The organism is Bacillus sp. AFS073361 (assembly GCF_002567005.1).
GTDB lineage: Bacteria > Bacillota > Bacilli > Bacillales > Cytobacillaceae > Neobacillus.
This window is the reverse complement of the sequence record NZ_NUZU01000037.1, coordinates 344,912-402,582: the sequence shown is the minus strand read 5'-3', so window position 1 is coordinate 402,582 and position 57,671 is coordinate 344,912. Positions and strand designations below refer to the sequence as shown.

Here is a 57,671-nt window from a genome sequence, read left to right as displayed (position 1 = left end):
TACTTTGGTGCCGGCTAGAGGACTTGAACCCCCAACCTACTGATTACAAGTCAGTTGCTCTACCAATTGAGCTAAACCGGCATAATGCTTACAACATATTTACATAATAATCGGAAAATGAATCTTTTTCAAGATATTTTTTTCAAATTTTAGTGAAAAATGACGGGGATTAACCCGTGTGCAAAGAATTGGCACCTATATATCTTCGAGCGAATTTAAGACGCATCTAACTTTTAGAAAAGAGCAAAATTTAAGTAAGGCCTCACTGGATTGGATGAGGCCACACGTTCGATCGATCGTTAGTTATCAGCAGTATGATTTATCTAGTCTTGCACTCAAACCATAGTTATTTCATTTTAATAGGAGTTACGACAGCATATAAATTCTCAGATAGATCATTTACCTTTATTTCAATAACTTTATATTCAGTCCCTCCACCGTTAAATGAATTTTTAGTCGTTTTAATTTTTAATTCATGGTTGTTCATAGCTATTTCTTCCTTCCAATCAAATTACTCACAGAAGTTAATTTATGTTGATGGAGAAGAAACGTGCATGATTTTTAACAAAAAATTATTTTTAAGCAGCCATTCGAGATCCCCCATAACCTTCAACTTGACTCATCTTTCTCTACCCATATCTTTCTCAACATGACCTTATTTAAATGCTTCATTCCAACTATACTAAGATTCATCCAAATCCAGCTATAAAACTGGCTAAATAGGAAAACGCCTGCTACCACTGTTCCACTTACCTGCCTTGAAATAGAAGGGCCTAACACGGGGAACTGAAATATATAAAGTAAAATAAGAATCCCAAACGAAAGAGATGTTCCACCCATGACCGAAACCATAGATCCCGTTTTATAGAATTTAAATCCTATCCCTAGGGCAATCCCGAGAAGTCCAGTGGTAAACAGGAAAATCAGTACTTCACTTGGCTGGAGGATGATCAATAATAGAGTAGTGACCGCATATGTTAACAGACCAATTCGAATAGAAAGGACGGTTGCGAGGATAATCGGTCCGGTAGCCATAATGCTAAGCGCATAGCCAATCCCGCCTATCAATCCTGCCGATTGAAGGATAGCAGCGAACCCACCCAATAGGCTCCCTACAACAAGATTCATATTCTTGGTATACGGAACGGCTGTAATCCGATGCTTCTTTTTAAATATTCCCAAAGTCCAAGTTATCAATCTCATAAGCATCCTCCTCGAATTGATAAATGGCGCTCCAATCTGCCCCAGTTCCTCATAGAGTATGGAAATTGAACCATCTTTAACATCTATTCTTGGATCAACAATTGATGCCTGAATTTTTTAAAAGGACAGGCGGAAGATCATTGTCCCTATGATTCTTTATACCAATCGATGTTCCAATGTACCTAGATGTTTGCCCATTTAAATCGGGACATCTCCCCACTCTTGTACGTATGAATATACTGCAGTATGGAGGTGTCAATCATGAAAGGACTATATAGAGATGATCCTTTAAGCCGGAAACAATTAACGGACTGGAAAAAGAATGCGATAGAGAAATTCTCTACTAAAATGAGTGACAAAGACAAACCCTTTCCCTGCATCCCTGCCACTATTGGATTCGCAAAGAATCAGCTGCGATACAGCTTTATTGGGAATCCACGAGAAGCTTCTACTGTATTTGAACTTGCTGAAGCCTTGAGCAGCTACACAGAAGTTTCAAGGGAAATTGGAAGCAACACATCACTGATTGTTTTTTATGAAACGCCTGAGGACATGAAGATGGCCTATACGGTTGAAGAGTACGAACAATTATTTTGGAACCATCTCAGTGGCTTACGGAGCATCGACCCATATGATTGGCCAGAGGATATCCCTATGGACCCCCATCTTCCAATATGGGAGTTTTGTTATCATGGAGAGAAATATTTTATATACTGCGCAACCCCTGCCCATAAGAATCGAAAAAGCAGGCATTTTGATGAACTGATGCTCGCGATTACTCCTCGCTGGGTCCTTAATGAATTTAATAAGTCACCCAATTTTGCAAAAGGGATTAAACAGCAAGTTAGAAAAAGACTGGCAGCCTACGATTCCGCTCCGATTCATCCCGATTTAAACAGCTATGGAGCAGAGGATAATTTTGAGTGGAGACAATATTTTCTTCGTGACGATGATACGTCATTGTCCAAATGCCCCTATCATCGGTTTATTAACTTTTTTAAATCGGATAAATAACGAGAAGAGATACCGGAAGTTCTCTTGCAACCAAAAATAACCAGCAAATTAGATTACAATTTGTTGGCCATTTTATTTTACATTTTTTATATTGCAATAAGTAACGGAACCTGTTTTAGGAACTCTCCTCTGCCTCTTATACAGATATTTTTCTTTCTCCGATTTCCTTAAGGCCAGCACGGATGAGCAGGAAGACAACTACCCATGAAGCCAGCATTAAAAAAATCTGTCCAAATGGGAACATTCCTGTTATGGGAGTGTCCCATAACGCATGCATCAATACCACTAAGACAAAGACACGTAAAAACCTAAAACGGAATAGCATTTTAAGATTAAATGGATGGTCCCCTTGCACTCTGCAGAATGCTGCACCAGTCAGCGCGGCCCAGGCAATATGCCCGCCGGGAGCAAAGATTCCTCGAAACAGGATGGTGTTGTAGAGATTTGCACCATCCCCAGAAAGCAATGACCTTAGTGCATAGCCCGCTGTTTCAAACGCGGCAAAACCCGCTCCAACGGCGGCACCAATGAGAAGCCCGTTAAGTATATATCTGTATTTTCGGTATCGAACAAACGTAATGACCGTTATAGCTTTGGCCAGTTCCTCTGCAATTCCAATTGTAATCGGATTGATCATATTTTTCAGAATATCGAAAAACACAAGTGCGACTAACATCGAGAGAACTCCGCCGATCAACACGATATAAATCACCCTATAAAAAGCAATATTTTGCGGAGCATTCATTTCCCAAAAGAAGATTAACGTTGTAAACGGAACAGCAAATGCGCCAACAATAATCAGTCCAGGTATAAAGTTTACATTTCCGAAATATGTCACACCCATGTAAAATCCTGCGAAGGCCAGAAGAGCAATGATAAATACCCTTGCAAAAAGCCACGGTTTCGGCCAAGTGTCTTTCACTTCTGAAATCTTGGGTGTCGTTAGTGCCGTTCCAACGATAAACAGCCGTTCAGCTTCCAGTTCACTATGATTCCGGAACACACGAGAAAATACATTTTGAAATTTCGGCTCAACCGAGCGTTGGTATTTCGGAACCATATCGACATAATGGGCAAACTCATAAAAAAAACTGTTTTCATCTTCTTGTGTGTTATCCTTAAAAAACCTTTCGCCGCAGCTAATGCAGAACTTCACTCCATCTGGATTGGAATAAACACATTGTGGGCATTTCAAACACCTTCACCCCTTTTGGTTAGCAAAAAAACATCCTCACAAAGAGGATGCCCAAAAACAGGTAAATTATTTTCATAAATGTTCTAACCCCAAGATTTGGGTCATCATCAAAAACCTTGCTCAGATGCTTTTGATCAGCTTGATCTCTCCATTCTTAGGGATAAATTCACTGATGTTTTCATATTTTTCTTCCGTTTTAGAATGGTTTTGGTCCTCCACAACATATTCCTTAAAGGAGCAGCAAAAGAGCTTTCGAGCCACTTTTCCTTTTTCACCAATCAAATTAAACCAGGCTTGTCCAACATAAAAAGGATTTGTTAGTAAATTATCAATGACATACGTAATACGGTCCTTTTCTTCCCCTGGATTAAATTTTGTTTTGGATGAAAAAGCCAAGATAAAATAGTTTTTATACCGATCAAATTCTAGTAATTGAAGATGGTACTGCTTATGCTGCCTTTGATTGAAATCACTCAGGACTATTTTGATACTTTTTTCCACATCAATTTCAAATTTACTAGCATCCTTCCAGCTCGATATACGGGAATCAAAAATGGACAGTGTTAATATATAATATGTTTCAAAATTTTGGGGATCAAATACTTCATTACCAGCCTTTTCATCTTCCGGTACTACAATATATTTTTTATAGTCAGCAAAGAAATTTTCAATCATATCGAATACCCTCTTTCATACCTTGATAGAATAGATGAATAATATGCTTTGACCTATTTTTATCAGTGACTATTTGCATAGTGAAAACAACATCCTGTGTGAGCATATCATTACTTTTTTAGCACAGTATTTCCAGTATGAACCAGTGATTTGAATTGTATATAATATATTCTTTTATAAAAATTAAAAATCCTGCTTAATCTTGCAAAAATCCTCATTTTTCACCCTTTTAATTAAAAAGTCCCATGATAGAATGAATAATTTGTCGTGTATTCGTGAATCCATCCTATATTTATTCAAATTTTGTATAAAAAAATAGCTCAGTAATGTAATTACTAAGCCACTTTCCATAAACGATGCTAACATCTTACATATTTACGTTTGAAACCAAGTTTTCCTCGATCGATTTCCTTTTGGATATTTTCGGAAGCGAGGAGAATCTTGCTTTTTTTCTTGTCCCCCTTGATTTCTACTGGGCCTACTTCTTTTGCCGTTTCAACCGCCTTATCATGGAGCGGTACATAGGAAATCCCGACTGTGTACATAAAATTATTCATAGCGGATTTTGTTCGATCAGGAGCATCGTGAATCGTATTTTTCACCTGATCTAGCAAGCTTTCCATCTTGCTTTCGCTAAATTCACTGTCCTTACGATTACCTAACAGCCAGCAATAACAACTCCAGCCTGCCGACATTTTAAGTTCTTCACCGCTTGCAATCCATTTATCAGCAACATCTTGTGCAATATCGGTTTCGGCCAACGTTACGGCAACCACATAATCAGATAGCATATAAAAATACGCCCCATCGATCCAACGCTCAAAATCTGCCTCCGTCATGATCATGGGGTCCGCAATGACGCCGGCAAAATACATGGCATCGTAGTTCCCGGTTGCATAAAGCTGCTCGGCGAGAGGCTGATTTTTCTTGATTTTCTTCGCAAGCGGCTTCATTGCACCTGTAGCTACTCCAAAAAGCGGTTCGTGTGCACCATTACTTATGTATATCTTTTTCGTACGTTCCTTGCCGAGGGTTTCAAGTTCCTGCATAACCGTTTCGAAATCCATCGTTTGCACTCCTTCCTTTTTATCGAAGTAAATGAAAATATAGGCAGATGATTCTTCCACTCTTGAAAATGTGAAAGACTTTAAGTTATTTGCGGAAGTAATATAATAAATTCTGTCCCCTTCCCCTTTTCACTTGCCACTTGTATTTTACCTTTAAAAGAACGGACAATTTGGAAACTTACCATCATTCCTAGTCCTGTTCCACTCTCCTTTAAGGTATAAAAAGGGGATCCAAGTCTATCAATTTGCTCTTTTGTCATGCCAATCCCTTGATCCTTAATAGTAATCTTTATATATCCATCCGCTGTTGAACAACTTGTAATCCAGACAATTCCACCATCTCGCATAGACTCTATCGCATTTTTCAAAATATTTATCAATAATTGGTTTAATTTTTGAGGATTAGCATGGATCCAACCGTTGTTATAAAAATCAGTTTTAATCTCAACATTATGGCTTAGAGAGTAACTTTGAATCATATTTACAACACGTTGTAACTGATAACCCACATCGATTCTTTCGATGTTATTTATAGAAGGCTTTCCAAAAGATAAAAAATCATTTATTATTTCATTTGCGCGATCTAGTTCTTCGATAGAGAGATGAATATATTCCTTCTTTTTCTTCGGCAAATCAGGCTCGTTTAGAAGTTGCAGAAAGCCACGAGTCACTTGCATCGGATTTCGAATTTCATGAGCAAAAACGCTGGCTAACTCGCTAATTACTTTTAATTTCTCAGTGTTTTGCATCTCTGACCGAAGTTGGTGAATCTCCCTGATAGCTTCGTATAACACAGTGAAGAACCAAGTAGCGGCGACTACAAAGAGAAGATGAATAATCTGTACTTTAAAATAATCTATTGAAAAACCTCTTAGCATACAAAATAAAGTAAGGCCAATAAGACAGTAGTAAAGGGAAAGACCAACCGCAATTTTAACTCTTTTTTCTTTTTTTGAACTTGCAAACGATTTTTGAAAAAACAATATTACAGGCAGTGCAAATAATAAGACAAGAACAGTATTATAAAATCCTAAACTGATTCCAAAATAAAGTCGAAAAAATATGATTAGCGCTGATAGGAAAATGCCTGACCAAAAACCGCCGTAAAGCGTCCCTAATAATAGAGGAATAATTCTTAACTCCAAGCGAGCATTTTGTCCAAAACTCACTGGGAAAGACATACAAAACAATATGGATATACCCCACAAAACGGACATTATCACTGTCTTCTTTTTAGTGCTTTCTACCTTCTCCGTTATAAATGTAAAGTAAATAAAAATGGGTATTACCATAAACGCCAGTTGCAGCAAAAAATCCTTTATTATACTCATCTTTGTTACCCTTCATATTCTGTTCAATATCTGATTGGTGCAGAAAAAATTGATTTTCATTTTATCTACTGACCGAACAAACATAACTATTTCATATTATACTTTAAAGTTATCATACTTTGTCTATTTTTGAATTTTCTTTAAAATACCGGATGGACATTTCTCACGAATAACCTAAAAATCAAAAAATCCCCAATCAAAAAACACCAGCAACTTAACCGTCCTGATGTTTTTTGACATTTTATTAAAATAATTTTCCTAAATAATACGGCATTTGGCGTCGCCACCAAATCCAATCATGCGAAACATCTTCGCCCCACTCATCAAACAATGCAGGAATTTGTTTTTCTTCAAAGGCTTTTTTTAATGTAAAGTATGAAGGCAGCCCTTCCTGTTCCCAATCACCCAGACCAGTGCAAATAATGATATCTGCTGAACGATATCGATCAATAAACCAGCCGTCATTTTGATTCCATATGTAATCACTCGGTGAATTTTCATATACAAGCGGATCATTTCCGTAATCCCCAAAAAAGTAACGCGCATCGTAAATACCGCTAAGTGCAACGGTTGTTTGGAAGACATCCGGATGTCGCAAGAAAAAGTTCAGTGCATGGTATGCCCCCATACTACAACCCGTTGTCATCATTGGATCAAACCAGCCTGTTTTATGTTTAATAAATGGAATAGCTTCTGAAATCACATAACGGTCATATGCCGCGTGAGCTAAGGCACGGTCATGCGCCGGTTTTGAGTCGTGCAGCCAACTTTCGGTATCAATACTAGACAATGTAAAAAACTGAACTTTTCCGGATTCAATAAAGTCATGACATACATCAATCATTCCAAAATCATAATATTCAGTATGCGTCCCTCCAGATGAAGGAAAAACTACAATTGGCATGCCACTGTGTCCATATCTGTTCAACACCATTTCACGGCCTAATTCGCCGCTCCAATGGTGTAACTGTTCTATATGCATATAAAAAATCTCCTATCCCTTTACATTTGCAATGCTGTAATTTTTTCGTTTATGGACAAAGCGGATAATCTCATCTACTTCTTCCTGTGAATCTGCATTAATCGCATAAAATTGATTACCTTGAAGTTCCGCAAACGCATCAGGCATGCGCTGTTCAAACTTCACACGGTCGCCAAATTGTTCATAAATAGCATTCGTATCATGTTTATAGTCATACACATCACGTTGTGTAACACCGATACAAAACTGGTTTTCGACATCGGGCTCTTTGAATTCTCTTCCTGTTACAAGCGAAGCATACTGTGCAAATAAATCAATGGAGTACGCGAAATTGTACATATCAACCGTGTAGCCGCCAGCCAAGCGGTTATTGTATTCAAGTGCAACATAATCCCCATTTTCTAATTTAAAAAACTCAATATGGAAAAAGCGTTCTTTCATGCCAAAAGCTTTCACAATCGCCTTTCCATAAGCCTCGAGTTTTGGATCGATTTCTTTTTGAATCACATAAGCTAAATCCAACTGACCATTTACGAGTTCCAGTGTTGGCACATTATAGGTAAAGCTGGTTTGGAAAACAATGTTCCCTTGCTGATCCACTAAACCATCAAATGTACAAAGCACGCCTCCTTCGACATATGGTTCTAAGAAGTAAACTTGCGCTTCTCCCCATTCTTCTTCAAAATGGCGTACATCCTCTTTTGAACTTAATTTAAAGGTTGCAGCGGATCCCACTCCATTATCAGGTTTCGCGATAACTGGCAGTCCTAAGTCATTAATAGCTTTAGATAAATCCTTTTTAGTTTTTACGACTCTTCCTTCTACCACAGGCACATCTGCTTGTTTAAACAACTTTTTCATTTCAGATTTATATTTAACTTTTTTCAAGTCATTTGATTTATTGCCGAACACGTTAAATTGCTCACGCAACTGTGCATCAAGTTCTAACCAGTATTCGTTATTGGATTCAATCCGGTCAATTGGACCATGTTTATAAAATAAAAATGCAACTGCACGTTTCACTTCATCGACATCTTCTAAATTATTTACACGATAATATTCTGTTAAAGAGTTTTGTAATTCGCTACCTAATTGGTCATATGGCTCTTCGCCAATTCCTAATACCTTGACACCTGCATCGTTTAAACGATGAGCAAATGGCTGAAAATTACCTGGATAATAGGGTGATATCAAAATATAATTCATAAAAAATCCTCCCATGATCAAATTCTGTCAAATATAATAATTCAGTTCATTTAAGACCACTTCTCACTTACAAAACGTAAACATTCTGGCAAGTGTTTTGCCCAAGCTTTCTCAGTATGTTCTTCATCCGCAAAGATATTTAAACGAATGTTATCAATTGGAACAGAGCCTTTTATCAGTTGTTTATAATACTTAAGTGAGCAATCGATATACGCCTGCTTCATATTCCCATACATCAATTGGCGATCGGCATCATCGCCTTCCTGAGTCCCCACTTGAATATACACGCGTTGTTCAGGATCCAACTCTTGTCTAGCAATATAACTATCAAAGGCTTTACTAGTAATCCAATTAGCTAAAGAAAAAATGCCTAATCCACCAATTTGATTTTTATATTCAATCCCCATAAAAGCCGAGATATTTCCTCCAAGTGAACTGCCAATCATCACTGTATGATATTTATCCGATTTAGTTCGGTAATGCTTATCGATAAACGGCTTTACAACCGTCATGACAAACTCAGCATATTCCGCGCCTTTACCGCCTAATTCAATATCTTCAGGGAGTGGGCTTTCAGTAATTTTCCAAGGCGTATATTCATTCATTCGATCTTGTCCAGCGTTATCGATCCCAACCACAATCATCTTCGGTAAATCAGGGTTTTGTTTAATTGCCGGAATAACTTTCCATGAATAACCACTATAAGCTTCACTACTGTAGAAAACATTTTGTCCATCATGCATATAGACAACTGGATAATTTTCAGCCTCTTCTTTATCATAATTTTTCGGCAATAAAACACGCACACGACGAGATTCATTTTTATAAGACATATGTAATTGATGTGTTTCTAGTTTTAAATAAAAATAGGATTGGTTCATTTTACCTTCCTCGCTGCTTGATATTACATTAAATATACTGAATAAATCTAATGTTCACAATACAAAAAAATAAGAAAAAAAATGACCTCCCACCTAGGATACAAATTGGAGGTCATTTTATGAGACATTTCATGAAGTCTACCTACATCAAGTAGTTTTAATGTAAAGCGAATCTTTAAAAGCATTACTCCATTATTTTACTTAAAGGACCAAAAATGTATTGAAGCAGAGTAAGAGGCCCCGGCACGTTTTCTAGGTTAAAAAAGGCAATCAATTCTGACAATAACAGGATTGCTGAAAATGTTATGATATCTGCCTTCGACGCCTTTTTGAGTCTCTTCCACTCGAATAACACAATGATTACCAAAAGTCCTTGTATGCCTAATACTGTGACCCAACTCCATTGCATTACTCCTTCACCTCGTCTCTAGGTAGGGCTGCGGGCGGACCAATGTAACCAGGTCTCCTTATTTTTGCATTCACTGTTATATGGACCTCGACCTCTGGGAATTTCTCCTCCCAGTGATCCTGCACTTTTTTCCATTCCTTCGGGTAGTGTTGATGAAATTTCCTCCCAAAATCGATGACATCTGTCTTGAAATCCTTTTGAAGCTTCTCAACGGTTTGGCCTACTCTTTTCTTTAAGGCGGCTTCGAATTCCCCCTGGATTTTCATCAGGACATCCTCATTCAGTAGATTTAGCTGCGTTTCGTTTTGAACAATATCTCCTTCAATCGCGATATTTAGATGCATCATCCAGCGATTTTCTTTGATTTTAGGTCTAAAACTCATCTTTCCTATCGTCGGTGTCATCGTAACTTTACCGTCCTCACCTTTAGGCTTAACGGATATGGTACTCCTTTTCACCTCGTCCTTTAACCAAAGTAAACCACGTGTCTCTTTCATGTTTAACGTTCCAATCATTTTATCTTTCTTATATACAGCCGTTCCCTCAAAAACAGGTATGGTCTGATTCGATTTCCTTGTTTTATCATTTTGGGACAACTTTTTTATATAAGGCATAGACACACTTTCACTCTCACCCATTAACCCCATGTCGACATCTTTTAGTGTTGTAATCATTCCATTTTCAATTTGTGATACTTTTCTCAGGGCCTCCCCTGAATATCTTTCTAAAGGTGGAATTAATGTCAAAATATCTCTCGCTTCCCCTTTACTAACATATAAAAGTGATTTTCCTCTTGGACTTGGATGGCGTGCCAAAAAATCGATTTCTTTACGTATACCGTTTTTAGCAAGCTCGTCTCCAAAAATAAAAAGTTTACATTGACCCCAGAACAGTCTCCTCGGTACATTGAGTTGTAACTTGGAAATGGCATTTGCCAGATTATCGCCTATTCCTTCACGAACAAAAGTGGAAGCTGAGCTTGGATCCTCTCCTGTTTGTCCGCTTGTAATGGTACGTGGGATAAATATCTGGACTGAGATTCTTGTTTTTCCATCTTCTAAACGGTCGATGGCCGCAGCAGTAATAATGGCAAGATCTGGCAATTCCACCTGATCCCAACAGCCAGAAAGAGTGGTAATACAAAAGCACATGATGGAAAGTAGAATCTTCTTCAACTGCTCTCACTCCTTTTCCTACGTACCAAAGCAATGATGAGCAAGAAAAGGGGCAGGATCGTCTGAACCATCACAAAATAAAATGGCTGAATTTTTGTCATGTAGTCTATTAATTCGACAATATTAGGGATGCCCCAATAACTTAATAAAATGATAAGCAGACTTAAGGGAAACACAATCAGTCGGTTATCCGAAAGCCTTAATAATTGCGCAAGTCCCAAACTAGCTACATATAAAAAAACAGTTACTTTAACAAAATTCCCGAGTACCCAGGAAGCCGTAATGATCACTTCAAAGTTTTCAAAAAATCCCATTACACTTATGGCACGGACGATCGAGTATACAGGATAAAATTGATTGACGGATGAAATACCTAATAAAGTGAGTACAAAAAAGTGAATATATAAAAGAAAAAGCATGATGAAAAGAGCGATTTTCATCCCTGACTTTAGACCCGTCTTGGGGCTATTGATATAAGGATAAATGAAGGCTAAAAGAAACAATTCACTGAACCAGGCTGTATGTACAAATCCTCCCTTCATAACCGGGAGGAGCCCATTCTCTAAAATAGGTAGCATAAAAGTAACATCAATATCCTTCAATAATAAAAGGAGCGACAAAGATGTACTCATGTATAGTGTCGTGCAAATAACGGCGGACCTGGCAATCACTTCAATCCCGCCCCTCACCGCTAGTGCGCTGACAAACATGATGCTGATGGAAAATACAAGGCTAGGGGTTTCAAACATCACGTTGCCAGAGATGAAATCAGAATATTGTCTGATGATTAGCCCTGTATCATGAATATAAAAGGAAACGAGGAAAACACCAAATAGCTTTCCGACTGCTTTCCCAAATAAGCAAAACGGCTCTGCCCTCTAGTAAATTACCGCAAACCACATCAGGGCGCTCGGTATACAAAACTTGCGGAAAGGGAGAATAGGGATTATCCTCAATGAATTGTTCGATATACCCACTTTCCAACACTCCATCAATATTTATTCGATTCAGACGGTTTTCTATTTCCTCAATTAGAGCTTTATCTACTATTCCCTCTATAAAAGAAATTACCACCTTTGTCTTTGTATATTTTCCTATATAGACGGTCTTCATTTTCAAAGCAGGGTCTTTTAAAATTCGACGCAATAATGATGTATTTACACCAAGAGATTCAGTGAAACCTTCTCTTGGTCCTCGAATGGATGTTTCCGCCTGTGGCTCTTCAATGGTGCGTTTTTCAAATTTCACTAAACCTAAGGAGAAAGCCTCTTCAAATCCATCAAACAACAAAACTGGGTTTCCAGTGGAAATGGCATCGATACAGGCGGAAATCGTCGTGACCCGGTTGATGTTTGAAATGGGTAATCTATTTTTTATAGAAAGCAGGAAGTCTGTTTCATCAAATTCACTTGTATCTAACAGTGTCTCAAGCACTTGTTGTTCTAACTGTTGAGTATCGCTTAATCCCTCTATATAGATAATAGCAGCGTCTTTCTTATCAACAATAAAGGTTCGGAAAATGACATCTGAACTTTCCTTGTACAGAGAGGAGAAGTATTGTATATTGCTTTCAAGTGTTTTCGATAAAGGGCTGTCCTGTGATAAAGTCTGATGTGGAGCTTTATGATCTTTCACGTCTTTCTTCATGAAAGGACTCCTTCTAACACGAATCACCTCATTTTCCTCCTTTTTCTTCACATATTATTAATTTCCTTATATTTTTGAAAAGTATTCAGAATGGAAGGATATTAAATCTTTTCTAATCGGATATTGTTTTTTAGATTTCCGCCCCCCATCCATTTGTCCTTTTTGTCACGAAGTGTTCAAATCTTTTTGACTTGTTTATGAACAGATTCCTTAAGAACTCCAAATTTAAAATCAATGAATTTATAATGACAATGTAAATAAGTTGATTACATTTATAATTGCTATTAAACCTTTTTCAATCTTTCCCACTAACTAAGAACCTAGAAAAATTAAAAAATTAGCAATCATTCACAGGAGGAAATTATAAATGAGTATGTTTTGTTTTCAATGTCAAGAAACTGCAAAAGGAACAGGTTGTACAGTTGTTGGAGTATGTGGAAAAAAAGATGATTTAGCCAATATGCAAGATTTATTGATTTATACAATGAAGGGATTAGCGATTGTGAATACAATGGCACGTGGAATCGGGATTAATCAAAAGAAAACCGATGAATATATTGTAAATGGTCTTTTTATGACGATTACCAATGCCAATTGGGATAAAAATGAGTTTTTTCATACAGTAAGAAAAGGTTTAAACCTCCGGGAAGAAATTAAAGCGGCCATTACCAATGCTGGGTACACGTTAGACAATAATAGCGATTATGTTACATGGGATGCTGAAACCAATCATCAACTAGAAATGAAATCTGCTTCGCAGGAAGTTAGTATTTTAGCCACAAAAGATGAAGATATTCGTTCATTAAGAGAGTTAGTAACATACGGTTTGAAAGGAATGGCTGCCTATTTAGAGCATGCGGCAAACCTTTACTATGAAAATGATGAGCTAAATGCGTTTATGCAAAAAGCACTAGCCATGATTACAGATGATTCTGTAAGTATGGAACAATTGATTGAACTTTCAATGGAATGTGGAAAGTATGGCGTTCATGCCATGGAGCTTTTAGATACCGCCAATACATCCACATATGGTCATCCCGAAATGACGAAAGTAAACATTGGGGTACGTCAAAATCCGGGAATTTTAGTGAGTGGCCATGACCTGAAAGATATGGAACAGTTATTAAAACAAACGGAAGGCACGGGAGTAGATGTGTATACACATAGCGAAATGCTGCCGGCACACTATTATCCAGCCTTCAAAAAATATGACCACTTTGTCGGTAACTATGGAAATGCATGGTGGGAACAAACTCGTGAATTCGAAAGCTTTAACGGTCCGATTTTAATGACAACCAACTGTATTGTTCCGCCAAAGGAATCTTATAAAGGAAGAATGTATACCACTGGGGCAACGGCTGTTGAAGGTGTAACCTATATTCCAAAAAATGAAGATGGAACAAAAGATTTCTCTGTTATCATTGAGCATGCAAAGAAATGCCAGCCGCCAGTAGAAATTGAAACAGGTGAAATTGTTGGAGGATTTGCGCATAATCAAGTGGCTCAAGTAGCGGATCAAGTGGTAGAAGCGGTGAAAAATGGTGATATTAAACGATTCTTTGTCATGGCTGGCTGTGATGGCCGCCATAAGAGCAGAACGTATTATAAAGAGTTTGCCGAAGAGCTTCCACAAGATACGATTATTTTAACAGCAGGTTGTGCAAAATATCGATATAATAAGCTGGATTTAGGTGATATCAACGGAATTCCAAGGGTACTGGATGCAGGTCAATGTAACGATTCCTACTCTTTAGTTATGACCGCATTGAAGCTGAAAGAGGCATTCGGATTAGAAAGTGTAAATGAATTACCGTTATCTTACAATATCGCATGGTATGAGCAAAAAGCGGTGATCGTATTCTTATCTTTACTATACTTGGGTGTGAAAAATATTCACGTTGGCCCAACATTACCAGCTTTCTTATCACCAAACGTAACGAACTTCTTAATTGAGAATTTTGGTGTAGGCGGCATTTCCAATACGAAAGCCGACTTGGAAATGTTCATGAACAGCACCATTGAAATGCAAGAAGGAACATTAGTTTAATCATAAACGAAGGTCCCGACTGGTATAAAGGAGTAAAGAAAGGGAAAGTATTAATGGCTTTCCCTTTTAACTATTTTACTTCTAAGGAGAAGGCATAAAAAGCATCGCCATGAGATAAATTCTCTTCCTTTTCATCCATCCACCATACTCCATAAGAGTAATAATAAAGCCCTTTTTGTATAGGTGCAGAAAAATGATTATCCTTAACAACAATTTCAGTTTCTTGGTTATTGCTTATCTGCAAAACATGGAATTTATTTGGTTTTGGTTCATAATCCATCACGAAAGTTATTTTCTCTCCAGGTTTTACTTCTATTGGCTTTTTACTTTTTAATAGTTCAATTGTTCCAACAGAATCGACGCATTCACCTTTTCCATTCTCTTGCCAACAATAAGTACCAAGCACAGTTTCAAATCTTTTATTATTGATTTCTATAAAGGCTTTAGGCGGCTTTCCTCCTGCCGATCCATTATTTGAACAACCTATTATGGCAAGTCCAAAAAGAGCTATGAATATTAAAAACCATCTCTTCATACACATTCCCCCTTTTACTGTATATGACGGACTAGTTTGTATTAAGTTACGAGACAGTTTTGACGTTTATTTTGATTAAAAAGAAAAGTCCAAAGTGTACTCCCCCATTTCGTTTTATTTAGGTTATTGTCACGTACCCAATAGGTTGATTAGGTAATAGAATGTAACAGTTAATGAAATGAGGTGACATCAATCTTACCAAATTCATATGTATAAAATTAACTTGATTCTTCCTTATATATGGGGTTTTCCTCTAAATTTGCTAGTGATTGTTCCATTTGTGCAATCCCAGCATGCTTTAATGTAACTACATCTTTCCTTTTCGGAATATGAAAATCTTTTGGAATCTCTGGTCAACCCATCTTGGCCCTCCTCTTTTTCTTCTATTACCTTAGGAATATCTTAATGAAATGCCCCTGTAACTCTTGGATCCACTTTACTTAAGTACACTTTTTCACAACGTCATACAAAGGGACTGCTTTCATCCCGATTTTGTTTATTCAAAATCGGTAAAAATATTACTACTTTCGTGCCAATTCCTTCTTTGCTCTTTATCTTAATTTCACCTTTGTGTAGTTGTACAATATTTTTGGCAATATTTAGACCCAAACCAGAACCTCCAGTTTCACGACTTCTTGCTTTGTCCACTCTATAAAAGCGTTCAAAAATATTTTCTATTTCATTCTCTGGGATTCCAATTCCATAATCTTTTATATTGATTATTGCATGTTGGTGGGTTCTTTCTATGAAGACTTCAATTTTATCATTACTATATTTCATTGCGTTATCAATCAAGATGATGATGACTTGCTTTATCTTTAACTCATCGGCATAAATAGTGATTGGATTTTCCTCAAAACGCAGTAGTATCTCCCTTTTATATACCTCTTTAAGTTGTTTTAGTATATTTTCGGATAAAGATACTAAGTCGATTTTATTTATTTCTAATATATTTTCATTTTCTAAATTAGCTAGATCCAGAAAAGTATCAGTCATTTTTTGTATTCTAGTGGCCTCTGTATGAATGGCATGGATAGCCTCTTCGGCTATATCTTTATTTTCTATCCCTTGCCTTTTTAAGAGATTTGCATAGCTCTTGATGACAGTCAATGGCGTCTTTAATTCATGTGATGCATCAGAAACAAACTGTGCTTGTTTGGCGAGATTTTCTTGGATCCTATTGATCATACGATTAAACGTATTCGCCATTGTATAGAGTTCATCCTTCGTTTCATTTTGTATGATAATCTTTTTCGGAACACCGCTTTTTTCAATTTCTTCCATGGTGTTAATCATATTGGAAATTGGTTTCATAATCATATTTGCTAACCATCTTCCTCCAAGTAAGGACAATATAGCTGCTATTAGTGTACAAAACCCTAATATACCACGAAGAATTTCTTTTCTCGTTTCTAGACCTGATAACCGTTCTCCAACCTCCAAACTCACGTTATTTCCATGTTTAATCGGTAAACGAATAATTAAAACCTCTTCTTCTCCGTTTTCTGCCGAAATCAACCGTGTTTGGGATTGCTTTTTCGTGGTGTATTTTCCTTTCATTTTTTTTGAGAGTAATTGGTCATTGGTTACTTCATGAACTACCTTATTTTTCGGTTGAATCATTCTTATAAATGAATGGTCAGTTAAATTCTCCTTTAACCGTGCTTCAACATTACTGGAAGACGGAATTGAACCAATTTCTTTAAGTATATCCTCTGCTTTTTGAAGGAGAACCTTTTCTTCCATATTTACTGTTGTTTTCATAAATAGAAAGAAGACCGCAAAATTAATAATCATTAAAATGCAAAGCATCCAGATAGTGGTTAAAAGATTAATTTTTGTCGTGATCTTCATCTATTTTCTCCTTGATGGTGTAACCAATCCCTCGAACCGTATTAATTAATTGGAAAGAAAATCCTTCATCCATCTTTTTTCTTATTTGTCTGATAAAAACATCAATGACATTCATTTCACCCTCGTACTCATATCCCCAAACGCTCATAATGATACTATCTCTTGTTACTACTTTGTTTTTATTCACTACCAAATATACCAGTAAATCATACTCCTTCGGTGTGAAGGGGATCATTTGTCCATTCCTTGTTACTTCTCTTGTGTCTGTATTAATAACTAAGTCCTCAACTGTCAATAATGGTTGTTCCACGATAGATTCCTCTTTATCAAAATCTCGTAAACACGCACGAATCCGAGCTAACAATTCTTCAATTTCATAAGGCTTTGTGACATAATCATTAGCTCCATGGTCCAAACCTGCAACTTTATCAAATGTTGTATTTCGGGCTGTTAAAAGAATAACGGGTGTTTTCTTGTTATCCTTTCTATAACGTCTTAATACCTCTATTCCACTTACTCCAGGCAACATTACATCTAATAGGATTAAATCCACGTCAGAATTTAAGGCGGTTTCTAATCCTGATTTACCGTTATGTTCCACTGTTACCTGATAGCATTCAAACTCAAGCTCCATTTTCAATACACGTGCAATTTGAGTCTCATCTTCAATGACTAAAATATGTGTTTTCATAGCCCTTAACCCTTCCCCTTAATGTGCCATTTCCAATCAATACTTCACTATTACAAGTCTTAACATTTCAAACAATAAGAAGTTAAAAAATATCCAAACACCGCCATAAACATAACCACCTACCATATCACTTGGCAGTACAACATTTGATGCAATATTTACAATAGCTAGTACAATTAATAGGACTAATAAAAATAAAGGACCAAATATAGCCGCATAATTCTTATTAGTATGACGAACAAGTAAAAATAAACATGTGCCATAAATAATGATCAAAACAGTCGCATTAAAATCAGGAAAATTTGCCGAGTGAAATTTCCCCACAAACCCAACTGATTGTAGATAGGTAAATACTTTAATAACCGTATCATGGAAGGGTTTGGCTCCTGCTATTGATACTCCTAGTAAAAGAAATTCAAGCCCTCTGTTTCGGCCCTTGCTCCAAATTCGAATCATAGTTACTGCTATGATGGAACCAAATGCAAATGGTGATTGAAATACGATAAACCCGTTCATCCAACTCATATAACTAGCTGAATGAATGATGTATTTGGTAACCTTATTAAACTGGGAAAACTCGTCATATAAATAGTCTTGTGCCATTCCCAGCATCAGTGTGACCATACCTATTAAAATTAATGTAAGGATGATTAGAAATATCTCAGTTGCTCTAATTGTATTTAGCCGCTGTATCAATCGTTTTAGCAAATGAATAAAAAATGCCTTGATTGGAACTTTATAATACCGATAAGCAATATAACTTACTAACAATACAGCGAAAACAATAATGAATACGATTAAATATTTACTAGCAGCTTGATGGAAGCTGTCCCATTTTGGGCCCAATACTTTCCCTAAAGTTATAAAACAAACTCCCCATAAAAATACACCTGTATAAGCAGGAATAATAAATTTTCGAAAAGGCATTCTAGAAATTCCAGAAATATAACCAGTGAAATGCCTAATACCTGGTATGAAATAGGCAAAAACAAGCAATTTACTACCAGAACGATCAAACCAAGCTGCTATTTTCTTATATCTTTCTGGTCCCATGTGAATAAACTTTCCGTATTTTTCGATGGGTTTATATCCTCCTGCTCTCCCAATCCAATAGGTTACGGTAATTCCCGCACCACCTGAAAGAAAGACAGTCAAAAGTGCTAAAATGTAATTCATTTTTCCTTGATAGACAAAGTATCCAGCGTAGCTCATTAGGAACTCACCTGAAATTGGAAGAGCCATGAGTTCCAGAAAAATCCCTATAAATAATATGAGATAACTATGCTGTTCAAATAAAGTGATTACATATGACATATAAATGCCCCCATTTTTTAGAAAAAGAAACGCTAAAGTATAATCCTTGAACTTTAGACCCACTTACAATGTAGCACGTTTAATGCATTCATTTTCTATGTTAATGAAATCTTAATCCTGTCTTAAGGAAACTATAAGATAATGAAAAAAAGCTATACCCATTATGAATGGATAATAGCTATTTACTCAGGAGATTGATACATTAAAGTTTTTTCACCCTAATTGGACTTACCATTAGCAGAGCGAGAATTAAGGTAATCCACGCATTGCTATATAAAAAGAAACCCATCCCCGCCAAAGGTATTCCAGCAGCTGGAATAGGTAATCCGCTAAAATAACCAACGGTTGGTTTCACATTGAATTTAGCTAACCTTAATGCCCCCATAGTTGGAAAAAGGATAAATGCCAAAGAAGTTAATATGGATGGTGCAGCAATCGCATGAAATAGAAGAGCAGGAGCTACACCGAAACTTACAATATCGGCTAATGAATCCAATTGTACGCCAAATTCACTGTTCACTTTTAACTTTCTGGCAACTCTACCATCCACTAGATCGAATACGGCTGAAAAGAATATTAAAACGGCGGCTACCTCTAAAAATCCACTCATATTACATGTAATGGAAAGAACGCCGCACAATAAATTCCCTATTGTAAATAAATTAGGTATGGCCTTTACTATTTTATTAAACAAGCTGCTTCCACCTCACAATCGACTCCACTTTTAACCTATTTAGGTCCCTTGGTTTTTATACTTTAAATAGAGTAAATAAAGATAGGTCCACAGTTCCACCAGCTACTATTCTTTTCCCCTAATAAAGCTTTTTTGGTTCCCTTATTACAGTGAATGATGCCATTAGTGAAGATTGTTTATTGCGTTAAGCATTCAAATCATAGCGTTCGCCAGTCACAAGGTAAATGACATGTTCAGCTATGTTAGTAGAATGATCAGCAAGCCTTTCAATGTATCGGCATACAAAAGCTAACTGTGTGATTTGATTCGTTTGATTGGGATATTGCTGTAAATATCCCATAAGTTCTTTAACTAAGCTTCCATACATTTCATCTACCTTATCATCCTTTTGTGCACATCTTCTAGCAAGATCTACGTCCTCTTCCAAGAAGGCATTAAGGGAATCATCTAACATTTCTAAAGCAAGATCCATCATCTTTGGGATATCGACTATTTCCTTAATATGTTTTTCTTTGCCAATATGTATGGTTGATTTTGCAATGTTTACGGCATTATCGGCAATTCGTTCAACTTCGGACGAAATTTTTAAAGCAACGACGATTCTTCTAAGGTCCTTTGCTACAGGAGATTCCTTTGCAATTAAAGTAATGGCTTTATTGTTAATTTCATGTTCTAAATCATCTATCACTGTATCATTATTAAGGATTTCATTGGCTTTATCCAAGTCTTGATTAATAAGTGAATTGATACTATCTTTTATGGCGTTTTCCGATTTTTGGGCCATATCCATCAACAGTTCTTTTAATTGTTTTAAATTATTTTCGAAATTCAATCTTGTAATCATAATTTATCACTCCTTTAACCAAATCTTCCAGTAATATATCCTTCAGTACGTTCATCCCTTGGGTTTGAGAAAATACTTGAAGTATCATCCAGCTCAATTAATTCTCCCATCAAAAAGAAGGCTGTTTTATCCGAAACCCTGGAGGCTTGCTGCATATTATGTGTCACAATAACAATCGTATATTTTTCTTTTAGTTTTAAGATTAATTCCTCAATCTTTAACGTTGAGATTGGGTCCAGGGCTGATGTCGGTTCGTCCATTAACAAAACATCCGGTTTTGTGGCTAGGGCTCTCGCTATGCACAACCTCTGCTGTTGTCCTCCGGAGAGTCCAAGAGCAGGAGCACCTAAACGGTCCTTTACTTCATCCCATAATGCAACGTCCATCAACGATTTCGTAACAATCTCTTCCAGATGAGTTCTTTTTTTGATCCCATGGATTCTTGGGCCAAAAGCAACATTATCAAATATCGATTGCGGAAAAGGATTTCCTTTTTGGAATACCATCCCCACGTTTTTCCTTAGTTCGACCAGGTCGATTTTATCATTTAATATATTTTGACTATTATAATTAATTTCCCCAGTCATCCTTACCTTTGGGACGTAATTAATCATCAGGTTCAAAGTTTTGATAAAAGTAGACTTTCCGCATCCGGAAGGACCAATAATAGCTGTTACCTCTTTTTTGATTATTGGAAAATTTATTTTCTTTAGAGCCTGATGCTCTCCATAATATAGATCTAAATCATTTATTTGAAAAACCTGTCTATGCACAGATATTTCGGACATAGTAAGCCCTCCTTTTACCCGAACCTTCCTGAAATATATTCTTCTGTCTTTGTTTGTGAAGGGTTGGTAAAGATTTTTTCTGTTAAATCATATTCAATCAAATCACCGCTAAGGAAGAATGCGGTTTTATCCGATACACGAGAGGCTTGCTGCATATTATGTGTGACGATAATAATGGAATAGTCCTTTTTTAAATCCACGATTAAATCCTCAACCTTAGCATTAGAAATAGGATCAAGTGCAGAGGAAGGTTCGTCAAGAAGCATGACAGTTGGTTTCATCGCTATCGTCCTGGCAATGCAGAGACGCTGCTGCTGTCCTCCCGAAAGTGCAAGGGCTGATTTATGAAGACGGTCCTTTACCTCTTCCCACAAGGCAGCCTTACGCAAGCTTTCTTCAACAATACCATCAAGCTCACTTTTCTTTCGGATTCCTGCAAACTTTAATGCATGCGTTAGATTTTGGTAAATAGATTTGGGAAACGGATTTGGTTTTTGAAAGACCATCCCTATTTCTTTACGCAAAGCGACAACATTTATTTGTTCGGATAAAATATTTAGATCCTCATAAACAATTTCCCCTTCAGCTCTTGCCCCTGGAATTAAATCGTTCATTCTGTTAATGCTTCTCAGGAAAGTCGATTTTCCGCAGCCGGATGGTCCGATAAGCGCTGTTACTGAGTTTTTTTCAATACCTAATGAAATCCCATTAACCGCCCGTTTTTCTCCATAAAAAATTTCTAAGTTTTCGACTTTCAAGATATTCGTTTTCTGGCCATTCCCTTTGCTTTGTTCCACATTCGTTTCGACCGCTCTTTCCTTAGTAGCTGTAACCAAGATCCTCACCTGCTTTTTATTTAGTTGCTGTAATTTTTCGGTGTATCAAACTTCCAATCCATCTTGCCAATAAATTAAAGATTAAAACGGAAATGACTAAGACAGCGGAAGAACCGCTGGACACCTCTTCGACATCTGGAATTAAGCCTTGAGTATTGACAGACCAAATATGAACTGCCAAAGTTTCCGCCGGCCGAAAAATATTTAAGGGTGAAGTTTGAGAAAATGGATTCCAGTTTGCATAATCGAGCCTTGGTGTAGATAACCCTGCTGTAAACAAAAGGGCAGCCGCTTCCCCAAAAACCCTGCCGGAAGCAAGGATAATCCCTGTCAATATGGTTGGAAATGCGCTAGGTAATATTACCGTTTTAATGGTATGCCAATGAGTGATCCCCAACGCAAGGCTCGCCTCTTTTAATTCACGCGGAACAGTTCGGATGGCATCCTCACTTACTCGTACTATAACGGGTAAGTTGAATACTGTAAGTGCGAGAGCACCTCCTAATATGGTATAGCCCCATCCAGTAAGGTTAACAAACATTAATAAACCAAACATACCGATAACGATTGAAGGGAGAGATGCCAAAACCTCCACACAAGAACGAATGAAATCCGTCACCTTCCCGGGTTTTGAATACTCTGCCATATAAATTCCTCCGCCTACTCCTAGCGGTACAGCAATCAGCATGGTAATAAACAGGATATAAAACGAATTGAATAATTGGTCCCGGATTCCTCCCCCACCTCTAACATTGCTTGATGGTGTCGTTAAGAAACCAAAGGATATGTTTTTTAGCCCGTTGATTAAAATATAGTAAAACAAACCAACAAGTATCGAAATAATAATGAACGCTATTAAATAGAAGATAAAAGACGCAATTCGATCAGCAGACTTGGCATTCATTTCATTTTCCTCCTTGCAGATAGATAACGGATAAAGAGGATAAATGCAAACGACATGATTAATAAAATTAATCCCATCGACCAGAGAGTGTTATTTTCTACACTTCCGTATGTTGTATGACCCATGTTCAACGTAATAATGGTTGTTAAGGTAGCAGAAGCCTCTAATAAACTTGATGGTAATGTTTTCACATTCCCAATGACCATCTGAACAGCCAATGCTTCCCCAAACGCTCGCGCCATACCAAGTACAATGGCAGTGAGCAGCGATGGCAATGCAGCAGGAATCAACACTTTCCTAATCGTTTGCCAACGGGTTGCTCCTAATGCATAAGAACCTTCTCTTAACGGCTTCGGCAAGGAACTCATTGCATCAGTGGCAATACTTGTTACGGTTGGTAATATCATAATGGAAAGCACAATCGTTCCGGAAAGCAGACTAAATCCCAGCCCTCCAATATGTTCCCGGATAAATGGAACTAAAACGGTAAGCCCGATGAATCCATATACAACTGAAGGAATTCCAACAAGTAACTCAATTACCGGCTGCAGGACCTTTTTCCCCCAGGACTGAGCAATTTCTGTCATAAAAATGGCGCCGCCAATGCCTAATGGTGCTGCAACAATGGCTGATAAAAAGGTCACAGCAAAGGAACCAAAAATAAAAGGTAACGTTCCATACTTCGGATTAGCTTTGTTAGTAGGGTCCCAGGTCTTACTGGTTAAGAACTCAATGATATTGACACCATTCTTAATAAAGGATTGCAGCCCTTTTGTAGTTAAAAAAATGGTAATGGCAATAGTTGCAGAAATCATTATCACCGCACATAAAAGAACAAGGACTTTTCCTCTGAATTCCCCGCCCGCTCTATCTTTAGCTGATTTTAGTAATCTTTCTTTTGCCGGAAGCAGTTTTTCCATAATGCACAAACACCCCTGAATTACGTTATAAGGGTAAATGTGTTAGTACATTTACCCTGTTCCCACCTAGGATCTCTTATTTATTTGTTTGATTCCCTTTAGCGTCACGTTCCACCTGCATTTTTGTGACGGGTAGGTACCCTTGATCTTTTAATAAGGTGTTTTGAACGTCGTCTGACATTAAATAGTCCAAGAATGCTTTCGCTGCCCCGCTTGGTTCACCTTTTGTATAAGAATGTTCATAGGCCCAAATAGGAAATTTACCAGTTTGTACATTTTCATCAGTAGCTTCCACCCCATCAATTGACAACGGCGTTACCTTATCATCAGTGAAATAAGAAAAGGCTAAATAACCAACGGCACCTGCGGTTTCATTAACGATTTTTTTAACAGTATTTGAGGAATCCTCGGTAATACCTTCTGCTGGTGTTGCTCCATCTAGACCGAACTTGTTAAATACGGCACGAGTACCGGAAGCATCAGGGCGATTAACTAAGACGATTTTCTGATCTTTACCGCCTACATCTTTCCAGTTAGTAATTTTCCCAGTAAATACTTTAATAAGATTTTCTTTTGAAATGTCTTTAATGCCGACTCCGGGATTGACTGCAGCTGTGATACCAACAACGGCTACTTTATGGTCGACTAATTGATCTGCAGGGATCCCTTCTTTTTCTTCTGCAAATACATCTGAGTTACCTATTTGAACGGATCCTTCCGCAACCTGTGATAGGCCTGTACCAGATCCGCCGGCATTAACTTGAATATCCGCATCCGGATTGTTCGCCATAAATTCTTCCGCTGCAGCTGCAACTAGTGGCTGCATAGCAGATGAACCTGAAACAACTATGGAACCAGATACTCCATTCTTTCCCTTTTCAGCGGTGTCTCCACCGTTATTCTTATTATTGCCTCCACCGCACGCAGCGGAGAAAACTATTAAAGCTAAAATAGTCATCCATAAGCTAATTTTTTTCATATTCATCATTCTCCTAGAAGAAATTTTTATTTCATTGTTAGAATGCCTTCCGGAGTTTTTTTTATTAATTAAATTTGCTAATAAGTCGCATGTATTTATTATTTCAAAACAACAAAATTAATAAGTGATATTAAGGTCACAAAAAATGAAGAAGCGAGGGATTGATGTGTTAAAAGAAGGAGAAACAAATAATGCTACTACGCAGGCAAATCAGGCTATGAGTAGAAGTTTTAACGATTATAGTGAGAGGATGTCTTCCCAGCCAAACTCTGATACAGAAATAGCCAATCAAAAAATTCAGGAACAGTTTTATCAGAATGAAGATGATAATCTTCTCCCTTTTCATGTGGATATCAACAATCCTCCTGTAAAAAAATAAAAAAGGTAAAATCCCATCTGTCAGCAGGATGGGATTACTTCGTATATTTTCCTATTTTATTAAGTGGAAAAAATTGGAAAAGAGGAACTAAAATGAAACTTTCAGGAAATACAATCCTTATTACTGGTGGAAGTGCCGGGATAGGTTTAGCTTTCGCAGAGCGTTTTATCAAAGCTGGAAATAAAGTCATCGTTACTGGACGACGTGAAAATGTACTTCAAAATGCAAAAGAAAATTCCCCGGACCTTATTACCCATGTAAGTGATTTGAGCACTGAATCTGAGCGTGTATCATTGTTTGATTGGGTAACAGAGAACTTTCCAGAAGTGAATGTGTTAGTGAACAACGCAGGGATTCAACAACGTTTTAATGTGTTAAAAGCAGATGCGAAGAACAATTGGAATTATTTCAATCAAGAAATCACAACCAACATTGAAGCACCAATACATCTATCTATGCTGTTTGCACCATTTTTTGCTACAAAAGAAGCGGCGACTATCGTTAACGTTACATCTGGGTTAGCGTTTACTCCGTTTGCTATTGCTCCAATCTATTCAGCAACGAAAGCGGCTCTTCATTCATTTACTATGAGTCTACGACACCAACTTTCTGATACATCTGTAGAAGTAATTGAAGTTGCCCCTCCGGCAGTGAATACAGATTTAGGCGGAGCAGGGTTGCATACTCATGGTGAACCGTTAGATGAATTCGCAGATGGGATTTTTAAAGGATTAGTAGAGGGTAAACAAGAAATTGGATATGGTACTTCAGTGGAACGACTACGAATGTCACGAGATAAAGTCGATGAACACGTAGCAAATATGTACAATGCAACGAAAAATACAATTGAATAATTTTCTATGCTTCATGTCTGAACATGAAGAAGTAAAACTCGCTCATCAGAAGCGAGTTTCTTTTAATTAGCCAGTCCATTTTTAACTAATATCCCCGTTTTGCATAATAAAAACAGCCGCCAAAATGGCAGCTGGATCCTCACCTCTTGCACCCGTTTAAGTACTTTTGTTCACTATCTTTCTTCATTAAAATATAAATCTAACAGTAGCCATACATACGATGCCCACTAAAACAGTAACTGACAAACTCTTTGTCCATAAGGCTATCATAAGAGTTGGAATAATAGCTGTGAGCACACTCCAATCAATCGATAGTAATGATGATGTGTCTTTGACGATAAAGCTATCAACGATCAGTGCAGTAAAAATACAAATAGGGATATACGAAAGCCATTTGACAACAACTTTTGGCAGCTTAATATTTCTTATAACTATAAATGGGATGATTCTCGGAACAAAGGTTACAATGGCACACCCTAAAATGATTAATAAAATGGATAAATTTATACTCATTTGTCTTTTACCACTCCAATCGTTGCTACAATAATTGTCGATAAAATAATTGCTATATAAGAAGGAACAAACATACAAAGAACGATCATTAATAGAACCACGTACAAAACTAATGTTAAATAGAATTTAAGCTTCTCATTTTCAATATTTTGGAATTGCAAAACAACTAATGCCAAAAACATAGCTGTTAAAGAAAAATCTAATCCAAATACTTTTGGATCTGAAATCCATTTTCCTAAAATGGCACCCAACATACAAGATAAAATCCAGAATATATAAGCGGTTATATTCAATCCGTTCATCCATTCGGCATTCATATATTCATTTTTGGAGATTTTATTAATGGCAACCCCAAACGACTCATCTGTTACAAGAGCACCAATCCCGATATTTTTCATTAGAGAATATTTTGTAAAGTGCGGAGCCAATGCCATACATAATAAAAAATTCCTCAAATTCACAATAAAAGTGGTAAATATAATGACTGTAATCGGACTTCCAGTTACTAAGAGAGCACAGATAATAAACTGAGAGGCACCTGCATAAACTAATGCAGCTAAAAGAGTAATTTCTGTAATACTTAGATTTGAGGAGACTCCAACAATCCCCATAGCAATTCCAATACTGATGTAACCTATTAAGGTTGGGATACAATCTTTTGCGCCTTGAGAAAATGTTGAAAGATTCTCTTCGCTGTTCATTTCATTTGTTAATTCAATCAAAGTACCCCTCACCCTTCTGTCTGTTATATTATATGTATGTATGTTATAATGAATATATAAAAAGAGTCAAGGAGATTATTTATGGAGTTCATACAAGAGGTTATCGCTAGTAATCTTGCCGAAATAAGAAAAAAGCGAGGATTAAGCTTAGATCGTGTAGCAGAGCTAACTGGAGTTAGTAAAGCAATGTTAGGTCAAATTGAAAATGGAAAATCAAACCCTACTGTGACAACTCTCTGGAAAATTGCAAATGGATTACACGTATCTTTTTCTGCTTTTTTAAAGGAAAATGAAAAGCCACAAATTGAAAAAATAAACATTAATCAACTCAATCCCATGATTGATAATGATGGAAATTATCTTGTATATTCTATCTTCCCATTTAACCCCGAAAAAAAGTTTGAGATTTTTGCTGTGGACTTAAAGCCAGGATGTAGTCATATATCTGAAAAACATATAGGTGAGGAATATGTACTTATACAACGAGGGATACTGACACTTGAAGTTCAAGGTGAGAGGTTTGAATTAATCACAGATGAGTCGATTAAATTTATTGCAAATACTGAACACATGTATATAAACTCTTCGGATGAACTAGTTAGATTCTACCTAATTATCTTTTATCCCGACTAATATCTATTTCTAGGTGGAATCGAAGAAAAGTTGTGTAAACTATACACAACCTTTCAAACAGTTAACCTTCCCCTTTAGCTCAATAAGAAAACTGCCCCAAAAATTTTGAGACAGCTCCCCTTTTATCTTAGGTTAATTTTTAAATTGCCCACTTGAAGGACGATGTTTTGGCGGTCTTTGACTGGTGCGAAGTAGAGGACGTATTGGTCACGCGGTCCGTCTGCTTCCGCCTTGCTGAAGATTGGATTGGCCATTTTTCCGGCTGAATTCAAGAATACACCAGACTTGTTGTAATCGACAGTATACCCTTTTTCTTTATCAATTTTTCTGGCATTTAAGAGTTGAAGTTGGAGTTTGCTGAACACATCGTAGGCAACACCGTTTTCGATATGTGGTTTAATGTCCGTGCCAGTGACGACCACCCTTGTTTCAAGTGGCGAAAATTCCACTCTCTTTACTTGATAGATTTCATTTCTAAACGTAAATTCTTTACTCATTTCGAATGTTTCGCGACTACCCACCGCTTCTTTCGAGAGCTTGAAATCAAGTGGCCAAACGGTATCTACTCGGCTTGCCTCATTTTTTCCATGAATGGTCAAATCTTTCAATTTTAAATGGACTTCATCCCCTTGAAACGCGCTGATGGATTCGAACGAGAGCGCTTCTGCCACTTTGTTCGCCTTTTCATCGTAATAACGGCTGCCCCAGCCGATATTTTTCAATTTCTTTACCTTATTGTCAACCACTAAGTTCATGGAAGTATAGCCTTCAAAAAGATCAAGGTAATAGTTTTTCAAATTAGTTTTCTTGCTTTCATAGGTAACCAAAAGCTTGGTTTCCTTGTCATCCATCAGGATACTATTAAAATGAACGGTAATATCGTGATCTTTATCATAGTAGACTTGGTTGATTTCTTGTCCCATTCCATCTGTAAGGGCGGATTTTAATCCACTATCATCGATATGCTCGCTTGAGAAAATTTTATCGTAAACGTTTTGGATCGCCGCTCTTACTGGCGAAAAAGTCAGGGAAGATGCCGCAATCAAACAGGCTGCAGCCGTAAGTAATATCCTTCTTGAAAAAGAAGATTTTTTCTTTCTTATGGTTATAGAATTGTCTTCTAACTGGTCGATTTTGTGATTCAACTCATCCCATACATCTGGGACCTGCTTTTCCAAAGCATTGTCTAAATGCTTCATGATTTTTTCATTTTCCATTCAAAAATTCCCTCCTCACTCCAGACCTTTTTTTAGTTTTTTCAAGGCCATTCGGTATTTCCAGAGAACGGTTCCCAGAGGCATCTCCATAATTTTGGCGATTTCTTTATGCTTTAGCCCCGAGATATCCTTCATGATGACGACCTGTCGCTCTCCACTATCGAGAAGTGCAAGGTATTTGGATAACACGATTTTGTCAACAGGATCTTCGGATATGTACTCCAGGCGTTCAAAATATTGGTCGTCAAACCCGGTCAATTCGCGCTTTTTTTTCCGGTAAAGGTCAAGTGCCGTGTTTCGCGTTACCCGAATCAGCCATGCTCTGACATTGGTCACTTGATTATTCTTTGAATGTTGGTAAAGTTTGATATACACTTCTTGCAGTACATCCTCGGCCAATTCAAAATCTCTTAAAATGGATAACGCCATCGCGAAAACATGCTTTTTATGGTCAATATATAATTGTTTAAATTCATCCCGGGGATCCACCAAGGTCTTTAATTGATGCAAACTAGTTTGAGTCATCTTTCTTTGGCCTCCTTTCATATAGTAGACGGCCGACTTTTGTTTTTTATTGGTAAAAAATTTATTTTTTTCTCTATTATTGCATAATTGTATCAATTGTATATGGGGCAGAAATATGGATTTAACCATCCTCTCATTTCTGGGTTTGCATGTTGGGGATTTACTAGACGAATTGTTGGATTTTACATATGAGGATTCCCTTTCTTACTTTAAAGCTCTGTTAAATAATATTATTGATATTTAAAAATAAATCAAGGACCACAAATAAGGTCCTTGATTTTATTTTTATTGAAGATAAGTAACCCGATAGAAAGTACATTTCTTCACTCTCTCTAATAAAACTATTTTCACAATTTAATACTTTTTCAAGGCAATTACTGCATTATGCCCACCAAACCCAAATGAATTGGAGATCCCTATTTTGAGATTTGTTTGTCGGGCTACGTTTGGTACATAATCTAAATCACATAATGGATCGGGGTGTTCTAAGTTGATAGTAGGCGGAATGATGCCCTCTTGGAGACTTTTTGCTAATGCAATAGCTTCAACCCCACCAGCTGCTCCTAATAAATGTCCTGTCATCGACTTATTAGCCGTAACTGGTATCCTGTATGCTTGTTCGCCAAACAATTTTTTTATAGCATTTGTTTCAGATATGTCACCTATCTCTGTACTTGTTGCATGAGCACTAATTACATCTACATCATCTGTAGAAATGGACGCATCTTTTAAAGCCATTTTCATTGCAAGATAGGCTCCTTTACCTTCTGGATGTGGAGAAACCATGTGATATGCATCAGAACTAGCACCATATCCAATTACTTCAGCATAAATTCGTGCATTTCTGCGTAAAGCATGTGTTAAGGATTCAAGTATTAAAATTCCTGCACCTTCAGACATTACAAAACCATCTCTACTCGCATCAAAAGGACGGCTAGCAGCACTTGGTTCATCATTCCTCGAAGACAACGCTTTTGCATTCCCAAAACTGGCTAGAGACAATTCTGTTATGGCTGCCTCAGCCCCTCCAGCAAATGCTACATCAGCCGTACCATACCGAATAATTCTGAAAGCCTCTCCAATAGCTGTATTTCCAATTGCACAAGCGGAAACAGGTGCCATAGAAGGTCCCAATGCCCCCCATTTGATACTTATTTGTGCTGAAGCTGCATTTGCTATCATCGAAGGCACCATTGTTGGACTTACCCTTTGTGGTCCTCTTTCTCGAAGTACATCAATATTTTGCATCAAAGTCTCAATTCCACCTATTCCCGAACCAATATATACACTAAGACGCTCTAAATCTATTTCCTTAATGTTCAAATTGGAATCGTTCCATGCTTGTTCAGCTGCAACGAGAGCGAATTGACAAAATCTATCCATACGCCTAGCTTCCTTCTGACCAAGTATATCTTCAGCATTCAAGTCCCTTACTAATCCAGCAATTTTGGTTTTATGTTTACTTACGTCAAATGTATTAATGTAAGAAATTCCAGACCTGCCTTCGGTTAAATTCCTCCAAAATGTTTCAACGTTGTTTCCCAATGGTGACACGACTCCCATCCCTGTAATCACAACTCGTTCCATATTTCTTCCCCCTCGTTATTAGATTATCTATATTTTGGCACCGTGTTTATCCTATTACAAGTTGTTGTTTATCATAGTATAATTAGTACTATGATATCGTTTAAAGACAGGAGTAATTTAACGTGAATAGTAAAACAAGATTAGAAGCTCTATCAAAATTTTTAAAGTCAAAACGTGCAACTATACAACCTCAATCAGTAGGATTACCAACGGGAATTAGGCGGAGAACTCCAGGTCTAAGGAGGGAAGAAGTTGCCCAGTTAGCGGGAGTAAGCACTACCTGGTATACATGGCTAGAACAAGGGCGAGATATTAAAGTCTCGTCTTCTGTACTGGATTCTATAGCATCTGCTCTACAGTTAAATAATGATGAACGAAAGTATCTATACGATTTAGCATTAGAAGTTAACACAAATGTGTATAAACATGAAGTTTTACAAACAAAACTTTCCCCTTCTTTAGAAAAAATTTTAACAGAATTAAAATACTGCCCTACTCTGATCACAGACCGACATTTCCAAATCGTTGGTTGGAATCCTGCTGCAGCCTATGTTTTTCTGGATTTCGAACAAATTCCTATCGAACAGAGAAACTTAATCCGCTTAGTGTTTACGAGGAAAGAGTTGAGGGCTTTAGCTGTCAATTGGGAGCATTTTGTGAAAGGATTTCTTTCCATCTTTAGAGTTTATTATGGGCAAAATATGGGGGATGAATGGTACACTCAATTTCTTGAAGAAATGTCGAATCTTAATCCAGATTTTCAATCTTTATGGCAAGAAAATCAAGTAAATATGGCACCCGAAGTGTTGATTGAATTCAGACATTCCAAGGCAGGTAAAATGATTTTTAATTTAACTTCTTTACAAGTTCATGGGGATACAGATTTTTGGTGCAGCATTTATTCTCCAGTTGAGGGTTCCTCTACTGAAGAAAAACTGAAGAGAAGAATGAATAAAAGTGAAAAAAGTTAATTGCCAAAATGCAATACATAAATAATAGATTGAGGCCATTTGATTGTAAACTAAACAAAAGAGGCGGATCGCTTCGCCTCATTTCATTATTGCCCTTTTTGAATTATTAGCTAGGTATCCTGAACAAACGTAAAATCAACCTCTAAAAATAGCACTAGCGCCGTTCCATTTTTCTGTTTGGTACATACTTTGTGATTACGAATGAAAAGAAGGCAATTAAAGGGGTTAAGTTTCATGATCAACGTTTTATTTGTATGCTTGGGGAATATTTGCCGTTCACCGATGGCTGAAGCTTTGTTTCGCAACTTAGTCAAAAAAGCAAATTTGACAAACAAAATCGCAGTTGATTCCGCTGCAACCAGTTCATGGCAAATCGGCTTCCCACCGCACGAAGGAACTCTTGATATTCTGAAGAAATACAATATCTCTTCTAATGGGCTTGTTGGACGACGACTAAAGAAAGAAGACTTTTGGAAATTTGACTATATTATCGGTATGGATGAAAGCAACATAAAAAATATTTACAGGATAACTGGGAAGCCTAAACATCCAAAGATCATTAGGCTACTGGACCTGACCAAATACAGGAAAGATGTCCCCGATCCATTTTATACAGGTGATTTTGATGAAACCTATCGTCTTGTTTCAGCTGGCTGCCAGGTATTACTCAAGAAAATACGGAGCGAACAAAACTTATAACAACAAGGCATCCACTTTTTTATGTAAATAAAGAAAAATTGAATTGCATTTCTACTTCAACTAACCTCTTTTCATCTCCCATTAAGAAATGAGATAAATATAGCATTAACTATCCCTGATAATGTATTAGCAGTTCCATGACAAATCCAACTTGCTAAAAACCCGTACTTTAAATAGACAAAGCTAAATAGTATACCAGGTAAAAAATAGAGCGGAAATGAATAAAGGTCAGGTCCATGAACGAAAGCAAAGAAACATGAAACTAGTATCACCCAGCTACTTATTAGTTTTTTATCTTTCTTTTCAAATACTCGGTAGTAAACCTTATTCGCTACATTTACTAAGAATATAAAAGGTTTAGAAATACTTTTATTCACGTTTTTCTTTGTTTCGAGAGGCTTTTTTATAAACGTGTGATGGAGGGCTAGGTACGGCAAATAAACAATAAGAAAGAAGCGGAATAGAAATTCTTCACTAAAAGGTCCTATGATCCCTAACAATAAAATCTCGCCAGCAGTAGTAAGTTCTTGATGCCCTAAATATTGAGCATTACCAACCGATAATGGCTCTTTAGCAAATAATGCTGGAAAATAGAAATAGGAATACAACAAAAAAAGCACCAATATTGCTAATAGAACGGGTAACAATACCACTCTATCAAAAGCCTTGACTCTAATAAATTGTATATAGAAGTGCTTCCTTAGGTCCGGAGAAACAATCCAGAAGTAAATTAACATAATTGAAGGTCCAAGAAAAATGTCTATATCGTTATCAGAAATACCTAAATTAAACCTATCGTTCAAAAACATAATTGTTAGCATTAGTAATATAGAGGCTAGAAAAAATAAAGATACATTCTTTAATATTCGCATGAATTTTTCACACCCTATGCCTTTTATACATAGTTATGTAGACAAGCTATTCCGTATAACATTTAATTGCAAACTTCTTTACCACACAAAAAGAAAGCCACCAAGAATTTTGGCAGCTGGTTCTTCAACTTTTACACCGTTACTTTAAATGTATTAGTTCACAAGAAAACTGGTATTTTTATGTTTTTTATAGGCCAATGGGGTCATGTTCACCGACTTTCGGAATTTATCAATGAAATAGCTTGTGCTGTTAAATCCTACTTGATAGGCAACATCTGTGACATTGGCTTCTGGTTGTTGTAGTAAAACTAAACTTTTTTGAATTCGAAAATCGGTTACATAGTTCAAAGGGGATGTCTTTAAAATTCGTTTGAAGTATCGACAACATTCAGAGCGGCTTAATTGACCTGCTCGTGCAATATCTTCTAAAAGGATTTTTTCAGCATAATGGAGGTGAATCCAATGTAACATTTGCTTCATTCGATGATTCTTCACCATTTCCGGCTGTTCGTACTCTAATTGAATACCATTCATAATGAGGTTCTTCCACATTAACGAGAGATGGTGGCTGATGTCGATTTCATAATATGGTGGAGATTCTTTTATCAACTGGTTGATTTTCATTAAAGAACTCAAAATATTATTCGCCCAAAGTTCCTTAGGAATCAAAGGTAAATATGGAATGTTAGTCGCCTGTATATATGGGGATACAAAGGTTGAATAAAGCTCTTGTGATAAAACGAACCTTGGAGAAACATTTAAACAAATATAGGCGCAGGCCGAATCCTTCAGATCTTTGGCCATATGCAGGCAGCCACTATTTATAAAGAGCCCCTCTCCTTCTTGAACAATCAGATTTTCTTCATTTATTTGAAAAACGGCTTCCCCTTTTACAACGAGAACAAACTGAATTTCATCATGCCAGTGAAGTGGTATATATCCATTAATATTTTGGTTAATCGTGGTTTCGTAACATGCAATAGGTAAGACAGTTGTTCGATGTTCCGTTAATTCTTTTAAGCTTTGGTCGACCAGAAAGTCTTTCATTTGCATTTGACCACCTCAATTTATTTATATTTTATTATTCAATTTGGGTATTATTTCAGAGATTTTCCCTTTATGATTGAAAATATTATAACACTATTTTTATATTTTAAGGTGGAGTATCTTTCATGAATAGACAAAAGGGAATACTTCTTGTTATCACAGGAGCAGTATTTTGGGGAATTGGTGGCACCGTAGCAAAAAAGCTTTTTCATCAATATCAAATCGATGTAGATTGGCTGGTAACCACCCGCTTGCTTATAGCAGGTTTATTACTCTTAACCGTTCAATTTTTCGGAAAAGACCGGTCCCAGATATTTGGTGTTTGGAGAACTCGAAAGACTGCGATTCAATTAATAATCTTCGGGTTAGTCGGAATGCTTGCGGTACAATATACCTACATGGCTTCCATTAAACATGGAAATGCGGCTGTTGCAACACTACTACAGTATTTAGCACCTGTTATGATTATCGTTTACCTAATTTTCCGTAAACAAACGGTTATAACACTAAGAGATTTGATTACTGTTATTCTCGCATTAGTTGGTTGTTTTTTCTTATTAACAAATGGCTCCATCTCTCAATTATCTGTGTCAACACCTGCCATCGTTTGGGGTGTTTTATCTGGAATCGCTTTAGCTTTTTATACGCTATACGCCGTTCCACTCCTTGCGCAATACGATTCCCTTGTCATTGTCGGATGGGCAATGATGATCGGTGGTTTTGCCTTAAGTTTTATCCATCCGCCTTGGCAAATGGACTTTACAAGCTTACCGCTCGAAGCTTATTTCTATTTAGTCTTCGTGATCATCTTTGGTACGATGATTGCCTTCTGGTTTTATATAGAAAGTTTACAAAGTCTGGCACCTAAAGAATCCAGTCTTCTAGGCAGTATTGAGCCGCTTGCTGCCATTATAACAACAGTCTTTTGGTTAAAAGAACCCTTTGGTCCTTTCCAATGGGTTGGGACAGCTTGTATCATTGGATTGATATTCTTGTTGGCGATGAAAAAAGAGTCTTCATCAACGCGTAACCAACTTTCTAAACAGCAAAAGCCCCTCAAAATCAGCTAGATTGGCTGAGAGGGGCTTTATTTTTACTAGAATAATCATTTAAGCCTTGCTTGTTATTTCACGATTACTGTTCCAACCATTCCTGACTGGAAATGGTACCGGCAAATCAGGTCATATGTACCTGGATTTTTCGGTGTCACTGTAATGGTTGCTTCAGTTCCCGGCTGGACTTCGGTGTTAATTCCGAGCTTTTCAACGGTGAAGGTGTGCTTTTTCTTCCCTTGGTTTTTCAATATTAACGTTGTCGTTTGTCCACTTTGCAAAGTGATGGCTTTCGGATTAAAGTAATCATCGTGCAGTTGAACCTCTATCGCATTCACTGTCTGTTCAGGCTGTGCTCCGACGCTGGATTTAGCGAATACCGAGAGTGAACCTGGAGCTGCCATCACCACAATCATCGCAAGTACAACCACCCATCCAGTTAACCACTTTTTCAAATACATAACCAAGCCCTCCTTTCTTAAGCACTATTATTTTCCAATTCATACAATTTTATCAATTTAATCTTAAGATTACATGACTGTGGAGTTGTTATTTTTTTACACTCATTAATTCTTTCCTTTTCATGATGGCATTTAATTTCTCTGATCCTAAGAGCATGATTGCAATGAAACCTGCAATGACAAATGGGAAGATTCCTATTGTTATATGTGCAGCAAGGAGACCAAGCAAAGGCGGCAGGAACGTACTACCTGTATAAGCAACAGCCATTTGATACCCCATGATGGTCTGGGATTGTTCCTGCCCAAATCGTGTGGGCGTTTCATGCAACATACATGGAAAGATCGGTGCCAATCCTACTCCAACCATCATAAAACCAACAAGAGAGAACGTGGACGGCAATGGCAGGAATAAGAAGGCGGCACCAGCCAATGCGATTATTTGCCCTGTCCGAATGAGCGTCCGACTCCTTATTTTTAGGGTAATAAAGCCTGTTATAAATCTACCAAAGGTTATTCCACCGTAATAGATGGACACCCATTTGGCTGCTGTATCTACCGATAATTCTTTCACATTGATCAAAAAGCTGCTTCCCCATAATCCCATCGTTGCCTCTGCGCCACAATAAAACAAGAAAGAGATTAAAGCTAGCTTAACTCCCCTAATTTGCAATGGTTTTTGATTTTTAATATCTGCTCCACTATAAATTTGGTCCGTATTCTCTTGCTCATTTGATGGGCTCACCGTGCTGTTTCCTCCAACCTTGTTCCATAAAGGCAACGTGAAGAAAAGAATGACAACTAATACAAATTGTAGACCGGCGATGGCAAGATAACCGCTTCTCCAAGAATGCTGCCCTGAAATAAACTGAGCCATAATGACGGGGCCAAGTGTAGCTCCCACTCCCCAAAAACAATGCAGCCAACTCATGTGGTGTGCTTTGTAATGTGAAGCAACATAATTGTTTAATCCTGAATCCACTGCACCTGCACCTAAGCCTAGTGGAATAGCACAAATAAATAACCAAAAAAGCGAAGGCGCAAAATGAAAGCCAAGCAGTGCTCCAGCTGTCATTAAACAACTAAAAAATGTGACAATCCCAGTCCCGAAGCGTTTCAATACAGCTCCGCTAGCAAAACTTGAAATAATCGTTCCTCCTGCAATCGTCATAAAAAGCAATCCAGCTGTCTCAAGTGGTGCTCCAAACTCCGATTGCATCAATGGCCATGACACGCCCAACAATGAATCAGGTAGCCCTAAGCTGATAAATGCCAAGTAAATAATTAATAAAAAGAATGTTGCCATATTAGTCCCCCCTTTACATTTTTTCATATGGTATTGATTTTTCTTAACTGCTTATCCGGTAATCATGAGATCAAGCCCCAGACTTTGTAATCCCAATAAATAGTCTTGTTGCCAATCACTCAAGATAAGTTCTGGAAGATGTTCAGATGGGATATACTTTGAACTTTGATCAACAATTTGCTCTAAGGTATTTGCGTTGACTTCATCATCACAGAAAATAAATGTATAAGGATTAATGATAGCTACAAATGAAGCTACTAACCTACTAATGGCGTCAATCTCATAGTCTTCACCTATAAACGCTTTCTTCGTCCTGGTTTCATTTTGCAAAGCCTGGCCAAAATTTTTGTCATCGTACTGTGGAACGAATGAAACCTCTCCTGAAAAATTAGTACTTCCTCGTACCACGACTCCATTTACCATAATTCCAGCACCTGGACCATTATGACCTGAATAGATATAAACAAGAGATTTATCTTTCTTAATCCCCTTACTTTTGTGATATCCAAGCACGGCTGCATTCATATCGTTCTCAATGACAACAGGTATGAAGAAACGATTTTCTAGGTATCCCTTTAAGTCAATGTTCTGAAGATGTTCATACCCTGGTATATAAAAAATCCGTCCCTTATCAACGGAACCTGGTACACCGATGGCTATAGAACTTATCTTCGGATAGCTCCTTAGTATCTCGTCAACACATACAGTTAATAAACTTAAATCTCCAGCAGCTAAGAGACTTGAGGTTTTTCCAACATCCTTCACTTCACCTAAACAGTTAAAGACAATATAATTTGTCTCTGTTCTTTCTAAATAGATAGCCAACCCTAACATATATTCCGGATTATATGTATATCTTTTTGCCCTTCTTCCCCCACTCGAATGATCAAGACCAACTGAAATAAGTTCCCCATCCTTTTCCATTTGGGTTAAGAATTTGCTGATCGTAGGGAAACTAATCCCTAATTTTTCGCTAAGTTCAACTTTTGTTGCATTTCCAAGTTCTAGAAGAGATTTCCGAATACCGCGGAGGATTTCTTTCCCCATCGATTTTGGAGTCGTATTCACAAGAGTCACCACCTCTTAAAATAATCTTATTAAAGAACTTTAATANNTATTAAAGTTCTTTAATAAGTTATGTTGATAATATATCATATAAAATTTCCGAAAACAATGGAGTTTATTTAATGTTGGAAACTAGCCTTCCTTCTTTGCAAGTATAGGAAAAAATAAGGAAAAGATACCTATATTAAGTGTAACTCTACGGAACGTTTGTTGTTGACAAACGAATAAACCTCTAAGATGAAAATAGAGCAGGAGGAGACAATGATGGATAATAGTAAAGTTGGAGAGTTAATTTATCATTTGCGAAAGGAAAAAGGACTAACACAGAAACAATTAGCTGATCAAATGAACATTTCTGATCGAACGATTTCAAAATGGGAGCGTGGGTATGGCTGCCCAGATGTAACGCTATTACCAAGCTTATCTACCCTATTGGGAGTAAATATAGAAAATATTTTAGATGGTGAATTATCGTCGAATCAATTTGTAGGGGGAAATATGAAAAAGTCGAATTATTTTGTTTGTCCGTCATGTAATAATATTGTGTTAGCAACTGGAGATATCAGCCTATCTTGCTGTGGGAGAAAGATAGAACGATTAGAAGCGAAGAAAGCAACAGTCGAAGAAAAACTATTAATTACAGAAGTTGATCATGAATGGTTTATTTCAAGCGACCATCCAAAAAATCATTATATATCATTTATTGCTGTTGCTACGGGTGATCAAGTTCAGATTATTAAACAGTATCCTGAATGGAGTTTACAAACAAGTATCCCAAAACGTAAACATGGCAAACTGTTATGGTATGATACCAAATTTGGTTTATTTTATCAGCTTTTATAAAACAAAACAGGTGATGACTTAAATATTCCTATTCGATTATTACAGTTCATTCGTATACAATTTTAGTCAATGTCAAACAAATATTTTTATAAAGTCCATGTTTGTCCATGACCTTTTGAAACAAGCTATCATAATATAAAGTAATCCTTTAACTAAAACATTTACAATACCTCTTACCAATAAAGCGTCTAATTGACGCTTTTTTCTTTTCTGTTGCACTTTATGTAAAGAGACTCATAGTTAAATACCATGCCACAGAAGTGCAATCCTTCACAATCTCTTTTAAAAAAACATGGGTTGATTACTTTAAGATATTTTAGTAAATTAGTAATGTATAAAAAATGTATAAAGAAGAATTGTTTGGGAACGTCGAAAGGTATATTTATCATCAATGAACAATGCTTCTTAATAACCCCCATACTCGGGATTCGATTTGGGTTGTGTCGGAAAATTAATTCCGTTACTAATTATCGTTGAGTTATCAATGAAAACAGTATAAGAGTAAATCGTTCCCGTCTCTTTTCATGAAGAGGCGGGATATTTTTTTATAGAAAAGGAGAATTTACATATGAAAATGACTAAATCAATGGCAAACGTGCTACTATTGATAGCCTCTGCATTTTGGGGTTCAGGGTTTGTTGTAACGAAAATAGCGCTAGATGCAAATGCGTCTGCAGGACTCATAAATTTTTTCAGAGGCTTTCTCTTTGTTGCTTTGATCCTTATGTTTTTTTATAAAAAGATATTTAAAATGACCATTACGGACTTTAAAATTGGGCTAATTGCCGGATTGCTTAATTTTGGCGGATTTATAACACAGACTATCGGTGTTCAGTATACGACTCCATCCAATAACGCCTTTATTTCGGCAATATATGTAGTAATTATACCTTTCTTTGCCTGGGCTATTTATCAAAAGAAACTCCCAGGAAAAAGCTTTCTTTCCATCGCCTTATGTTTAATTGGAATGACCATATTAACTGGAATATTAAATAAAGAACTAAACATAAATATCGGTGACGTGTATTCTTTTATTTGTGCGTTTTTTTATGCAGCATCTATTGTTTATCTTGGCTACGGGGCAAGAGCAACTGATGTCAGCATTGTAGCTTTTATGCTTGCGGCTGTACAAGCCATAGGAGGATTGATTTTTTTCTTGTTCGTTGAGGATAACCAGCTTACTCATATCAATTGGTCTGTTGCATTAGTGCCATTGTTATATATGGGAATTATATGTTCGTTTGTTGGTCAAACTGTTCAGGTTATAGCTCAAAAGCATACTTCCGCAACATCTGCTGGATTAATTATGATGCTTGAAGGGGTTTTTGGAAGTATTTTTTCAGTAGTGTTTGGATTTGAATCATTTACTGTTCAGTTAGTTGTTGGAGGAATGCTTATTATGATTTCTATTATTCTTATGGAAGTGGATTTCAAGCAGATGGTGATCAAGAACAAAAGAACTGCTTAGAAACATCAGGGTTCATAAAATATGAATTTTAAGTCATCATCATTATATTCATCACATAATGATTAACGAGTCTATTAACACAATAATCATCATAAATAAATGCTCAGGGTGTATAAACTCTGAGCATTAATATTTATATACATCTTTTAACAGAAACAAACTGCACCAACAATGATTAATAAAATAAACAACACTACAATGAGAATAAAATCATCGCATCTACGTGCAGGAAAACAACCTGCATAAACAGGAGCTCCATAGGAGTAAGGTAATGTAGGTTGGGGTAGGGCATTAGTAATCGGTAGCGCATTAGTAATCGGTAAGGCATTAGTAATCGGAAAGGCATTGTTCATTTTTTTCACTTCCTTTCGAAAATGTATAAAGAGTAAGAATTACCTTACACTTTATAATACACTCTGAGAGGAAATTGGAGCCCGTCTATACTATATATGGGCGTGACTTTGTGACGATCCACTAAGATCCTACAAAATTAAAAATTCACTGCATCTTTTATTTCTTGAACGGCATTTCGTCCTCCATAGAATCCTATCTTATTCCAGAAATATGACAATGTATGTGTGATGCTTTGTTAGATTCCCTGGCACTTATTTGAGACTAATAGAACAGTTCTAATCATATTCTTATAAAAGAAAACATTACGAAGGGGTGTAAAGTTGATTGAAAAAAGTCAAGGTTCGTTTACTACCCATTGTTAGTAAGTTAAATTTACCCACAGTTTTGAAAACAACTGTCCTTCCAGGTGACTCTATTGAACGATTATTCATTGCAACCCAGGTTGGAGAAATCTTTTACATAGGAAATGGAGTGATAAGGACTTTTTTAGACATTCGCCCACGGATCATAAAACTAGGCAGTTCTGGCGGCGGATATGATGAACGTGGATTATTGGGGCTGGAGTTTCATCCTGAATTTTATCATAACGGACTTTTTTATCTTCATTATTCAGCAGCCGGTTCACAAGGTCCCGGTGCCCTTTCGGGAGATTTTACCCCTGACCCTTGTGATCCCAAAACTTTAAACTTAAGATGGATAAATAGAGAAAACCAGTATGATCATATTGATACGGTGGAGGAATGGATTCTACCATCGAATGGTCAACCTCAAAAACGACGGACATTACTCAACATAAGAAGACCATTTTTAAATCATAATGGGTTCAATAGCTTAAACTTTTCCCCTGAAACAGGGAAACTTATATTAACCACTGGAGATGGTGGTTCAGGCTATGATCCCTTTAATTTAAGTCAGGATGATATGGAAATAGCTGGTAAAATTATTGAAATTGACGTAGATAAGAATACATTTATCACTAACCCACCAGTTGTCACACGTTTTCATGAACTTCCCCCATCTATTTATGAAACGCTAACGTTATTGGCCAAAGGAGTTCGCAATATACCAGGGATTTCATTTCAAAGGTTAAATAATCAATATATCAAGTATGTGGGAAATGTCGGACAAGATTTAGTAGAGTCGATTTTTTCATTCGTTCCCTATAAACCAATACCTGTTACTCAGCTTGTTCAATCTTCTTTAATGAAAACTGAACTTGACCAAGAAGGATTTATTAATTTTGGCTGGCGAGGCTGGGAAGGTGCTTTTCCTACTTCTATTAAAAGAGATTGCTCCGGAAATCCGGCTTTGGATGAGAAAACCATCGCTTATTTCAATGAAGCCGTAACCACTTCAGTGAAGCGTATTCAGCCGCTAACTAGTTATTATCATAAAGATCAAAGGCCCGATAAGTTTGGAGGAACGGCACTTACAGGGGTGCAAGCCTTTATGGGGAATGGCATCCCTGAATTAACAGGAAGCGTTGTGTTTACCGATCTTGCCCGGAAAAAAGAATCTCAATCGGCGGTTAGAGGTGTTTTAGCTTATACGAGGGTCAGAACGGATGGTAAACTAAATGATTATAGCGTGATCGAAACCGATTATAATTTTGGGTCTCAATCCGCTTATTTTGTTGGTTTGGGAACGAATCTGAATCAAACCAGACTTTATCTAGGGGTTTATGGCTCTATGAAAGTGACCGACTTTAACCAAGGTACTATTTTTGAAATTATTTCTTAAATTCATACCGTTCAATAACTTCCCATGAGCAGGAGCTATGCAAAATTAATAAGATCCATTTCTTAATCCGAGAAAACCTGAGACAGAAAAAAGGCTCAGGTTCTTTTAGGTCCTTTCAATAGTTACTCTTAAATAGCGATTAAATTTACGAATTTTTTCTACATATTGATGTTTTTCCATCCATCTACCACCTTAATATTGAGAATATTTAACAATAAAAATATCATACAAGCATTAGTTGATTTAGTCAACTAACTGATATTTATCACATTGAAAGGTGCAAATCATACATCACTATAAATAATAAAAGGCAAGTGACTGTCCAACCCCAGTCACCTGCTTTTTCGTTTCAAATAATAAAGAGTTCTTTTGATTTCTTTTTCAACTTTTTGAAAAAAAGTTTCCATATTCTTGTTAGCGCCGCTCTCTAAAAAACGCTGACCTGCTAAGGCAATTGCCCCGGTAACTTCTGCCTCAGCTTGACAGTGCAAGCTAGCCTCCCGGTTGAAGTCTTTTATATACAGATCGGCTTTTCCCGCGATATCACCGATATTACCTGTACCTTTCACATGCAGCCGATACAAGGAAGCGGACTTCTTCTCCTCAAGCCGAATCTCAAGAGTAAAGAGATCTTGAATCGGACCCATCTTGAACTCCAATTCCGCTCGGTATACACCCTTAGAAATTTCAATAAAAGACTTACACCCTGGGATGGCGCTCCTTAGAACTTTTTCATCCTTTATATACTTCCAGACAATGTGCCTTGGCAATCCGAATGTGTACTCGTGCTCAACTTTCAAAGTTCCCCCTCCTTCGACCATAAATAAAAAATTGCAATCATTTATTTATATTCAAAGAAGGTCAGGATTGTTAAAAAATTATCATCCTAGATGATCGCTTACTTTTTCTTTACTGCCACCCAAATTTCACTATAGACATTATCCGATGTACCTTTGTACTTTGTAAAAGAAATTCCAGGTAACTCTACTAGTTCATAATCTGAAGAAGGCAGCCATTCAGAATAAATTTTGGCGGTGGTTTCTTGAAGTACAGCAGGAAATGGTCCTTGATTAGGGAAAATTGCCCATAAACTTTCTTCAATTGTAATTTGCTCTAAATCATCGAATGGATTCTCTTTTGTTGTTGCAAAACCAATCATATGAGTTAAATATCCTTTTTCCTCCAGGTAGCTATCATCAAAATCAAAGGACACATTTAAGACTTGATGAGGATATAAATCAGCTAATTGATGCATTTCATTTCTTTGTTGTTCGGTAATAGACTGCGCCAGTTCTATGATAGCTTTATTTTCACCCTCAAATTGAATGGGCACTCTTTTGGATACACCTACAATATTAAATGGCTCTTTCTTTTCAATTTTGAACTCCATAGATTTTCCTCCTTTTATATCTATATAGAATGAAAATTTGGGAAATGACTTTTGAATTTTGTTTTTAGTTACTTCTGAAGGTAAAAAACCACTCCATTCACGAAAGGCTCTTGAAAATCCTTCGATTGATTGATAGCCATATTTATAGGCAATACCTGTCACTTTGGCTCCGTTAATTAATTCAACATTCGCAACCGATAATCTCCTATTTTTGATATACTCATTTAATGACATTCCAGCCATATACGAAAACATTCTTTTAAAATGATAATCAGATAGTCCTACAATCTTCGATATATCTTTTCCAGAGATTTCTTCCGTTAAATGTGTTTCAATGTAATCCATTAAATGATTGAATTCTTGTAACATCCATTTCCCTCCTTTACAAGTACATATTATCGTTAAATTTTAAAATTCACTTGATATTTTTTAAACGGAATTTATCGGAACGCGTCTTCCATAATTACTATAGTTACAATTATGCTTGGTTTAACACTAAAATATGATTCTCTACAGCATAGACATCAAGTGCAGCTTGTAATGCTTGTCCACGATTTACATTTACTCCGTGACGAATCAACACTGCTTCTAATCCACCAAGAACTGACAATACATTTTCCTTTCGGCAGCTATACCCCATTGTTCCAATTCTCCAGATTTTTCCGTGGAGTGGTCCAAAGGAGGATGCTATTTCTATACTAAAGGCATCAAGCAGCATTTTTCGAACGGATTCACCGTCCACCCCGTTTGGAATTTCTACACAGGTGACGCATGTCAGTTTATGTTCTGGATCGCCAAATAGGTTCAATCCCATCGCCTCAAGCCCTGCGACTAAAGCGGTTTCGTGATACTTGTGGCGTTCAAATCGCTGCTCAAGCCCTTCTTCTAACACTAAACGCAGCCCCTCGTATAGAGCATAAATCATCGAAGTGGCCTCAGTATGATGGTTGAGTCTTCTTGGGCCCCAATAATCCTGGAGCATGCTTAAATCAAAATAGTTGCTCGCTATCGGATAACTGCTTCGCGAATAGCGAAAATCCTCCTCTGTCGCGATCCCGCGTTCGACCTTTTTACGGGCCGCAAGAATAGTTTCAATTCGTTCATTAAAGGTAATTGGTGCCATCCCAGATGGAACGGATAAGCATTTTTGCGTACCGCCAATTAAACCGTCAATACACCATTCATCGGTTTTGACATCAACACCACCGATGGAAGCGACCGCATCCACAACGAGTAACACGTCCTGTTCACGGCATGCTTGCCCAATCTCTTTCAGGGGCTGCATTCGACCAGTTGATGTCTCGCCATGAACAATCGCTAGTATTTTCGGCGCAACCCGCTCCATTTCATCAATGACTGTTTGCGGATCAAATACTTCTCCCCACGGACATTCCATTGTATACACTTCTGCACCATATCTTTCACAAATCTCCACTAATAAATGTCCGAATCTCCCAAAAATCGGTACAAGCACCCGGTCTCCTGGTTCGATGATGCTGCAAAGGATTGCTTCATTTCCGGAACGGGACGTGCCATCGATGGGAAAAGCCCAGCGATTCTTCGTTTGGAAAACTTGGCGAAGCATTTCCATAACTTGGTTCATAATGTCAGTAAAAGCTGGATCGAATTGCCCTAAAATAGGTGTGCTCATCGCACGCAATACTCGAGGGTCAACTTCCACGGGCCCTGGGGTCATTATCGTTCTCATTGGTGTGTGCAACTCAGAAAAAGCCATCTCTATCCACTCCCTAATATGCTAGTTTATATAAAACTTCAGTTAATAGATCAATTCCTGTTTCTAAATCTTCCAAACTCGTAAATTCTTTTGGTGAATGGCTGATTCCCTTTTGACTGGGGACAAATAGTAAAGATGTGGCGCATTTCGTACCGAATACTTGTGCATCATGACCTGCACCCGAGATCATGTCTTGATAACGGTAGTTCTTCCGCTCTGCGATTTCGCGAGTCCACTCACACATCTCTCCGTCCATCTTAACTGGCTGTACATCCATCCATTGGGAAATCGTCACTTCGATTTGTAAGCTTTCAGCAGATCGTTTAAATTCCGTGAAGATCTCATTGCAATATTGATCAATCACCTCTTCCTGATGATGGCGAATATCCAGGCTAAACTCTACCTCACCAGCGACCACATTCGGCACATTCGGTTTTACCTGTAATCTTCCCACCGTTGCCACTAATTGCGGGTCGATCGCTTTCGCTTTTTCCGTTAAAAAAGAAATAAACTGGGAAGCGGTAGTAACCGCATCCTTCCGATAGGACATCGGGGTCGTCCCTGCGTGGTTACTTTCTCCCTTTATCTGAATGGTATAACGGCGTTGTCCAACAATATGAGTGACGATTCCCACTTGTTTCTGATTTTTCTCAAGGACCATCCCTTGTTCAATATGAACCTCAACAAACCGTTCCACATCATCACGAACGGGAGATGAATACTTTTCAGGATCAAATCCTGCCTTTTTCATCGCTTCTAAAAATGGAATTCCTGCGGAGTCTTTCACCTCTTTTACCCGGTCAAGGGTGTACGTACCACAGATATTTCTTGATCCCCAAAAGGTAAGGGGAAAACGACTCCCTTCTTCTTCACATAAAGAAACCACTTCGATTGTTTTCTTTGGATATCCATATTTATTCAAAAGCCTCATTACCGCAATGAAACTGGCAAGAATTCCATAAGCACCATCGAATTTCCCGCCATCGATGACCGTATCAACATGAGAGCCGGTTAAGATTGTCTTCCCATGCAAATCAGTCCCTGGTAATCGTCCAAATAAATTCCCGACACTGTCAAAGTACGTATGCAGTTTCGATTGTTCCATTATATTTTTTAATGCCAGCTGCGCCTCTAGCCAGGATGGAGAATACAAAAGTCTTGTTACTCCCCCATTTTCTGTTTCTCCAATCGAAGCAAGCCATTCAATCATGGCTCCAACCTGACCTTTTTCCAAGTTGTCTACTTGAATGTCCATTCACTTCACCCCACACCATAAATACTTATATTCCTAGTTTACAATCATTAAAAATGAACATCATTAGAGGAAACGTAAAAATTATTGTATTTTTTTATACAAATTAACTAAACCATGCTAAAATAAATTAAATATTTTCAGTGTTTTGATTTTTTCATAAGGAGTGTTTTCCATGAAAGTACATGAAGTCTTAATAATCCCATATTTATCAGGAATGACGGTTATCGCCGGAGAATCTGGAACTACTCGTGAAGTGAAATCGGTCAATATGATGGATGCACCCGATATTATTCCATTCTTACATGAGAATGAATTTCTTATCACAACTGCTTATCATTTCAAAGATCAGCCCTCTAAGCTAACCGAGCTGGTTCAAGCGATGGCCGATCAAGGGTGTGCTGGACTAGGAATCAAGACAAAACGCTTTCTAGATAAAGTACCATTAGAAGCTATAAATCTGGCAAACGAGCTGGCCTTCCCCATTATTGAACTCCCATTAGAATTATCACTTGGGGAAATTGTCAATCATACATTACGGGCAATGCTTGATCAACGGGCTGCTGAATTGACGCTTGCATTAGAGATCCACAAGCAATTTACCAAGATCATTATGGAAGGAAAAGGGATTGAATTCTTACTGCAAGATTTATCTCAAGTGATCGAGCGTCCTGTTATATTATTGGATCAATATGTTAAGCCGATTTATCAACCTATGACCAACCTAGACTTTCCCTTCATTCTGGATGGTCTCAAGATTCCTTATTCGATGACTTCACCCATTTCCATGTCAGTCCGAGCCACTAAACAGACCTGTACTTTATTCCCTGTACACATGAGTGAAAAGAAACAAGGATTTCTTATGATTATAGGGGAGATTGAGAAAACCAATCATCTGATTTCATTAACGATCGAACAAGCTACCAATGTAATCTCGTTTGCACTTATGAAGGAACATGCACTACGACAGAAAGAACAAAGTATACGAAATGATTTCTTTCTTCATTTTTCAGATGGTACGTTTTCTTCTCAAGAGGAAATCATCGGTCGAGCAGCGGAGTTTTCATTACCCAATGACCAGAAGTATATTTGTGCAGTGGGTCAAATCGACAGGGACGAACATCACCCTACCTATACTGAGCGCCTTGAAAAAGCAGATGATATTTATGATTTTATCGAAGGGGAAGTCTCTGTTATCACTCCCTACATCCACTTTTTCACAAAAGGTGAAACTTGTATTCTTTTATTTGAAATTCAAGAAACCATCTCAACGTCAAGCAGTTACTGTGAATCTACTTTGCTTTCCCTTCAGGAAAAAGTATCTACTTACTTCCGGAATACGATATCCTTCGGGGTGAGTAATTTAAGTCATTCGTTTCTTGATGTAAAAAATGCTTACAAAGATGCGGTAGACGCCTTATCACAGGGGCAGCTTTCAAGGAAAACGGCCTATATCCAAACCTATCATACCAAGGATGTCATGGAATTATTGCGAATGGTCCCCAGAGATGAGTTAAAGAATTTCTATACATTTGCCCTAAGTCGATTGGCAAACACAAAAGTGGAAGATGAACAAACACTGCTAGATACGTTGTCTGTCTATTTAGAAGCACACTGCCAAATTTCCGAAACGGCCAAACGGTTGTTTGTTCATCGTAACACGGTCATCTATCGAATTGAAAAGTGTGAAGAGATCCTTGGAAAAAGCTTAAAGGATTCAGAAACAACGATGCAAATTAGACTTGCCTTACGGATCAAATCCTTGTTTGAAGCTTATTTCGACTAACCTTTTTACCATAAGAAAAAGAGTCTCTTACCATTACAGAAAATATCGAAAAAAAAGCCATGCCCTCTACTATTCTTTAGTAGTTGGGAATGACTTGAGTTTTTCCTTTTGTTATCTATTTACTAAATTTGGCAAAAGAAAAGCTTAGATAACACGAGCTGTGACAATACCTTCAATTTGATTGATTTTTTCTAACAAACCAGGAATGACATCGCCATTTACTTTATTATCAATATCGATCATCGTATAAGCATAATCTCCGCGGCTTCTATTAATCATGTCAGCGATGTTTAGATTATAACTTGAGATTGCTAGTGTCAACTGGCCTACCATGTTTGGAACGTTTTTGTGGAATGCTGCCACACGGCGCTTTCCTGTATAATCAAGTGATGCGTTTGGAAAATTCACAGAGTTTTTGATATTTCCTGTTTCTAGAAAATCCTTCACTTGACGTGCTGCCATGACGGCACAGTTTTCTTCTGATTCTTGGGTAGAAGCACCAAGATGTGGAATCGGAATAACATTTTTCATTCCCAATACATTTTCATTCGGGAAATCTGTAATAAACTTACCAACCTGACCGCTTTCTAAGGCAGCAGCCATATCCTTTTCATTCACTAGCTCTCCACGGGAGAAATTTAAAATATGAACGCCAGGCTTCATGATGCTGAAAGTTGCTTCGTTAAACATCCCTCTTGTATCATCAGTAAATGGAACGTGCACAGTGATATAATCAGAATTAGCAAAGAGTTGTTCAATGGTCATTGCACGCTGAACATTACGGGACAAATTCCAAGCTGTATCAACAGAGATAAACGGGTCAAAGCCAATGACATCCATGTCTAAATCAAGAGCATCATTTGCAACCAGTGCACCGATCGCACCTAATCCAATCACACCTAGTGTTTTTCCTTTAATTTCTTTTCCAACAAATTGCTTCTTACCAGCTTCGACAAGTTTCGGAATTTGTTCGCCTTCCCCAGCTAAATTCTTTGTCCACTCGATACCGTCAAACAGGTTACGTGATGAAGCCATTAATGAAGTAAGAACGATTTCTTTTACCGCATTCGCATTTGCACCAGGAGTATTAAACACAACAATCCCTTGCTCTGTACATTTATCGACTGGAATATTATTGACTCCCGCTCCGGCACGTGCAATTGCCTTTAATTCATTGCCCAATTCAAGGGCATGCATATTAAAACTGCGAACCACAATAGCATCCGGATTAACACTGTCATTATCAATCGTGAAGGTATCCTGATTGAAGACCTTTAGCCCGCTCTCAGCAATATTATTTAACGTTTTAATTGTTTGCTTTTTGTCTAGGATAGTTGTGCTCATTTTGTATTCTCCTCTACTCTTCTGTTATAGTTTTCAATATCTCTTTTTCTATAAGGATCTGTTTCTATTAGAATGAAGAAATTTAACAGTCTTTCTAGCCGGTCCTATCCCCCCCTAATATACAGAAAGAGGCAAGGATTTGTTTCCTTACCTCTGCCCAGGCGAACGGCTACGACTTATATGTGCTCCCTCACGGTAATCCGTGTTTCGCCAGTTACACATCGTCTTTTTTTATTTCTCTAAAAATAACAAATTTTTAGAGAATATTCAAGCATATTGAACTTTTAAAAGATTAATTTTTTTTTATAAAACTTATTGACTTCACAATTTTGTTATTTTGATTTCCTATTGATCTTCTCAATAATTCCCTTTAAATCCTCAAGAAAGGCTGCTATCCCCTCATCTTTAGTTGCCCAAGATGTCACAAGGCGAATGGCCGCGTGTTCCTCATCCACCTTTTCCCAGAAATGAAACCCATAGTTTTTCTCTAATTCTGTAATAAACTCATTAGGTAATATCGGAAAGATTTGATTCGATGGAGAATGGGTTAGAAATGGAATATTTGCTTTACTGATTCCTTCTCTAAGTGTTGCTGCCATCTTATTTGCATGAGTGGCTAATTCAAAGAACAAATTGTCCCGGAACAGTTCAAGAAATTGAATGCCCAATAGTCTACCTTTTGCTAGCAGCGCCCCTTTCTGCTTCATGTGGTACCGAAAATCTTCCTTTAATGACTCACGGCAGATGACTAGAGCCTCACCAAGAAGTGCCCCGTTCTTTGTTCCTCCGATATAGAATGCATCGACCAGTCTAGGGAGATCGCTTAACTGGAGATCATTCTCTTCCGAGCAGAGAGCAGAGCCAAGTCGTGCCCCATCCATATACAATATAAGATGGTTCTTTTTGCAAAAATCACTTAACTGCTCCAGTTCATTTCGGGTATATATGGAACCTATTTCAGTTGAATTTGATATGTATACTAATTTTGGCTTGACCATATGCTCATCAGGATGACCATCAAGTACCACTTGTACATCTGATGGAGTTAATTTACCGTTTTCCGCTTCAATCGAGAGGATTTTATGGCCCGTCGCTTCGATTGCCCCTGTTTCATGGCCAAGAATATGGCCGGTACTAGCTGCCATGGCCGCTTCATGCGGTCTTAAGAAAGCTGAAATCGCAATCAAGTTGGTTTGTGTGCCGCCTGATAAGAGATGAACATCAACGTCCGGCTCTCCCATTCTCTCTTTTAGCAGTTCAACCGCTTGTCGAGAAAATTGATCTTCTCCATATCCATCATCTTGAACGAGGTTGGATTCTATTAATGCATTTAAAATTCTAGGATGTGCGCCTTCGCTATAATCGTTCTTAAAGCTATACATGATTGTGCCTCCATATAATAATTGAATTTTTCTCTTCCTTTCCATCGTAGCATAATATGAAAAAAGCTAAAAACAAGAGGAATATTGGCGTCAAATAAAAAATTAAAATATAACGATTCTGTATCTAGTGAAACTTCTTGATAGAATGAAACGTATACGATATTTGAGGTGAAATATATGTACATACAAATAGAGGAACCCACAGAAACTATTTCGGCTGATGCGGTAAAAATGTGGAGAATATCAAATTCTGTTGGGCATGGAATCGTCTTTCTTATTATTGGGGTTTTAATTGTTTGCACGGAGATATTGAACTGGTATGGATGGATTGGTGTCGTTCTTTATATAATTGGTGGAATAACCATCTTATCCGCGATCTATTCCATACTGATTGAACCAGTCTTTCTGCAGAAGACGTGGCGGTATAAAATTGACCCCCAATTTATTCAATTGAAACATGGGAAATGGCAAACACAACACACGTTAATCCCGATGGAAAAAGTTGAATACGTTCGCACTGAACAAGGACCCATCATGCGGCATTATCAACTATACAAAATAGAAATTGGCACCACTACTTCTAGTCATGTCATACCTGCCATTGCTTCGGAACAAGCAAAAAGACTACAAGCAGAAATTGCTGTTTATGCAAAAATCCAGGATTCACAGGTAGGAGGAGGAGAAAGAGCATGAACCAAACGGCAAAAAGGTATCACCCCGCCATTATCGTTGTTGAAACGGTAAAGTTAGTCAAAAGTTCGATTTGGTTCTTTCTCTTTTTATTTGTGCTTAAAGCTTCCTCCACTTCAAATTGGGTCATTTGGGGCCGGATTCCCTCTGAAAGTCCTCTGGCTTAAACTCCTTCATCCCTATTATTTAACGATTCTGGCGATTATTGGGTTATGGATTTTTAAACCGGAGTGGCTATGGATCGCTGCTATTGTCTTTGTCATTTCCGTTTTACTTCGGATCCTAGACTACTGGTTTACTAGTTATCTGCGTGAAGGAAATACCATCCAAGTCAGAAAAGGCGGTTTAACAAATGAAACCTTTGTTACCCATCGTGAACGGATTCAACAGATTACGGTAAAACATACATGGCTGCAGCGTCGCTTTGGTGTAGCAACCCTCCAATTCACCAATAAGGCTAAACCAACACATGATACTGAACTATATGGAGTTTCGAAGGAAGAAGCAGGAACTTTTTATACCTGGTATAAGAAAAAATCCGCCTCATAACAATAAATTAAGTATAATTGGTACTATCAGATACTAAAAGTAACAGGGGGATTATTATGTCATTAGCAAATATAAATTTATACACTTGGAAGCCATTTTCAACATCGCCACCACCGCCATTTACTCTATCTGTCCGATCAGCACTGAATAAGCTTATATTAAAAACAGATTAAGAATCTGCGAAATATAAGCTGTTTCGCAGATTCGAAGGAGTAGACGATGAGATCTAACATACAGTTTATATTATCAATGATTATTTTCGGTACCATTGGTTTAGTGGTAAGGTGCATTGATTTATCTTCGAGTGAAACAGCTTTACTAAGTAGTTCAATTGGATGCTTATTTTTAACGTTTGTATTTTTTGTGATGAAAAAATCCATTCCGTGGAAATTAGTGAAAGCTAATGCTTCCGTCTTATTTCTTTCTAGTATTGCATTAGGAGGGAATTGGATTTTCCTGTATCAATCTTACGACTATACAACAGTTACTAACGCAACATTAGCATATTACTTCGCACCAGTGTTTGTCATGATCCTATCACCAATCATCCTCAAAGAACAATTACCTAGAAAAAAAATTGTTTGTATTGGTGCAGCAATATTGGGGATGTTATTGATTGTTGGAAATGGCATAAGTGCATCTGGAAAAGGTGATCTACTTGGGATCTTTTTTGGGTTAGTAGCAGCTGCATTTTACGCTGTATTAATGTTAGTGAATAAATTTATTCAAAACATATCCAAGTTAGAGATTACAATCATCCAACTTGGAACAACTGCTTTGCTTCTCTTGCCATATGTGCTTTTTACAGAAGGATTCGGTATCTTGGAAGTATCAAGATCATCCATTCCCTTTATCTTGCTGTTAGGGATAATTAACACGGGTATTGGATTTTGGTTATTTTTCTCGGGTATGGAAAAGTTAAAGGGACAGAGTATTGCGATGCTAAGTTATGTAGACCCATTTGTAGCTATACTCATTTCAGGGGTAATCTTACAAGAACAATTGACTGTTATTCAAATGTTCGGCGGGGCATTGCTTTTAGGCTCCACATTTGTTAGCGAAAATAACGGTTACCTTTTTTTAAAGCATGCTGGAAGTCGATCAAGCCGTATATGACAGGAAAAAGAAAGAGTCTGATGGAATTACAATAAAGGATGGCCCGAAATCATTTGGTTTCGGGCTTTTTCTTGGTATATTTTGATTTTGAATTACTTACACTCGACTAATTGGTAGCTAATTTTTCTCTTTCTGGTGCATGTGGTACTTGTTCCATCCACCCCTTCTCAATATAGATTTTTGCTGCACTTTCAACAAAAGAAGCAATTTTCGTAAACGATTTAGTATAAACGAGCCCAACATCGTGTCTACCATTTACAGCTATCGAATTTCCAAATCCCCTTATTTTCATTGAAAACATATCCATTTTATGAAATAGCATTATCTTATCAGAAAAGGGAGAAAAAGTAGATGTTGTCACTAAATCATCAAGAAAAGATGGTGCAGGCAAATTTTCATCATGTAGTTTTTGCATATAGTTTTGAATATTTGTTGTTGTAAGATCTCTTCCTTTTTCAAATAATATAGGTTTTATATGTGTTTAATTTAATCGGCTTAATTGTTTTCATGAAGACTCCCTTAACCTACTTTTCCTACTAGTTTTTCCTTTATTCTCAGTCATATTCTAAGATAATATTTTATATCCCTACAACAGCACAAAAAGAACCAACTGCCAAAACGGCGGCTGGTTCTTTAATTCTTACATCCGTCACTTAAAGTCATTTCCTAGTAATCAATTCTAACTGTGTTTATTCCCTGCTATTGAAAATAATCATACGTATTTTTTGCTAACAATAAAAAGGTAACGACGATAAAAAGGGCACGGACATAGCCGCTGCCGCGTTTGATTGCAAATTTCGAACCTACAATAGCTCCAGCTACTTGTGCCAGACCCATTGGTATCCCGTAGGCATAATTAACTTGTCCTAAATAAATGAACATCAACAATGCAGAAATATTACTTCCAAAGTTTAAAAACTTGGCATTTCCAGCCGCCTTTAAAAAATTAAAGCCCATCATTAAAAAGGCAAAGATTAAAAATGAACCTGTTCCAGGACCAATAAAGCCATCATAGAATCCGATGGCAAAGATGGCCAACATAAACATGGTTTGATGGTGGATGGCGAATTTTTTGTCCGTCGAAATACTGCCCCAATCCTTTTTAAAAATCGTATAAATTGCTACCACTGCGAGCATGATTAGCATCAATGGCTTTAACAACTCGGGATTCATTAAATGAACCGTCCACGCACCAATCATCGAACCAATAAATGTTAGTGGAAACAATTTATAGACCGATTTTAAATTAAGCTCTCCTGACCGATAAAACATCACTGTGCTTGTTAAGGAACCAATTGTTCCAGCAAGTTTATTGGTTGCCACGGCTGCCGCTGGCGTCAAACCGGTAAATAACAAGGCCGGCAAGGCAATCAGCCCCCCGCCGCCAACCACAGAGTCAATAAATGCAGCTAAAAAGCCAAAAACAACTAAAATAAATAATAACGATGGATCTAAATCAAATAACATATAATCAGCCTTTCTTGTTGTCACAACTAACTAATTTTCCTTTTCGAAACCCAAGTGGATAAACTTCATCAGTTTAAATAAATCAATCAACCTTACCATTACACGCGTTCCACTTTCCCACTCTTTCCTTGCAGGGATTCCTTTGAAGTACGATACAGAGGAAAGTAACTTTATGTTTGGCGACCAGCCTTCAAGCGCCTTAGGATTATTTACATAAAAATACATCTTCGCACCTTTATTCCCTGTTTTTTCCACAGTTCGATTAGAGATATTTAGCATCATTTTTGACTCTGCATCAAAGTACATCTCGCCGCCTGGAAAAAAAAAGCGACATTTTCTGAAAGATTTCTTTTAATTGACTTTCCTGAAAATAATAGAAAACCCCTGCAGATATAAAAAGTATACCGTCTTCCTTATTAAAGATTACATCATCAAACCATGACACATCAAAAAATGATTTGGCGATACTGATGTTCCGAGGTGTATCCGGGATAAGAGATTGGCGGAAAGCGATGGCATCAGGTAAGTCAAGGTTGTACCAGTTTATTGTCCCATTATCTACTCTTGAAAAGGTTGTATCAAGTCCAGAACCAATGTTAACAATGGTCGCCCGAGGGTGCTTATTGATAAATTTGCGTATGGTATCTTCCATTTTCCGTGCACGAACGAGATAGCTAATCCCGCCGTATTCACCAAAAGTTTTGGCGATTTCGGTAAAATCAAAGTGGCAGCCTGCAATGATCTCTATTGCTTCTTTGTCATATAAAATTTCTGGATTCTTCTCACTTGCTGTTGCGCGTCCCCAAAGGGGTATTAGCATCGTGCACTGAACGGATTGTAAATCTAATTTCATACTATCTTTCCTCCATTATTTTAAGCAGGTAATTAACTTTATGCAAAGCATATTGAAGATCCAGCTGCTCTTCACTCGTTAGCTTCGACAAATCATTCATAAAATTTTGGTGAATTTTCGTCCATTTTTCTTGCTGTGAGGCTTTTCCTTTTTCCGTTAGCTCGATAACAAACGACCTTTTATCATCTTTATTTTGACTTTTCGTAATAAATCCTTGCTCAAATAAACGCTTAACTAAGTCGGTCATTTGCTGTTTAGGTATATTCAGTCCATCGCTTATTTGTTTGATTGTCAGGGCACGTTGATTCATAAATACGAATTCTAGGATTTGGTTCTGTAAATGCGACAGGTTACTAGTTTTTTGATTTATACGCTGAAAACTGTTAAATACATTCGGAATTAACTCGATATATTCTTTACTAATTTCAGACATGATCATTGATCAACTCCTATTATAGTAATAAATTATATACCAAATTGATAAAAAAACAAATATTTTTTTGTAATTAGTACATTAATATTTACTAACATCCCGTCTTTTTTGTCCAATTCAAAAACTCCCTTCTTAATTCAGAAGAGAGTCGTAAATGGTGTTTTTTTGTCTTAAATGT

At 37.3% G+C, this 57,671-nt stretch carries 61 protein-coding genes, 1 tRNA gene, 1 pseudogene and 1 riboswitch (1 of these 64 cut by a window edge); of the genes and pseudogenes, 16 read left to right on the top strand and 47 right to left on the bottom strand.

The window, feature by feature from the left end:
* Window positions 1-5: 5 nt before the first annotated feature.
* The 3 genes from COJ96_RS19595 to COJ96_RS19590 form a co-directional block, all read right to left on the bottom strand.
* Window positions 6-81, bottom strand: a tRNA-Thr gene (locus tag COJ96_RS19595).
* 265 nt (window positions 82-346) lie between these two features.
* Complete coding sequence (locus tag COJ96_RS28815; protein WP_180230186.1) at window positions 347-487, bottom strand: hypothetical protein; 141 nt, start codon at window positions 485-487, stop codon at window positions 347-349.
* A 122-nt stretch (window positions 488-609) separates the two neighbouring features.
* Window positions 610-1,203 (bottom strand): hypothetical protein, encoded by a 594-nt coding sequence (locus COJ96_RS19590; protein ID WP_098575473.1) that lies wholly within the window; start codon window positions 1,201-1,203, stop codon window positions 610-612.
* Window positions 1,204-1,464: 261 nt separating this feature from the next.
* Here COJ96_RS19590 and COJ96_RS19585 point away from each other — a divergent pair, with 261 nt between their 5' ends.
* Window positions 1,465-2,217: a YqcI/YcgG family protein gene (locus COJ96_RS19585; protein ID WP_098575472.1), complete on the top strand. Its 753-nt coding sequence runs from the start codon at window positions 1,465-1,467 to the stop codon at window positions 2,215-2,217.
* A 136-nt stretch (window positions 2,218-2,353) separates the two neighbouring features.
* On the opposite strand, the gene COJ96_RS19580 is transcribed toward COJ96_RS19585, so the two are convergent.
* The 11 genes from COJ96_RS19580 to COJ96_RS19530 form a co-directional block, all read right to left on the bottom strand.
* Window positions 2,354-3,412 carry a PrsW family intramembrane metalloprotease gene (locus COJ96_RS19580; protein WP_098575471.1) on the bottom strand — a complete coding sequence of 353 codons (1,059 nt, stop codon included), beginning with the start codon at window positions 3,410-3,412 and terminating at the stop codon, window positions 2,354-2,356.
* A 120-nt stretch (window positions 3,413-3,532) separates the two neighbouring features.
* Window positions 3,533-4,087 (bottom strand): hypothetical protein, encoded by a 555-nt coding sequence (locus COJ96_RS19575; RefSeq protein ID WP_098575470.1) that lies wholly within the window; start codon window positions 4,085-4,087, stop codon window positions 3,533-3,535.
* Window positions 4,088-4,446: 359 nt separating this feature from the next.
* Window positions 4,447-5,154, bottom strand: a complete 708-nt coding sequence (locus tag COJ96_RS19570; protein ID WP_098575469.1) for a DNA alkylation repair protein — start codon at window positions 5,152-5,154, stop codon at window positions 4,447-4,449.
* 80 nt (window positions 5,155-5,234) lie between these two features.
* A complete protein-coding gene (locus tag COJ96_RS19565; protein WP_098575468.1) occupies window positions 5,235-6,485 on the bottom strand; it encodes an ATP-binding protein in 1,251 nt (416 codons plus the stop codon).
* Between the two features lie 244 nt (window positions 6,486-6,729).
* On the bottom strand, window positions 6,730-7,467 hold the full coding sequence (locus COJ96_RS19560) for an esterase family protein (protein WP_098575467.1): 738 nt from the start codon (window positions 7,465-7,467) through the stop codon (window positions 6,730-6,732).
* Window positions 7,468-7,479: 12 nt separating this feature from the next.
* Window positions 7,480-8,673, bottom strand: a complete 1,194-nt coding sequence (locus COJ96_RS19555) for an ATP-grasp domain-containing protein (RefSeq protein ID WP_098575466.1) — start codon at window positions 8,671-8,673, stop codon at window positions 7,480-7,482.
* Between the two features lie 50 nt (window positions 8,674-8,723).
* The gene (locus COJ96_RS19550; RefSeq protein ID WP_098575465.1) at window positions 8,724-9,554 is read right to left on the bottom strand and encodes an alpha/beta hydrolase; all 831 of its coding nucleotides are present in this window, start codon (window positions 9,552-9,554) and stop codon (window positions 8,724-8,726) included.
* Window positions 9,555-9,738: 184 nt separating this feature from the next.
* Window positions 9,739-9,963, bottom strand: a complete 225-nt coding sequence (locus tag COJ96_RS19545) for a hypothetical protein (RefSeq protein WP_098575464.1) — start codon at window positions 9,961-9,963, stop codon at window positions 9,739-9,741.
* Complete coding sequence (locus COJ96_RS19540; RefSeq protein WP_098575463.1) at window positions 9,963-11,138, bottom strand: Ger(x)C family spore germination protein; 1,176 nt, start codon at window positions 11,136-11,138, stop codon at window positions 9,963-9,965. The genes COJ96_RS19545 and COJ96_RS19540 overlap by 1 nt, the downstream gene beginning before the upstream one ends.
* Window positions 11,135-11,944, bottom strand: coding sequence for a GerAB/ArcD/ProY family transporter (locus COJ96_RS19535; protein WP_257148572.1), 810 nt, complete (start codon window positions 11,942-11,944; stop codon window positions 11,135-11,137). The genes COJ96_RS19540 and COJ96_RS19535 overlap by 4 nt, the downstream gene beginning before the upstream one ends.
* A complete protein-coding gene (locus COJ96_RS19530; RefSeq protein WP_257148567.1) occupies window positions 11,937-12,785 on the bottom strand; it encodes a spore germination protein in 849 nt (282 codons plus the stop codon). The genes COJ96_RS19535 and COJ96_RS19530 overlap by 8 nt, the downstream gene beginning before the upstream one ends.
* A gap of 373 nt (window positions 12,786-13,158) precedes the next feature.
* Between COJ96_RS19530 and hcp the strand changes: the two genes are divergently transcribed.
* Window positions 13,159-14,832 (top strand): hydroxylamine reductase, encoded by a 1,674-nt coding sequence (hcp, locus tag COJ96_RS19525; RefSeq protein WP_373561728.1) that lies wholly within the window; start codon window positions 13,159-13,161, stop codon window positions 14,830-14,832.
* 70 nt (window positions 14,833-14,902) lie between these two features.
* Here the strand turns inward: hcp and COJ96_RS19520 are convergent, their stop codons facing one another.
* The 11 genes from COJ96_RS19520 to COJ96_RS19470 form a co-directional block, all read right to left on the bottom strand.
* Entirely contained in the window at window positions 14,903-15,367 is a 465-nt protein-coding gene (locus COJ96_RS19520) for a hypothetical protein (protein ID WP_098575459.1), read from the bottom strand.
* 462 nt (window positions 15,368-15,829) lie between these two features.
* On the bottom strand, window positions 15,830-17,164 hold the full coding sequence (locus COJ96_RS19515; protein WP_306460605.1) for a sensor histidine kinase: 1,335 nt from the start codon (window positions 17,162-17,164) through the stop codon (window positions 15,830-15,832).
* 34 nt (window positions 17,165-17,198) lie between these two features.
* The gene (locus tag COJ96_RS19510) at window positions 17,199-17,912 is read right to left on the bottom strand and encodes a response regulator transcription factor (RefSeq protein WP_098575457.1); all 714 of its coding nucleotides are present in this window, start codon (window positions 17,910-17,912) and stop codon (window positions 17,199-17,201) included.
* A 36-nt stretch (window positions 17,913-17,948) separates the two neighbouring features.
* Entirely contained in the window at window positions 17,949-19,226 is a 1,278-nt protein-coding gene (locus COJ96_RS19505) for a DedA family protein (protein WP_098575456.1), read from the bottom strand.
* A 202-nt stretch (window positions 19,227-19,428) separates the two neighbouring features.
* Window positions 19,429-19,920, bottom strand: coding sequence for a CDP-diacylglycerol--serine O-phosphatidyltransferase (gene pssA / locus COJ96_RS19500; protein WP_098575455.1), 492 nt, complete (start codon window positions 19,918-19,920; stop codon window positions 19,429-19,431).
* Window positions 19,921-20,104: 184 nt separating this feature from the next.
* Window positions 20,105-20,764 carry a phosphate signaling complex protein PhoU gene (phoU, locus tag COJ96_RS19495; protein WP_098575454.1) on the bottom strand — a complete coding sequence of 220 codons (660 nt, stop codon included), beginning with the start codon at window positions 20,762-20,764 and terminating at the stop codon, window positions 20,105-20,107.
* A gap of 14 nt (window positions 20,765-20,778) precedes the next feature.
* Entirely contained in the window at window positions 20,779-21,552 is a 774-nt protein-coding gene (gene pstB / locus COJ96_RS19490; RefSeq protein ID WP_026565339.1) for a phosphate ABC transporter ATP-binding protein PstB, read from the bottom strand.
* Window positions 21,553-21,566: 14 nt separating this feature from the next.
* Complete coding sequence (gene pstB, locus COJ96_RS19485) at window positions 21,567-22,349, bottom strand: phosphate ABC transporter ATP-binding protein PstB (RefSeq protein WP_051633605.1); 783 nt, start codon at window positions 22,347-22,349, stop codon at window positions 21,567-21,569.
* A 55-nt stretch (window positions 22,350-22,404) separates the two neighbouring features.
* On the bottom strand, window positions 22,405-23,292 hold the full coding sequence (gene pstA / locus COJ96_RS19480; RefSeq protein ID WP_098575453.1) for a phosphate ABC transporter permease PstA: 888 nt from the start codon (window positions 23,290-23,292) through the stop codon (window positions 22,405-22,407).
* Window positions 23,289-24,212: a phosphate ABC transporter permease subunit PstC gene (gene pstC, locus COJ96_RS19475; RefSeq protein ID WP_098575452.1), complete on the bottom strand. Its 924-nt coding sequence runs from the start codon at window positions 24,210-24,212 to the stop codon at window positions 23,289-23,291. Before pstC ends, pstA begins: the two co-directional genes overlap by 4 nt.
* A gap of 76 nt (window positions 24,213-24,288) precedes the next feature.
* Entirely contained in the window at window positions 24,289-25,197 is a 909-nt protein-coding gene (locus COJ96_RS19470) for a phosphate ABC transporter substrate-binding protein (protein WP_257148571.1), read from the bottom strand.
* Window positions 25,198-25,357: 160 nt separating this feature from the next.
* Between COJ96_RS19470 and COJ96_RS19465 the strand changes: the two genes are divergently transcribed.
* Window positions 25,358-25,570: a hypothetical protein gene (locus COJ96_RS19465; protein ID WP_142333028.1), complete on the top strand. Its 213-nt coding sequence runs from the start codon at window positions 25,358-25,360 to the stop codon at window positions 25,568-25,570.
* A gap of 92 nt (window positions 25,571-25,662) precedes the next feature.
* The gene (locus COJ96_RS19460) at window positions 25,663-26,424 is read left to right on the top strand and encodes an SDR family oxidoreductase (protein ID WP_098575449.1); all 762 of its coding nucleotides are present in this window, start codon (window positions 25,663-25,665) and stop codon (window positions 26,422-26,424) included.
* A 186-nt stretch (window positions 26,425-26,610) separates the two neighbouring features.
* On the opposite strand, the gene COJ96_RS19455 is transcribed toward COJ96_RS19460, so the two are convergent.
* Together COJ96_RS19455 and COJ96_RS19450 are read right to left on the bottom strand one after the other, a co-directional pair.
* The gene (locus tag COJ96_RS19455) at window positions 26,611-26,937 is read right to left on the bottom strand and encodes an AzlD domain-containing protein (protein ID WP_098575448.1); all 327 of its coding nucleotides are present in this window, start codon (window positions 26,935-26,937) and stop codon (window positions 26,611-26,613) included.
* Window positions 26,934-27,638 carry an AzlC family ABC transporter permease gene (locus COJ96_RS19450; protein ID WP_180230193.1) on the bottom strand — a complete coding sequence of 235 codons (705 nt, stop codon included), beginning with the start codon at window positions 27,636-27,638 and terminating at the stop codon, window positions 26,934-26,936. The genes COJ96_RS19455 and COJ96_RS19450 overlap by 4 nt, the downstream gene beginning before the upstream one ends.
* Before the next feature lie 102 nt (window positions 27,639-27,740).
* On the opposite strand from COJ96_RS19450, the gene COJ96_RS19445 reads away from it, so the two are divergent.
* Window positions 27,741-28,292, top strand: a complete 552-nt coding sequence (locus COJ96_RS19445; protein ID WP_098575446.1) for a helix-turn-helix domain-containing protein — start codon at window positions 27,741-27,743, stop codon at window positions 28,290-28,292.
* Between the two features lie 122 nt (window positions 28,293-28,414).
* Here COJ96_RS19445 and COJ96_RS19440 read toward each other — a convergent pair whose 3' ends face one another.
* Window positions 28,415-29,509 carry a DUF4179 domain-containing protein gene (locus tag COJ96_RS19440; protein ID WP_098575445.1) on the bottom strand — a complete coding sequence of 365 codons (1,095 nt, stop codon included), beginning with the start codon at window positions 29,507-29,509 and terminating at the stop codon, window positions 28,415-28,417.
* Between the two features lie 15 nt (window positions 29,510-29,524).
* On the bottom strand, window positions 29,525-30,034 hold the full coding sequence (locus tag COJ96_RS19435; protein ID WP_180230185.1) for an RNA polymerase sigma factor: 510 nt from the start codon (window positions 30,032-30,034) through the stop codon (window positions 29,525-29,527).
* Between the two features lie 115 nt (window positions 30,035-30,149).
* Here COJ96_RS19435 and COJ96_RS29335 point away from each other — a divergent pair, with 115 nt between their 5' ends.
* Window positions 30,150-30,278 (top strand): hypothetical protein, encoded by a 129-nt coding sequence (locus tag COJ96_RS29335; RefSeq protein WP_257148566.1) that lies wholly within the window; start codon window positions 30,150-30,152, stop codon window positions 30,276-30,278.
* Window positions 30,279-30,388: 110 nt separating this feature from the next.
* Here the strand turns inward: COJ96_RS29335 and fabF are convergent, their stop codons facing one another.
* A complete protein-coding gene (gene fabF / locus COJ96_RS19430) occupies window positions 30,389-31,621 on the bottom strand; it encodes a beta-ketoacyl-ACP synthase II (RefSeq protein ID WP_098575443.1) in 1,233 nt (410 codons plus the stop codon).
* Window positions 31,622-31,743: 122 nt separating this feature from the next.
* Here fabF and COJ96_RS19425 point away from each other — a divergent pair, with 122 nt between their 5' ends.
* Together COJ96_RS19425 and COJ96_RS19420 are read left to right on the top strand one after the other, a co-directional pair.
* Entirely contained in the window at window positions 31,744-32,592 is an 849-nt protein-coding gene (locus COJ96_RS19425) for a helix-turn-helix transcriptional regulator (protein WP_098575442.1), read from the top strand.
* 234 nt (window positions 32,593-32,826) lie between these two features.
* Window positions 32,827-33,291 (top strand): low molecular weight protein-tyrosine-phosphatase, encoded by a 465-nt coding sequence (locus COJ96_RS19420; RefSeq protein WP_098575441.1) that lies wholly within the window; start codon window positions 32,827-32,829, stop codon window positions 33,289-33,291.
* Window positions 33,292-33,362: 71 nt separating this feature from the next.
* On the opposite strand, the gene COJ96_RS19415 is transcribed toward COJ96_RS19420, so the two are convergent.
* Window positions 33,363-34,163, bottom strand: coding sequence for a CPBP family intramembrane glutamic endopeptidase (locus COJ96_RS19415; RefSeq protein WP_098575440.1), 801 nt, complete (start codon window positions 34,161-34,163; stop codon window positions 33,363-33,365).
* A gap of 153 nt (window positions 34,164-34,316) precedes the next feature.
* A complete protein-coding gene (locus tag COJ96_RS19410; RefSeq protein WP_098575439.1) occupies window positions 34,317-35,216 on the bottom strand; it encodes an AraC family transcriptional regulator in 900 nt (299 codons plus the stop codon).
* Between the two features lie 119 nt (window positions 35,217-35,335).
* On the opposite strand from COJ96_RS19410, the gene COJ96_RS19405 reads away from it, so the two are divergent.
* Entirely contained in the window at window positions 35,336-36,280 is a 945-nt protein-coding gene (locus COJ96_RS19405; protein ID WP_098575438.1) for an EamA family transporter, read from the top strand.
* Window positions 36,281-36,333: 53 nt separating this feature from the next.
* Here the strand turns inward: COJ96_RS19405 and COJ96_RS19400 are convergent, their stop codons facing one another.
* From COJ96_RS19400 to COJ96_RS19390, 3 genes are all read right to left on the bottom strand, one after another.
* Window positions 36,334-36,723: a cupredoxin domain-containing protein gene (locus COJ96_RS19400; protein WP_098575437.1), complete on the bottom strand. Its 390-nt coding sequence runs from the start codon at window positions 36,721-36,723 to the stop codon at window positions 36,334-36,336.
* A gap of 88 nt (window positions 36,724-36,811) precedes the next feature.
* Window positions 36,812-38,026, bottom strand: coding sequence for an MFS transporter (locus COJ96_RS19395; RefSeq protein ID WP_098575436.1), 1,215 nt, complete (start codon window positions 38,024-38,026; stop codon window positions 36,812-36,814).
* Window positions 38,027-38,077: 51 nt separating this feature from the next.
* On the bottom strand, window positions 38,078-39,073 hold the full coding sequence (locus COJ96_RS19390; RefSeq protein ID WP_098575513.1) for an ROK family transcriptional regulator: 996 nt from the start codon (window positions 39,071-39,073) through the stop codon (window positions 38,078-38,080).
* A gap of 279 nt (window positions 39,074-39,352) precedes the next feature.
* Here COJ96_RS19390 and COJ96_RS19385 point away from each other — a divergent pair, with 279 nt between their 5' ends.
* Together COJ96_RS19385 and COJ96_RS19380 are read left to right on the top strand one after the other, a co-directional pair.
* Complete coding sequence (locus COJ96_RS19385) at window positions 39,353-39,934, top strand: helix-turn-helix domain-containing protein (RefSeq protein WP_257148565.1); 582 nt, start codon at window positions 39,353-39,355, stop codon at window positions 39,932-39,934.
* A gap of 568 nt (window positions 39,935-40,502) precedes the next feature.
* Entirely contained in the window at window positions 40,503-41,402 is a 900-nt protein-coding gene (locus COJ96_RS19380; RefSeq protein WP_098575434.1) for a DMT family transporter, read from the top strand.
* Window positions 41,403-41,548: 146 nt separating this feature from the next.
* On the opposite strand, the gene COJ96_RS29620 is transcribed toward COJ96_RS19380, so the two are convergent.
* Window positions 41,549-41,701, bottom strand: coding sequence for a YjcZ family sporulation protein (locus COJ96_RS29620; protein WP_373561727.1), 153 nt, complete (start codon window positions 41,699-41,701; stop codon window positions 41,549-41,551).
* A gap of 379 nt (window positions 41,702-42,080) precedes the next feature.
* Between COJ96_RS29620 and COJ96_RS19370 the strand changes: the two genes are divergently transcribed.
* The gene (locus COJ96_RS19370) at window positions 42,081-43,496 is read left to right on the top strand and encodes a PQQ-dependent sugar dehydrogenase (protein WP_098575432.1); all 1,416 of its coding nucleotides are present in this window, start codon (window positions 42,081-42,083) and stop codon (window positions 43,494-43,496) included.
* Window positions 43,497-43,828: 332 nt separating this feature from the next.
* On the opposite strand, the gene COJ96_RS19365 is transcribed toward COJ96_RS19370, so the two are convergent.
* From COJ96_RS19365 to allC, 4 genes are all read right to left on the bottom strand, one after another.
* Window positions 43,829-44,296 carry an SRPBCC family protein gene (locus COJ96_RS19365; RefSeq protein WP_098575431.1) on the bottom strand — a complete coding sequence of 156 codons (468 nt, stop codon included), beginning with the start codon at window positions 44,294-44,296 and terminating at the stop codon, window positions 43,829-43,831.
* Window positions 44,297-44,394: 98 nt separating this feature from the next.
* Entirely contained in the window at window positions 44,395-45,255 is an 861-nt protein-coding gene (locus tag COJ96_RS19360) for an AraC family transcriptional regulator (protein ID WP_098575430.1), read from the bottom strand.
* Between the two features lie 109 nt (window positions 45,256-45,364).
* Window positions 45,365-46,621: a pyridoxal-phosphate-dependent aminotransferase family protein gene (locus COJ96_RS19355; RefSeq protein ID WP_098575429.1), complete on the bottom strand. Its 1,257-nt coding sequence runs from the start codon at window positions 46,619-46,621 to the stop codon at window positions 45,365-45,367.
* A 13-nt stretch (window positions 46,622-46,634) separates the two neighbouring features.
* A complete protein-coding gene (gene allC, locus COJ96_RS19350) occupies window positions 46,635-47,876 on the bottom strand; it encodes an allantoate deiminase (protein ID WP_098575428.1) in 1,242 nt (413 codons plus the stop codon).
* Between the two features lie 172 nt (window positions 47,877-48,048).
* Between allC and COJ96_RS19345 the strand changes: the two genes are divergently transcribed.
* Entirely contained in the window at window positions 48,049-49,659 is a 1,611-nt protein-coding gene (locus tag COJ96_RS19345) for a PucR family transcriptional regulator (protein WP_098575427.1), read from the top strand.
* A 144-nt stretch (window positions 49,660-49,803) separates the two neighbouring features.
* On the opposite strand, the gene COJ96_RS19340 is transcribed toward COJ96_RS19345, so the two are convergent.
* Window positions 49,804-51,003, bottom strand: coding sequence for a phosphoglycerate dehydrogenase (locus COJ96_RS19340; protein ID WP_098575426.1), 1,200 nt, complete (start codon window positions 51,001-51,003; stop codon window positions 49,804-49,806).
* A gap of 148 nt (window positions 51,004-51,151) precedes the next feature.
* Window positions 51,152-51,231, bottom strand: a riboswitch (ZMP/ZTP riboswitch).
* A 104-nt stretch (window positions 51,232-51,335) separates the two neighbouring features.
* Window positions 51,336-52,385 (bottom strand): threonine aldolase family protein, encoded by a 1,050-nt coding sequence (locus COJ96_RS19335; RefSeq protein WP_098575425.1) that lies wholly within the window; start codon window positions 52,383-52,385, stop codon window positions 51,336-51,338.
* A 177-nt stretch (window positions 52,386-52,562) separates the two neighbouring features.
* On the opposite strand from COJ96_RS19335, the gene COJ96_RS19330 reads away from it, so the two are divergent.
* The 3 genes from COJ96_RS19330 to COJ96_RS19320 all read left to right on the top strand — a co-directional run bounded on the left by COJ96_RS19330 (window position 52,563) and on the right by COJ96_RS19320 (window position 54,740).
* Window positions 52,563-53,078 carry a PH domain-containing protein gene (locus tag COJ96_RS19330; RefSeq protein ID WP_098575424.1) on the top strand — a complete coding sequence of 172 codons (516 nt, stop codon included), beginning with the start codon at window positions 52,563-52,565 and terminating at the stop codon, window positions 53,076-53,078.
* A 90-nt stretch (window positions 53,079-53,168) separates the two neighbouring features.
* Window positions 53,169-53,624, top strand: a complete 456-nt coding sequence (locus tag COJ96_RS19325; protein ID WP_098575423.1) for a PH domain-containing protein — start codon at window positions 53,169-53,171, stop codon at window positions 53,622-53,624.
* A gap of 219 nt (window positions 53,625-53,843) precedes the next feature.
* Window positions 53,844-54,740 (top strand): DMT family transporter, encoded by an 897-nt coding sequence (locus tag COJ96_RS19320; RefSeq protein WP_098575422.1) that lies wholly within the window; start codon window positions 53,844-53,846, stop codon window positions 54,738-54,740.
* A gap of 106 nt (window positions 54,741-54,846) precedes the next feature.
* Here the strand turns inward: COJ96_RS19320 and COJ96_RS19315 are convergent, their stop codons facing one another.
* From COJ96_RS19315 to hmpA, 5 genes and pseudogenes are all read right to left on the bottom strand, one after another.
* The gene (locus COJ96_RS19315) at window positions 54,847-55,206 is read right to left on the bottom strand and encodes a DUF3231 family protein (protein WP_306460606.1); all 360 of its coding nucleotides are present in this window, start codon (window positions 55,204-55,206) and stop codon (window positions 54,847-54,849) included.
* 233 nt (window positions 55,207-55,439) lie between these two features.
* A complete protein-coding gene (locus tag COJ96_RS19310; RefSeq protein ID WP_098575421.1) occupies window positions 55,440-56,207 on the bottom strand; it encodes a TSUP family transporter in 768 nt (255 codons plus the stop codon).
* Window positions 56,208-56,237: 30 nt separating this feature from the next.
* A pseudogene (locus tag COJ96_RS19305) lies at window positions 56,238-57,060 on the bottom strand (class I SAM-dependent methyltransferase).
* A 1-nt stretch (window position 57,061) separates the two neighbouring features.
* On the bottom strand, window positions 57,062-57,499 hold the full coding sequence (locus COJ96_RS19300) for a MarR family winged helix-turn-helix transcriptional regulator (protein WP_218936517.1): 438 nt from the start codon (window positions 57,497-57,499) through the stop codon (window positions 57,062-57,064).
* 164 nt (window positions 57,500-57,663) lie between these two features.
* Window positions 57,664-57,671, bottom strand: the final stretch of a protein-coding gene (hmpA, locus tag COJ96_RS19295; protein WP_098575511.1) for an NO-inducible flavohemoprotein. The gene runs 1,264 nt beyond the window's last position; the window shows 8 of its 1,272 coding nt (coding positions 1,265-1,272); its start codon lies off the right edge, out of view; it ends in the stop codon at window positions 57,664-57,666.

Coding starts and splice junctions, on each gene's coding strand:
- COJ96_RS28815 (WP_180230186.1), bottom strand. CDS start 487: ATGAACAACCATGAATTAAAAATTAAAACGACTAAAAATTCATTTAAC.
- COJ96_RS19590 (WP_098575473.1), bottom strand. CDS start 1,203: ATGAGATTGATAACTTGGACTTTGGGAATATTTAAAAAGAAGCATCGG.
- COJ96_RS19585 (WP_098575472.1), top strand. CDS start 1,465: ATGAAAGGACTATATAGAGATGATCCTTTAAGCCGGAAACAATTAACG.
- COJ96_RS19575 (WP_098575470.1), bottom strand. CDS start 4,087: ATGATTGAAAATTTCTTTGCTGACTATAAAAAATATATTGTAGTACCG.
- COJ96_RS19570 (WP_098575469.1), bottom strand. CDS start 5,154: ATGGATTTCGAAACGGTTATGCAGGAACTTGAAACCCTCGGCAAGGAA.
- COJ96_RS19565 (WP_098575468.1), bottom strand. CDS start 6,485: ATGAGTATAATAAAGGATTTTTTGCTGCAACTGGCGTTTATGGTAATA.
- COJ96_RS19560 (WP_098575467.1), bottom strand. CDS start 7,467: ATGCATATAGAACAGTTACACCATTGGAGCGGCGAATTAGGCCGTGAA.
- COJ96_RS19555 (WP_098575466.1), bottom strand. CDS start 8,673: ATGAATTATATTTTGATATCACCCTATTATCCAGGTAATTTTCAGCCA.
- COJ96_RS19550 (WP_098575465.1), bottom strand. CDS start 9,554: ATGAACCAATCCTATTTTTATTTAAAACTAGAAACACATCAATTACAT.
- COJ96_RS19545 (WP_098575464.1), bottom strand. CDS start 9,963: ATGCAATGGAGTTGGGTCACAGTATTAGGCATACAAGGACTTTTGGTA.
- COJ96_RS19530 (WP_257148567.1), bottom strand. CDS start 12,785: ATGAAGAAAGACGTGAAAGATCATAAAGCTCCACATCAGACTTTATCA.
- hcp (WP_373561728.1), top strand. CDS start 13,159: ATGTTTTGTTTTCAATGTCAAGAAACTGCAAAAGGAACAGGTTGTACA.
- COJ96_RS19520 (WP_098575459.1), bottom strand. CDS start 15,367: ATGAAGAGATGGTTTTTAATATTCATAGCTCTTTTTGGACTTGCCATA.
- COJ96_RS19515 (WP_306460605.1), bottom strand. CDS start 17,164: ATGATTATTAATTTTGCGGTCTTCTTTCTATTTATGAAAACAACAGTA.
- COJ96_RS19510 (WP_098575457.1), bottom strand. CDS start 17,912: ATGAAAACACATATTTTAGTCATTGAAGATGAGACTCAAATTGCACGT.
- COJ96_RS19505 (WP_098575456.1), bottom strand. CDS start 19,226: ATGTCATATGTAATCACTTTATTTGAACAGCATAGTTATCTCATATTA.
- phoU (WP_098575454.1), bottom strand. CDS start 20,764: ATGATTACAAGATTGAATTTCGAAAATAATTTAAAACAATTAAAAGAA.
- pstB (WP_026565339.1), bottom strand. CDS start 21,552: ATGTCCGAAATATCTGTGCATAGACAGGTTTTTCAAATAAATGATTTA.
- pstA (WP_098575453.1), bottom strand. CDS start 23,292: ATGAATGCCAAGTCTGCTGATCGAATTGCGTCTTTTATCTTCTATTTA.
- pstC (WP_098575452.1), bottom strand. CDS start 24,212: ATGGAAAAACTGCTTCCGGCAAAAGAAAGATTACTAAAATCAGCTAAA.
- COJ96_RS19470 (WP_257148571.1), bottom strand. CDS start 25,197: ATGAATATGAAAAAAATTAGCTTATGGATGACTATTTTAGCTTTAATA.
- COJ96_RS19460 (WP_098575449.1), top strand. CDS start 25,663: ATGAAACTTTCAGGAAATACAATCCTTATTACTGGTGGAAGTGCCGGG.
- COJ96_RS19455 (WP_098575448.1), bottom strand. CDS start 26,937: ATGAGTATAAATTTATCCATTTTATTAATCATTTTAGGGTGTGCCATT.
- COJ96_RS19450 (WP_180230193.1), bottom strand. CDS start 27,638: ATGAACAGCGAAGAGAATCTTTCAACATTTTCTCAAGGCGCAAAAGAT.
- COJ96_RS19445 (WP_098575446.1), top strand. CDS start 27,741: ATGGAGTTCATACAAGAGGTTATCGCTAGTAATCTTGCCGAAATAAGA.
- COJ96_RS19440 (WP_098575445.1), bottom strand. CDS start 29,509: ATGGAAAATGAAAAAATCATGAAGCATTTAGACAATGCTTTGGAAAAG.
- COJ96_RS19435 (WP_180230185.1), bottom strand. CDS start 30,034: ATGACTCAAACTAGTTTGCATCAATTAAAGACCTTGGTGGATCCCCGG.
- COJ96_RS29335 (WP_257148566.1), top strand. CDS start 30,150: ATGGATTTAACCATCCTCTCATTTCTGGGTTTGCATGTTGGGGATTTA.
- fabF (WP_098575443.1), bottom strand. CDS start 31,621: ATGGAACGAGTTGTGATTACAGGGATGGGAGTCGTGTCACCATTGGGA.
- COJ96_RS19420 (WP_098575441.1), top strand. CDS start 32,827: ATGATCAACGTTTTATTTGTATGCTTGGGGAATATTTGCCGTTCACCG.
- COJ96_RS19415 (WP_098575440.1), bottom strand. CDS start 34,163: ATGCGAATATTAAAGAATGTATCTTTATTTTTTCTAGCCTCTATATTA.
- COJ96_RS19410 (WP_098575439.1), bottom strand. CDS start 35,216: ATGCAAATGAAAGACTTTCTGGTCGACCAAAGCTTAAAAGAATTAACG.
- COJ96_RS19405 (WP_098575438.1), top strand. CDS start 35,336: ATGAATAGACAAAAGGGAATACTTCTTGTTATCACAGGAGCAGTATTT.
- COJ96_RS19400 (WP_098575437.1), bottom strand. CDS start 36,723: ATGTATTTGAAAAAGTGGTTAACTGGATGGGTGGTTGTACTTGCGATG.
- COJ96_RS19395 (WP_098575436.1), bottom strand. CDS start 38,026: ATGGCAACATTCTTTTTATTAATTATTTACTTGGCATTTATCAGCTTA.
- COJ96_RS19390 (WP_098575513.1), bottom strand. CDS start 39,073: ATGGGGAAAGAAATCCTCCGCGGTATTCGGAAATCTCTTCTAGAACTT.
- COJ96_RS19385 (WP_257148565.1), top strand. CDS start 39,353: ATGATGGATAATAGTAAAGTTGGAGAGTTAATTTATCATTTGCGAAAG.
- COJ96_RS19380 (WP_098575434.1), top strand. CDS start 40,503: ATGAAAATGACTAAATCAATGGCAAACGTGCTACTATTGATAGCCTCT.
- COJ96_RS19360 (WP_098575430.1), bottom strand. CDS start 45,255: ATGTTACAAGAATTCAATCATTTAATGGATTACATTGAAACACATTTA.
- COJ96_RS19355 (WP_098575429.1), bottom strand. CDS start 46,621: ATGGCTTTTTCTGAGTTGCACACACCAATGAGAACGATAATGACCCCA.
- allC (WP_098575428.1), bottom strand. CDS start 47,876: ATGGACATTCAAGTAGACAACTTGGAAAAAGGTCAGGTTGGAGCCATG.
- COJ96_RS19345 (WP_098575427.1), top strand. CDS start 48,049: ATGAAAGTACATGAAGTCTTAATAATCCCATATTTATCAGGAATGACG.
- COJ96_RS19340 (WP_098575426.1), bottom strand. CDS start 51,003: ATGAGCACAACTATCCTAGACAAAAAGCAAACAATTAAAACGTTAAAT.
- COJ96_RS19335 (WP_098575425.1), bottom strand. CDS start 52,385: ATGTATAGCTTTAAGAACGATTATAGCGAAGGCGCACATCCTAGAATT.
- COJ96_RS19330 (WP_098575424.1), top strand. CDS start 52,563: ATGTACATACAAATAGAGGAACCCACAGAAACTATTTCGGCTGATGCG.
- COJ96_RS19320 (WP_098575422.1), top strand. CDS start 53,844: ATGAGATCTAACATACAGTTTATATTATCAATGATTATTTTCGGTACC.
- COJ96_RS19310 (WP_098575421.1), bottom strand. CDS start 56,207: ATGTTATTTGATTTAGATCCATCGTTATTATTTATTTTAGTTGTTTTT.
- COJ96_RS19300 (WP_218936517.1), bottom strand. CDS start 57,499: ATGATCATGTCTGAAATTAGTAAAGAATATATCGAGTTAATTCCGAAT.